Source organism: Brevibacillus sp. RS1.1 (genome assembly GCF_013284365.1).
Taxonomy (GTDB): Bacteria; Bacillota; Bacilli; order Brevibacillales; family Brevibacillaceae; genus Brevibacillus; species Brevibacillus brevis_D.
In genome coordinates this window covers 1-57,671 of sequence record NZ_JABSVA010000014.1, presented here as the reverse complement: position 1 = coordinate 57,671, position 57,671 = coordinate 1, and the positions used below count along the sequence as shown (strand labels likewise).

Annotated in this window: 57 protein-coding genes and 1 pseudogene (1 of these 58 running past the window's edge); 22 read left to right on the top strand and 36 right to left on the bottom strand. The window is 46.4% G+C overall.

Annotated features, from left to right (window positions below):
* From HP570_RS26790 to HP570_RS26770, 5 genes are all read right to left on the bottom strand, one after another.
* Positions 1 to 610: the 5' portion of an amidohydrolase gene (locus HP570_RS26790; protein ID WP_173627728.1), read on the bottom strand. 566 nt of this gene lie to the left of the window's left edge; only the first 610 of its 1,176 coding nucleotides appear in the window; the start codon lies at positions 608 to 610; its stop codon lies beyond the left edge, outside the window.
* A gap of 276 nt (positions 611 to 886) precedes the next feature.
* Positions 887 to 1,345 (bottom strand): hypothetical protein, encoded by a 459-nt coding sequence (locus HP570_RS26785; protein WP_173627727.1) that lies wholly within the window; start codon positions 1,343 to 1,345, stop codon positions 887 to 889.
* A gap of 157 nt (positions 1,346 to 1,502) precedes the next feature.
* Positions 1,503 to 3,035 (bottom strand): amino acid permease, encoded by a 1,533-nt coding sequence (locus tag HP570_RS26780; protein WP_173627726.1) that lies wholly within the window; start codon positions 3,033 to 3,035, stop codon positions 1,503 to 1,505.
* Between the two features lie 4 nt (positions 3,036 to 3,039).
* On the bottom strand, positions 3,040 to 3,183 hold the full coding sequence (locus HP570_RS26775; RefSeq protein ID WP_173627725.1) for a hypothetical protein: 144 nt from the start codon (positions 3,181 to 3,183) through the stop codon (positions 3,040 to 3,042).
* Between the two features lie 145 nt (positions 3,184 to 3,328).
* On the bottom strand, positions 3,329 to 5,746 hold the full coding sequence (locus HP570_RS26770) for an EAL domain-containing protein (RefSeq protein WP_173627724.1): 2,418 nt from the start codon (positions 5,744 to 5,746) through the stop codon (positions 3,329 to 3,331).
* 190 nt (positions 5,747 to 5,936) lie between these two features.
* On the opposite strand from HP570_RS26770, the gene uvsE reads away from it, so the two are divergent.
* Positions 5,937 to 6,863 (top strand): UV DNA damage repair endonuclease UvsE, encoded by a 927-nt coding sequence (gene uvsE / locus HP570_RS26765; protein ID WP_173627723.1) that lies wholly within the window; start codon positions 5,937 to 5,939, stop codon positions 6,861 to 6,863.
* Here uvsE and HP570_RS26760 read toward each other — a convergent pair.
* Positions 6,822 to 7,142: a hypothetical protein gene (locus tag HP570_RS26760; protein WP_064199756.1), complete on the bottom strand. Its 321-nt coding sequence runs from the start codon at positions 7,140 to 7,142 to the stop codon at positions 6,822 to 6,824. The genes uvsE and HP570_RS26760 overlap by 42 nt on opposite strands.
* 56 nt (positions 7,143 to 7,198) lie before the next feature.
* Here HP570_RS26760 and HP570_RS26755 point away from each other — a divergent pair, with 56 nt between their 5' ends.
* The 4 genes from HP570_RS26755 (at position 7,199) to HP570_RS26740 (ending at position 10,321) form a co-directional block, all read left to right on the top strand.
* The gene (locus HP570_RS26755; RefSeq protein ID WP_254495492.1) at positions 7,199 to 7,759 is read left to right on the top strand and encodes a hypothetical protein; all 561 of its coding nucleotides are present in this window, start codon (positions 7,199 to 7,201) and stop codon (positions 7,757 to 7,759) included.
* Between the two features lie 6 nt (positions 7,760 to 7,765).
* Positions 7,766 to 7,957, top strand: coding sequence for a hypothetical protein (locus HP570_RS26750; protein WP_173620847.1), 192 nt, complete (start codon positions 7,766 to 7,768; stop codon positions 7,955 to 7,957).
* 329 nt (positions 7,958 to 8,286) lie between these two features.
* Positions 8,287 to 9,801, top strand: a complete 1,515-nt coding sequence (gene hutH, locus HP570_RS26745) for a histidine ammonia-lyase (RefSeq protein WP_173627722.1) — start codon at positions 8,287 to 8,289, stop codon at positions 9,799 to 9,801.
* Between the two features lie 79 nt (positions 9,802 to 9,880).
* Positions 9,881 to 10,321, top strand: coding sequence for a thiol-disulfide oxidoreductase DCC family protein (locus tag HP570_RS26740; protein WP_173627721.1), 441 nt, complete (start codon positions 9,881 to 9,883; stop codon positions 10,319 to 10,321).
* 61 nt (positions 10,322 to 10,382) lie between these two features.
* Here HP570_RS26740 and HP570_RS26735 read toward each other — a convergent pair whose 3' ends face one another.
* The 7 genes from HP570_RS26735 to HP570_RS26705 all read right to left on the bottom strand — a co-directional run bounded on the left by HP570_RS26735 (position 10,383) and on the right by HP570_RS26705 (position 14,547).
* Positions 10,383 to 10,679 carry an RNA polymerase alpha subunit C-terminal domain-containing protein gene (locus HP570_RS26735; protein WP_173627720.1) on the bottom strand — a complete coding sequence of 99 codons (297 nt, stop codon included), beginning with the start codon at positions 10,677 to 10,679 and terminating at the stop codon, positions 10,383 to 10,385.
* A 14-nt stretch (positions 10,680 to 10,693) separates the two neighbouring features.
* Positions 10,694 to 11,614, bottom strand: a complete 921-nt coding sequence (locus HP570_RS26730) for an aldo/keto reductase (protein WP_173604376.1) — start codon at positions 11,612 to 11,614, stop codon at positions 10,694 to 10,696.
* A gap of 75 nt (positions 11,615 to 11,689) precedes the next feature.
* A complete protein-coding gene (locus tag HP570_RS26725; RefSeq protein WP_012685841.1) occupies positions 11,690 to 12,199 on the bottom strand; it encodes an acyl-CoA thioesterase in 510 nt (169 codons plus the stop codon).
* 56 nt (positions 12,200 to 12,255) lie between these two features.
* A complete protein-coding gene (locus HP570_RS26720) occupies positions 12,256 to 13,020 on the bottom strand; it encodes a DUF3109 family protein (protein ID WP_173627719.1) in 765 nt (254 codons plus the stop codon).
* Complete coding sequence (locus tag HP570_RS26715; protein ID WP_173627718.1) at positions 13,017 to 13,337, bottom strand: hypothetical protein; 321 nt, start codon at positions 13,335 to 13,337, stop codon at positions 13,017 to 13,019. The genes HP570_RS26720 and HP570_RS26715 overlap by 4 nt, the downstream gene beginning before the upstream one ends.
* Positions 13,338 to 13,448: 111 nt before the next feature.
* Positions 13,449 to 13,733: a 4a-hydroxytetrahydrobiopterin dehydratase gene (locus HP570_RS26710; protein WP_173627717.1), complete on the bottom strand. Its 285-nt coding sequence runs from the start codon at positions 13,731 to 13,733 to the stop codon at positions 13,449 to 13,451.
* Between the two features lie 76 nt (positions 13,734 to 13,809).
* A complete protein-coding gene (locus HP570_RS26705) occupies positions 13,810 to 14,547 on the bottom strand; it encodes a class I SAM-dependent methyltransferase (RefSeq protein WP_064199748.1) in 738 nt (245 codons plus the stop codon).
* Between the two features lie 176 nt (positions 14,548 to 14,723).
* Here HP570_RS26705 and HP570_RS26700 point away from each other — a divergent pair, with 176 nt between their 5' ends.
* Together HP570_RS26700 and HP570_RS26695 are read left to right on the top strand one after the other, a co-directional pair.
* Positions 14,724 to 15,149: a VOC family protein gene (locus HP570_RS26700; protein ID WP_173627716.1), complete on the top strand. Its 426-nt coding sequence runs from the start codon at positions 14,724 to 14,726 to the stop codon at positions 15,147 to 15,149.
* Positions 15,150 to 15,182: 33 nt separating this feature from the next.
* Complete coding sequence (locus HP570_RS26695; RefSeq protein WP_173627715.1) at positions 15,183 to 15,773, top strand: TetR/AcrR family transcriptional regulator; 591 nt, start codon at positions 15,183 to 15,185, stop codon at positions 15,771 to 15,773.
* A 69-nt stretch (positions 15,774 to 15,842) separates the two neighbouring features.
* Here the strand turns inward: HP570_RS26695 and HP570_RS26690 are convergent, their stop codons facing one another.
* From HP570_RS26690 to HP570_RS26675, 4 genes are all read right to left on the bottom strand, one after another.
* Positions 15,843 to 16,535 carry a deoxynucleoside kinase gene (locus HP570_RS26690; protein WP_012685835.1) on the bottom strand — a complete coding sequence of 231 codons (693 nt, stop codon included), beginning with the start codon at positions 16,533 to 16,535 and terminating at the stop codon, positions 15,843 to 15,845.
* Between the two features lie 42 nt (positions 16,536 to 16,577).
* Positions 16,578 to 17,219 carry a deoxynucleoside kinase gene (locus HP570_RS26685; RefSeq protein WP_173627714.1) on the bottom strand — a complete coding sequence of 214 codons (642 nt, stop codon included), beginning with the start codon at positions 17,217 to 17,219 and terminating at the stop codon, positions 16,578 to 16,580.
* A gap of 154 nt (positions 17,220 to 17,373) precedes the next feature.
* The gene (gene splB / locus HP570_RS26680; protein WP_012685833.1) at positions 17,374 to 18,447 is read right to left on the bottom strand and encodes a spore photoproduct lyase; all 1,074 of its coding nucleotides are present in this window, start codon (positions 18,445 to 18,447) and stop codon (positions 17,374 to 17,376) included.
* Between the two features lie 73 nt (positions 18,448 to 18,520).
* Positions 18,521 to 18,748 carry a hypothetical protein gene (locus tag HP570_RS26675; RefSeq protein ID WP_012685832.1) on the bottom strand — a complete coding sequence of 76 codons (228 nt, stop codon included), beginning with the start codon at positions 18,746 to 18,748 and terminating at the stop codon, positions 18,521 to 18,523.
* Between the two features lie 107 nt (positions 18,749 to 18,855).
* Between HP570_RS26675 and HP570_RS26670 the strand changes: the two genes are divergently transcribed.
* Both HP570_RS26670 and HP570_RS26665 read left to right on the top strand, forming a co-directional pair.
* On the top strand, positions 18,856 to 19,401 hold the full coding sequence (locus HP570_RS26670; protein ID WP_173627742.1) for a sigma-70 family RNA polymerase sigma factor: 546 nt from the start codon (positions 18,856 to 18,858) through the stop codon (positions 19,399 to 19,401).
* A gap of 5 nt (positions 19,402 to 19,406) precedes the next feature.
* On the top strand, positions 19,407 to 20,738 hold the full coding sequence (locus HP570_RS26665; protein ID WP_173627713.1) for a DUF4179 domain-containing protein: 1,332 nt from the start codon (positions 19,407 to 19,409) through the stop codon (positions 20,736 to 20,738).
* A gap of 66 nt (positions 20,739 to 20,804) precedes the next feature.
* Here HP570_RS26665 and thiD read toward each other — a convergent pair whose 3' ends face one another.
* A complete protein-coding gene (gene thiD, locus HP570_RS26660) occupies positions 20,805 to 21,599 on the bottom strand; it encodes a bifunctional hydroxymethylpyrimidine kinase/phosphomethylpyrimidine kinase (RefSeq protein WP_064199742.1) in 795 nt (264 codons plus the stop codon).
* Positions 21,600 to 21,707: 108 nt separating this feature from the next.
* On the opposite strand from thiD, the gene HP570_RS26655 reads away from it, so the two are divergent.
* From HP570_RS26655 to HP570_RS26645, 3 genes are all read left to right on the top strand, one after another.
* Complete coding sequence (locus HP570_RS26655; protein ID WP_173627712.1) at positions 21,708 to 22,514, top strand: sensor histidine kinase; 807 nt, start codon at positions 21,708 to 21,710, stop codon at positions 22,512 to 22,514.
* Complete coding sequence (locus HP570_RS26650; protein WP_012685827.1) at positions 22,511 to 23,158, top strand: response regulator; 648 nt, start codon at positions 22,511 to 22,513, stop codon at positions 23,156 to 23,158. The genes HP570_RS26655 and HP570_RS26650 overlap by 4 nt, the downstream gene beginning before the upstream one ends.
* An 81-nt stretch (positions 23,159 to 23,239) precedes the next feature.
* Positions 23,240 to 23,644, top strand: coding sequence for an SET domain-containing protein (locus HP570_RS26645; RefSeq protein ID WP_012685826.1), 405 nt, complete (start codon positions 23,240 to 23,242; stop codon positions 23,642 to 23,644).
* An 86-nt stretch (positions 23,645 to 23,730) separates the two neighbouring features.
* Here the strand turns inward: HP570_RS26645 and HP570_RS26640 are convergent, their stop codons facing one another.
* The 4 genes from HP570_RS26640 to HP570_RS26625 are packed head-to-tail and all read right to left on the bottom strand — an operon-like array spanning position 23,731 to position 27,608.
* A complete protein-coding gene (locus HP570_RS26640; protein WP_254495490.1) occupies positions 23,731 to 25,185 on the bottom strand; it encodes a M1 family metallopeptidase in 1,455 nt (484 codons plus the stop codon).
* A gap of 24 nt (positions 25,186 to 25,209) precedes the next feature.
* Positions 25,210 to 25,662 carry a GNAT family N-acetyltransferase gene (locus tag HP570_RS26635; RefSeq protein ID WP_173627711.1) on the bottom strand — a complete coding sequence of 151 codons (453 nt, stop codon included), beginning with the start codon at positions 25,660 to 25,662 and terminating at the stop codon, positions 25,210 to 25,212.
* Between the two features lie 16 nt (positions 25,663 to 25,678).
* Positions 25,679 to 26,671, bottom strand: a complete 993-nt coding sequence (locus tag HP570_RS26630) for a TIGR03943 family putative permease subunit (protein ID WP_173627710.1) — start codon at positions 26,669 to 26,671, stop codon at positions 25,679 to 25,681.
* Between the two features lie 10 nt (positions 26,672 to 26,681).
* Positions 26,682 to 27,608: a permease gene (locus HP570_RS26625; RefSeq protein WP_483862097.1), complete on the bottom strand. Its 927-nt coding sequence runs from the start codon at positions 27,606 to 27,608 to the stop codon at positions 26,682 to 26,684.
* Positions 27,609 to 27,861: 253 nt separating this feature from the next.
* Between HP570_RS26625 and HP570_RS26620 the strand changes: the two genes are divergently transcribed.
* The 3 genes from HP570_RS26620 to HP570_RS26610 all read left to right on the top strand — a co-directional run bounded on the left by HP570_RS26620 (position 27,862) and on the right by HP570_RS26610 (position 30,494).
* Positions 27,862 to 28,251 carry an ArsR/SmtB family transcription factor gene (locus HP570_RS26620; RefSeq protein WP_012685821.1) on the top strand — a complete coding sequence of 130 codons (390 nt, stop codon included), beginning with the start codon at positions 27,862 to 27,864 and terminating at the stop codon, positions 28,249 to 28,251.
* Positions 28,252 to 28,394: 143 nt separating this feature from the next.
* A complete protein-coding gene (locus HP570_RS26615) occupies positions 28,395 to 29,435 on the top strand; it encodes a flavin-containing monooxygenase (RefSeq protein ID WP_087349379.1) in 1,041 nt (346 codons plus the stop codon).
* Positions 29,436 to 29,462: 27 nt separating this feature from the next.
* Complete coding sequence (locus HP570_RS26610) at positions 29,463 to 30,494, top strand: cation diffusion facilitator family transporter (RefSeq protein WP_173627708.1); 1,032 nt, start codon at positions 29,463 to 29,465, stop codon at positions 30,492 to 30,494.
* Positions 30,495 to 30,543: 49 nt separating this feature from the next.
* On the opposite strand, the gene acsA is transcribed toward HP570_RS26610, so the two are convergent.
* Entirely contained in the window at positions 30,544 to 32,259 is a 1,716-nt protein-coding gene (gene acsA / locus HP570_RS26605; RefSeq protein ID WP_173627707.1) for an acetate--CoA ligase, read from the bottom strand.
* Between the two features lie 162 nt (positions 32,260 to 32,421).
* Here acsA and HP570_RS26600 point away from each other — a divergent pair, with 162 nt between their 5' ends.
* From HP570_RS26600 to HP570_RS26580, 5 genes are all read left to right on the top strand, one after another.
* The gene (locus HP570_RS26600) at positions 32,422 to 33,321 is read left to right on the top strand and encodes a metallophosphoesterase (protein ID WP_173627740.1); all 900 of its coding nucleotides are present in this window, start codon (positions 32,422 to 32,424) and stop codon (positions 33,319 to 33,321) included.
* A gap of 42 nt (positions 33,322 to 33,363) precedes the next feature.
* Positions 33,364 to 34,371: a PucR family transcriptional regulator gene (locus tag HP570_RS26595; protein WP_173627706.1), complete on the top strand. Its 1,008-nt coding sequence runs from the start codon at positions 33,364 to 33,366 to the stop codon at positions 34,369 to 34,371.
* 112 nt (positions 34,372 to 34,483) lie between these two features.
* A complete protein-coding gene (locus HP570_RS26590; protein ID WP_064203302.1) occupies positions 34,484 to 35,599 on the top strand; it encodes an ABC transporter ATP-binding protein in 1,116 nt (371 codons plus the stop codon).
* 114 nt (positions 35,600 to 35,713) lie between these two features.
* Positions 35,714 to 36,484: a Cof-type HAD-IIB family hydrolase gene (locus tag HP570_RS26585; RefSeq protein ID WP_173627705.1), complete on the top strand. Its 771-nt coding sequence runs from the start codon at positions 35,714 to 35,716 to the stop codon at positions 36,482 to 36,484.
* 86 nt (positions 36,485 to 36,570) lie between these two features.
* Positions 36,571 to 37,971, top strand: coding sequence for a S8 family peptidase (locus tag HP570_RS26580; RefSeq protein ID WP_173627704.1), 1,401 nt, complete (start codon positions 36,571 to 36,573; stop codon positions 37,969 to 37,971).
* 124 nt (positions 37,972 to 38,095) lie between these two features.
* Here HP570_RS26580 and HP570_RS26575 read toward each other — a convergent pair whose 3' ends face one another.
* The 8 genes and pseudogenes from HP570_RS26575 to HP570_RS26540 all read right to left on the bottom strand — a co-directional run bounded on the left by HP570_RS26575 (position 38,096) and on the right by HP570_RS26540 (position 49,007).
* Positions 38,096 to 41,137 (bottom strand): hypothetical protein, encoded by a 3,042-nt coding sequence (locus HP570_RS26575; RefSeq protein WP_173627703.1) that lies wholly within the window; start codon positions 41,135 to 41,137, stop codon positions 38,096 to 38,098.
* A gap of 39 nt (positions 41,138 to 41,176) precedes the next feature.
* Positions 41,177 to 42,553, bottom strand: a complete 1,377-nt coding sequence (glmU, locus tag HP570_RS26570; RefSeq protein WP_173627702.1) for a bifunctional UDP-N-acetylglucosamine diphosphorylase/glucosamine-1-phosphate N-acetyltransferase GlmU — start codon at positions 42,551 to 42,553, stop codon at positions 41,177 to 41,179.
* A 22-nt stretch (positions 42,554 to 42,575) separates the two neighbouring features.
* A complete protein-coding gene (locus HP570_RS26565) occupies positions 42,576 to 42,734 on the bottom strand; it encodes a YwzD family small protein (protein WP_157966782.1) in 159 nt (52 codons plus the stop codon).
* 112 nt (positions 42,735 to 42,846) lie between these two features.
* Entirely contained in the window at positions 42,847 to 44,679 is a 1,833-nt protein-coding gene (gene glmS, locus HP570_RS26560) for a glutamine--fructose-6-phosphate transaminase (isomerizing) (RefSeq protein ID WP_173627701.1), read from the bottom strand.
* A 41-nt stretch (positions 44,680 to 44,720) separates the two neighbouring features.
* Positions 44,721 to 46,079: pseudogene (locus HP570_RS26555) on the bottom strand (nucleotide sugar dehydrogenase).
* Between the two features lie 26 nt (positions 46,080 to 46,105).
* Positions 46,106 to 46,909 (bottom strand): response regulator transcription factor, encoded by an 804-nt coding sequence (locus tag HP570_RS26550; protein ID WP_173627700.1) that lies wholly within the window; start codon positions 46,907 to 46,909, stop codon positions 46,106 to 46,108.
* A gap of 27 nt (positions 46,910 to 46,936) precedes the next feature.
* Complete coding sequence (locus tag HP570_RS26545) at positions 46,937 to 48,340, bottom strand: glycosyltransferase family 2 protein (RefSeq protein WP_173627699.1); 1,404 nt, start codon at positions 48,338 to 48,340, stop codon at positions 46,937 to 46,939.
* Positions 48,341 to 48,362: 22 nt separating this feature from the next.
* Positions 48,363 to 49,007, bottom strand: coding sequence for a hypothetical protein (locus HP570_RS26540; RefSeq protein WP_173627698.1), 645 nt, complete (start codon positions 49,005 to 49,007; stop codon positions 48,363 to 48,365).
* 783 nt (positions 49,008 to 49,790) lie between these two features.
* On the opposite strand from HP570_RS26540, the gene HP570_RS26535 reads away from it, so the two are divergent.
* Entirely contained in the window at positions 49,791 to 50,120 is a 330-nt protein-coding gene (locus HP570_RS26535; RefSeq protein WP_173627697.1) for a helix-turn-helix domain-containing protein, read from the top strand.
* Positions 50,121 to 50,315: 195 nt separating this feature from the next.
* Complete coding sequence (locus tag HP570_RS26530; RefSeq protein WP_173627696.1) at positions 50,316 to 50,477, top strand: anti-repressor SinI family protein; 162 nt, start codon at positions 50,316 to 50,318, stop codon at positions 50,475 to 50,477.
* A gap of 105 nt (positions 50,478 to 50,582) precedes the next feature.
* On the opposite strand, the gene HP570_RS26525 is transcribed toward HP570_RS26530, so the two are convergent.
* From HP570_RS26525 to HP570_RS26505, 5 genes are all read right to left on the bottom strand, one after another.
* The gene (locus HP570_RS26525; RefSeq protein ID WP_173627695.1) at positions 50,583 to 51,101 is read right to left on the bottom strand and encodes a YpuI family protein; all 519 of its coding nucleotides are present in this window, start codon (positions 51,099 to 51,101) and stop codon (positions 50,583 to 50,585) included.
* 162 nt (positions 51,102 to 51,263) lie between these two features.
* Positions 51,264 to 52,442, bottom strand: a complete 1,179-nt coding sequence (locus tag HP570_RS26520) for an ABC transporter permease (RefSeq protein WP_173627694.1) — start codon at positions 52,440 to 52,442, stop codon at positions 51,264 to 51,266.
* Positions 52,432 to 53,622: an HlyD family secretion protein gene (locus HP570_RS26515; RefSeq protein ID WP_173627693.1), complete on the bottom strand. Its 1,191-nt coding sequence runs from the start codon at positions 53,620 to 53,622 to the stop codon at positions 52,432 to 52,434. The genes HP570_RS26520 and HP570_RS26515 overlap by 11 nt, the downstream gene beginning before the upstream one ends.
* The gene (locus tag HP570_RS26510) at positions 53,619 to 54,230 is read right to left on the bottom strand and encodes a TetR/AcrR family transcriptional regulator (RefSeq protein WP_012685809.1); all 612 of its coding nucleotides are present in this window, start codon (positions 54,228 to 54,230) and stop codon (positions 53,619 to 53,621) included. The genes HP570_RS26515 and HP570_RS26510 overlap by 4 nt, the downstream gene beginning before the upstream one ends.
* 127 nt (positions 54,231 to 54,357) lie before the next feature.
* Positions 54,358 to 57,564, bottom strand: a complete 3,207-nt coding sequence (locus HP570_RS26505) for an AfsR/SARP family transcriptional regulator (RefSeq protein ID WP_173627692.1) — start codon at positions 57,562 to 57,564, stop codon at positions 54,358 to 54,360.
* Positions 57,565 to 57,671 lie beyond the last annotated feature (107 nt).

Below are 57,671 nucleotides of genomic sequence, written 5' to 3'. Positions count from 1 at the left end.
CCTCCGGTTGCGAGGAGTGTCCACCTTTTCCTTGAATCTTGATATCGAAGCGATCTGTCGATGAAGTAAGTGCCCCATAAAGTACACCAAATTTCCCTACAGGCATGTACGATGCCAAATGAATACCGATGATCGAATCCAGTCCGTCCGCTGCACCAGCTCTTACGATTTCAGCAGCCCCACCCGGCGGCAGCTCCTCGGCATGCTGGAAGAAGAACCGAACCTCACCTTTGATTTTATCCTTGTACTGGGACAAAATTTTTGCGGCTCCCAACAGCATCGCTGTATGACCGTCATGTCCGCACGCGTGCATCACGCCAGCTTTTCCTGATGCATATGGCACATCATTTTCTTCATGGATCGGGAGAGCATCAATGTCAGCGCGAATGCCAAGAACTTTTCCTGGCTGTGATCCGATCAGTCGAGCGACCACGCTCGTTTTGGTTGGCCGCGAAAGCTCCAAATTCCCGAAAGATTCCAACGTTTCGTAAATAAATTGAGACGTCTTTTCCTCTTCAAACGACAATTCTGGATGCTGATGGAGATATCGTCGCCATGAGATTACCTGCTCAGCTACTTCATCCGCCCATTTCTTCGTTTCCAAACTCACACAATCACTCCTCTTTTTGCCTTATCCCTTAACATTTCCCGAGTCAGTTAAGTTTAGCTAAAAAAAATATCGTTTTGTGAATTCTATCACGGAACGATGAAAATAACAAATGTCCATTCCACAAGGACGAGGCTGTCGAATCCACATTTGTAGCTGTCTATTTATTTGTTATTTTAGAATTTTCCACCGATAATGTCCATGTAAAATATACTATTTGTAACAATAAAAAGATTTATGCTACTAGAGTGGGAGCTTTTCTAGAGAAAAGCTCTTGTCCTATTCCACATTTATTGCAAAAACGACAAAGCGATTCGAAAATTGCCCCAGCCAGATTTCTCCATTCCCTACCATCACGCCTTGATCATTGACAAACGTATCGGTTACCTTTTGCTGTAAAAACGCTTCCTTTACCTTCTCAGTCATGATTCGATTGTACTCTTCCAAAAATTGCTGTTCATCTCGGATAAACTGACTTTTTCCGTCTTTGTTCACTCGCAGAGGATACCTGACATGCTTGGCTACTTCTGTCTTGTCACTATTTTTGACCGCTTCTTGAAGTTTTTCAAAAAAGGCTTCGAATGCGCCTGCATTTGTAATACCCGCGACTTCATACCGATTCGAGGAGTTTCCTTCACGCACATATTTGTCATACCCACTCACCAGTGGAACCAAGCTCGTTGCTTGAGCCATCAGCACGATTCCCATTGTTAGTAGCAGCCATCTCATCCTTTTCATCGCCTACCTCCCATCTGTATTGCTATTTCCTTCCTACTGATAGCTTTTCGTCCTCTGCCATTCGTTATGCAAAACCGTCCTTCACGAAAAAAACCCCTATGCCAATACTGACATAAGGGTGGCCCTTCACATTCCGTGAGCCAGAGCTTCTTTTCCATTAGGAGTCGCGAAATTTTGCTTCCTGACGTTTTATGTCTTCCTCTGAATTGCCCAGCGCAGCTTGCGGGCCCCTGAAATGCTTCCGGTAATAAGCCAAATCCATGATCAGAAGCACCAAAAACATGGCGATCAAGGCATACCCAGCTGTTTGATTCGGCGGAATCACCATCATTATCGAGATGAAGACGATCCAAATGAGGCTCAACACATTAATGGGTTTACTCCAGTTCCCCAGATGCCAAGGACCGTAATGCTTCCACTGAAAAAGTCCCCGCGATTCAGCCCGGAGCTTGAGGTACAACGGAATCCCGTAAGCGACATATAACCCAACGACACTTACCGCCGTCAGAAATGCCAAAGTCGTATACGACGTGTTCGGATTGATGCTTTTCACGATGTAATCGAACAAGGCAAGCGCAAAGGAAAGAATGATAACCAGCCAAATTGCTTTTGCCGGCGTTCGGTATTTGGTCGAAATTTCTGCCCACTGATGGCTCCACGGCATTCCTTTGTCACGCGAAAACGCATACAACATTCGCGAAAAGGAAGTAATCGATGCCAAGCCACAGAACCACATCGCAAAGGTGACGAGCCACAGCACAACGGAACCAAATGTGCCGCCTAATGCTTCGCTAATCACATAAATAAATGCATTTTCCGCTTCACTGGCAGCCGCTGCGTTTTTGATGGATAAAGTGACAAAAGCAAGCATGATAAATCCAAAAATAAAGGAAAAGGCCACAGACGTATAAATCCCCCAAGCAGCACGAACCCGTGGATTAATCGTTTCTTCGATTGTATGCGCCGATGCATCATACCCAGTAAATGTCCACTGCGCCTGTAACAACCCAATCAAAAAAGCAATCGCGTACGGTTTGTCTGAAAAGGTTTGACCGACTTGGAAGAGGTAATCAAGCGGTTGCAGATCATGACGGGAGAAAAAAACGAGACTTCCGACGAGTATGACGACGACGCCAATATGGTACCAAGCAGAGAAATCATTTAACCGGGCAACAAGTCGAATTCCAATGTGGTTAAATGTACCGTGCAAAAGGAGTGTAATCCCGAACAGGATTAACGTAGTCGTTTCCGTTGAGGTATAGCCAAACGCACTCGCGAGCAGCGGGTCCGCAAACAAAGAGAACGAATAGTCAATACCTGCGACAATCCCGATTTGGCCGATGAGATTGATCCACGCTGTGTACCAGCCCCACCGTTTGCTGCCTAAAATAGCTGCCCAATGATACAATGCTCCGGCTGTAGGGATCGCAGATGCGAGCTCAGACATCGATGCTGCTATCAGGATGACGAATAGCGCGACCAAGGTCCATCCGAAGCCCATCATGCCAGAACCGCCATACAGTAATCCGTGCCCATACAAGGATACTGCGCCTGTCAAAATAGAGATAATCGAAAATGAGATCGCAAAGTTCGAAAAGCCACCCATATCCCTCAGTAATTCCTGCGCATAACCAAACTTGTTCAGGTGTCTCCTGTCCTCGAGCAATTGCTGTTCTTTTTCCTGCTGCATTTCGTTATCCCTCCCTCTCTGCTTGGGAACCGATAAAACTTTCATGCGCGCTTTCATCAAAGTGCCTGACGCTTTCGTTTGCCCGATACCCAATGGCAATCGCAACTCCAATGGTCAACAGCAATAAGATGACACCTAGAGCTAGCATTCTCTCCCTCATTTCGTCCTAGATGCAATTCCTAGACAAGTTAGCAGGAATAGTACATTTTACGTGCCAATTTGACAGCTATACCACCTCATTCGGCTGGCAGAAGCAAAACAAAAGAGCAACTCATGAGAGCTGCTCCTCTTGTTTAACTAACGCCTTTTTGGGCTTGCAAATAAAATGCTACGTCTTCACTCGGTAACGGTCTGCTAAATAAATAGCCTTGCACTTCTTCACACAGATGCTCCTGCAAAAACGCAAGCTCCTCCTTTGTCTCGACCCCTTCTGCGATCACATGCAGTTGCAAATGATGCGCCATGGAAATAATCGTGGACACAATGGCCTGATTGGAAGGCTGTTCGATCATGTCGCGCACAAACGAGCGATCTATTTTCAAACGATTCAACGGGAATTCTTTCAGATAGTAGAGAGAACTGTAGCCCGTTCCAAAATCGTCAATCGCAACGTGCACGCCTAATTGCTTCAGTTCCTTAAGTGCCTGTGTGGCACGGTGGACGTCAATCATGCTGCTTTCTGTGATTTCAAGCTCCAAGTATTCCGGTGCTAACCTAGTCTGGTGCAGAATCTCAGCGATCATCTGGGTAAAATCTTGTTTGAGGAATTGTCGTGCAGATAGATTGACGGCTACCCGAAGCGGCATGAGTCCCTGATCTTGCCATTGCTTGTTCTGCTTGCAGGCCGTCCGCAGCACCCATTCTCCAATCGGTACGATCAACCCGGTTTCTTCTGCTACCGAGATGAACTGGTCTGGCAAAAGTAAGCCTCGTTCAGGATGATCCCACCGAATCAGTGCTTCTACGCCAACGATTGCGCCTGATTTGGCACTTACCTGTGGCTGGTAATGCAATAAAAATTCTTGCCTGGCCAAAGCACGATTCAATTCATTTTGAATATTCATTTTGTCATTCACTGCTTGCTCCAGATTCGGTACGTACAGGTGGAAGCTGTTCTTCCCTTTGTCTTTGGCTACATACATCGCCGCATCTGCGTTCCGCATCAAGACACTTCTGTCTTGCCCATCCTCTGGATAGCGAGAAATCCCGATACTCGTCGTTATGTACAACTCGTACCCATGGATAAAAAATGCCTGTTCAATCGTCTCGTTGATTTCATTCGCCATGGAAGATACTTCTCTTTCCGTGACATCTGTCAGAATCACCATGAATTCGTCTCCGCCGAGCCTGTACACCGTTCCTTTTTTTCCTACACATTCCCGCAAACGTAAGGACGCTTCCTGAAGTAACAGGTCACCAAAATCATGCCCCAAGGAATCGTTTACCAGTTTGAAATGGTCGAGATCCAGAAACAGCACGTAAACTTGCTGATCTGTTTTTTGTGCCTCCATGATCACCTGATCCAGTTGCTGTTCGACAAAACGGCGATTCGGCAAACCCGTCAACGAATCGTGAAAAGCGAGATAATTGATTTTTGCCTCGTATTCCTTCTTATTGGTGATGTCTCTCACAATCATAAAGACCCCCGTAATCTGCTGATCGACAAATACGGGGGTATGAGTCATGTTCAGATGAATCTGACAGCCCTCGCGCGTCGTCAAGGTAATATCGCAGTTGCGCGCGTCACCTTGCACGGCATTTGCAAAATGGGTCGATATGAGCTCGGCAACTGTAGTAGTACACATCGTCATTAATTTTTTGAGTGGCAAGCTCTGCTCCTTTGTCAATCGCATCGCCGCAGGATTCATGACACTTTGCGTCCCATCGATCGAGTAAAAGATTACTCCGTCGTAATTGTGCTCAAATAGCGATTTATAGCGCTGGTCACTTTCTAGAACGCGCAAGGTCTTCCCTGCGAATTGCTTGTCCACGTATACAGAAGCCAAGGTCACGACTAGAATCAACACGCTGACAATGCCAATCATGGTAGCGATCAGCCCCGAATCATCATACGGGATCACTGCGATTGTCATGTGCTCGTGAGCGACGAATGTGGTGGCGTACATTCCAGTGTAATGCATGCCGGTAATGCTTGCCCCCATCAACAGCCCTGCAAAAATTTTACGCCAGAGACCTTCTACTGGGTCCACCGAACGCAATTGAAACGTAAGAATCAACGCAACCATCGAAAACAAGATCGCCACGAAAATGGATACAGTAAACCATAGCCAATCGTACAGAATAACGGCGTTCATCATCATCGCTGCCATCCCTGTATAATGCATTCCTGCAATACCAGTTCCAATGACAACTGATCCTGTTACCACCCTCGTCTTGGACATGGACTGTTCGCTCACGATCCATAATGTAAGCGCTGATGATAACACGGCCAAAACAATCGAGAAAAATACAATCAAGTGATCATACTCGACAGCAATCGGCAGATGCAAAGCAAGCATGGCAACAAAATGCATAGCCCAAATACCAAGCCCCATGGAGACGGCTCCAGCACATAACCAAAACACACGTCCCCTGCCTTTTGCATAATGGAGACGTGCGCCTAGATCTAATGCTGTGTATGACGCCATTGCTGAAATAAAATAGGAGAGAAAAACCAGAGTCATACTATAGGATTGGTCAAGACTATTCATTGCATTCTCCTTCAAAACCCTTTACCGAAGTCTACTCACGAGGAACGTCTGCATTTTTACGGAAAGGTTGTAGGCGTGCCTGTGACATTCTCCCATCTTATCCGTTTTATAATTCCCTGGCAAGAAGTCGACGACGTTCCCGTTTTGGAGATACTACAACAGAATGCTGCTGCAAAGGAGGGAGATTTCCTTGATCCGTATGGGCTATGCCTGCATCAGTGTAAAGACGAAAAACAATCCAAACAAAAAAACGACGGTTGCCCAAGTAAATAAATTAGATCCCCCAGCTCGATTAAAAAAGCTGCGGCAAGTTATGCAGGCAAACTTTTTCAATTTAATGGATTTACTTGCTTATAATGTAGAAAATCAGATCTTTTTGTATCGGCTTCCTTCTGAATTTGTTCCACTGGCTACTCATCCGGTAGCAGCTGAATGGGATTGGGCAAAGGAATTCGCATGGGACTTCCAAAAGGCTGGGAATTATATCCGCAATCATGGCATTCGTTTGACAGCTCATCCCGGACATTACAGCATATTGAATAGTGACAAGCCTTCTGTGCTGGAAGCGACCATTGCCGATTTTTCCTACCATGCAAAAGTGTTTGATTTACTGGGACTTGACGATAATTCCGTCTTGGTGACACATGTGGGAGGGGTATACGAAGATAAAGCCTCTTCTCTTGCTCGTTTTGCATCCAACTTCGAGCAGCTTCCTGAAAACGTGAAACGTCGTTTAGTCGTGGAAAACGATGACACTTCTTTTACCATGCGCGAGGTTCTGGAGCTGTGCGAACAGATCGGTGTGCCGATGGTGCTCGATATTCACCACCACAACTGCCATTCTGATGGCGAGGTTTGGACGGAATACCTTCCACGAATTATTCAAACCTGGGGAGAACGCACACCGAAGATGCACATGTCCTCACCTAAGTCAGCAAATGACTTTCGCGCTCATGCTGACGATATTGATCCAGAGGCGTTCCTTACATTTGTCAGTGCGCTAGCGGATTACAATGTGGACATCATCTTGGAATGTAAAAACAAAGATGATGCCCTCCTTACTTTAAGACGCGAGTTAAAGAAAAAAGGAGTCGCTGTTGAAGCATTTACGAATTGAGTATGGAAAAGGACGCCGCTTAATTAGCTGGCGTCCTTCCTCATACGCTTCAAAATGAACATCCGCAGTCACACCCACGTCCTCGTCTATGATCCCGTCTATGTCGATAATGGTATCCGGAGGAGGAGCTACTGCCACCCGAGGATGAAGATGATGAACCTCGCCCAAATGAACTGCTACCGTCATTCCATAATTGGCAACGGTCATGATAATGATGCATTCTTCGTTCATGATGCTTGTAATGTTTGCGGTAGTCCATGTATTTGCGGCGATTTTCACGATGCTCCTCGCATTTGTGGCGGAAATAATCCATCCGATCCATATGGAACTGGAATTTGAACAGGTACAACTCCAGCTCCCTTCCTATGTTTTCATTCGGTCGAGCATTTGGCCTTACATTCGGTCTGATATTCGGTCTTAGATTTGGCATCATATTTGGACTTTCATTCGGCCGCACATTCGGTCTGACATTTGGTCGTACATTCGGTCTTACATTCGGTCCGACATTTGGTCTCATGTTTGGACTTTCGTTTGGCCTTACGTTCGGTCTGACATTTGGTCTCATGTTTGGACTCTCATTCGGTCGCACATTTGGCCGCATGTTTGGACTCTCATTTGGTCGCACATTGGGTCTGACATTTGGCCTCATGTTTGGGCTCTCATTTGGCCTTACATTTGGTGAAGCGTTAGGCATCGGATTTGCCGGAATCCGGTTCGGTGGCATGGGCATTGGATTCGGTTTGAGATTTGGTGGCATTGGATTGGACGGTTTATTAGGTGGCATCGGATTCGCTGGTATCCGATTTGGCGGCATCACGTTTGGTACGTTTGGGTTAGCCAGATTGGGAGCAGGCATGATCGGTTTTTGCGGCATTGGGCGCGCAGGAATAGAATGATTCGGATTGATTGGACTTTCCGACTTGGGCTTTTCAGGAGAAGGCTTCATAGGTGACGGCATCGATGGAGACGGTAATGGCATCGCTGAAGAAGGCGGTTTCGGCATTTCTTTAGGACGCCTTGGGAGTGCGGTAGGCATAGGCGGCATCTTACGTCGCTTTTCCACGGAATTCTACACGTCCTTTCGGATGAACTAACACAGTACATGGTATGACATTTATCCAACTCAAGAGACGACTCTCGCCCAGTTTAAAAAATTGGACTAAGCCCGTTTTTTACTCTCTAGGGAAGCCGCCGTGACAAGATCATCTTGACTGCACGTAGGCATTTGATACAATGATAGCAATAGCTAAAATAATCAGACAGTTGCACATGAACGAAAGTGAGGAAGAACGTATGCCGCGACGAATGCAGGCTTACACGTTTTTATCCAATCACATACATGCTCTCGAGCGAGGGGTTAGGAGATAGTATCCTAACCCCTCGCTCTTTTCGTTCTCTGCTCTGCTAAAGGAGGAAATTACAGATGAATCAGCAAGTAAACGTTGTAAAAGTAGATGGGGATCAATTGCGTATCGAAGATGTTGTTTCCATTGCAAGAAGCGCCACCCACATCCAATTAACTGAAGAAGCATTGCATCGTGTTCGTGCTTCACGTGCCATGGTGGAGAGAATGGTATCACAGCAGGAAGTCGTATACGGAATCACTACTGGCTTCGGAAAATTTTCCGATGTCATGATCCACGATGAGGACGTAAGCAAGCTGCAAGAAAATTTAATTATGAGTCATGCCTGCGGGATGGGCGACCCTTATGCCGTTGAAGTTGTCCGTGCGATGATGGCATTGCGCATCAATGCGTTGGCAAAGGGGTATTCGGGAATTCGGGAAGAAACATTGCTTCAGCTAGTAGAACTATGCAATCGCGGGGTTCATCCGATTATTCCTCAACAAGGTTCCCTTGGTGCAAGCGGCGACCTGGCACCTCTTGCTCATATGGTACTGGTCATGCTCGGCAAAGGTGAAGCGCTCGTCAATGGCAAGCGGCTATCCGGTAAAGATGCACTGAGCGAAGTGGGCCTCTCCCCTATTCGACTCGAGGCAAAAGAAGGTCTGGCTCTGATTAACGGTACACAGGCAATGACCGCACAGCTTTGCCTCGCCTTGTATGATTCGCGAGTTCTACTTGAAAGCGCGGAATTGATTGCGGCGATGACGATTGAAGCGCTGCGTGGAATTCCAAAAGCCTTCGATCCCCAGCTCCATCTCGTCCGCCCGCATCCAGGACAGCAGGAATCAGCAAAGCGTTTGCTCCAGCACTTATCCGGCAGCAAACGAACTACTGGACAGGGTGAGCTACGCGTCCAAGATCCATACAGCCTTCGTTGCCTCCCGCAAGTGCACGGTGCAACTCGTGATACGCTTGAGTATGTATGGACTACGGTTACACGCGAATGCAATAGCGTTACCGATAACCCTATTCTTTTCACAGAAACAGGCGATGTCATCTCCGGCGGGAATTTCCACGGTCAGCCAATGGCATTCGCAGCTGATTTTCTTGCCATTGCGATGGCTGAGCTGGCAAATATTTCCGAAAGACGCACAGAACGTCTCGTCAATCCACAGCTAAGTGGCCTTCCCGGATTCTTAACCGAAAATGGCGGACTCCATTCTGGATTTATGATTACGCAATATGTTGCCGCTTCCATTGTTTCTGAAAACAAAGTGCTCTGCCATCCGGCATCAGTCGATTCGATCCCGTCATCTGCCAATCAGGAGGACCATGTCAGCATGGGTACGACTTCTGCTCGCAAGCTTCGCACGATCGTATCAAACGTCACCAAGGTGCTTGCTATCGAATATTTGGCAGCAGCTCAAGCTATCGATTTTGGTTCGGGAGATCTCGGAACAGGTACAGCAAGAGCCTATGAGCAGTTGCGCCGGGTGATTCCCCGCCTGCATGAAGACCGCGAAATGCACCCTGACCTCGTCAAGGCAGAAGAGTTGATCCACCAAGGGACACTCGCGTTTGTGAAGGAATAATCGTTCATGTATAGGAACCATTGTTTTTCTCTGTTATGATGGAGCTAAGGATAAGCATTTCGACCAAACCACTTGAAGTATGGAGGGCTGTCTCATGAAAGCAGGCAGAGAAGTGGACCATCCTGCGTACCTGTTACTGTTTGATGGGGTTTGTCATCTGTGCCACGGTGCTGTGCAGTTTATTTTGAAGCGTGATCCGCATGGACACATTCATTTTGCTTCCTTGCAGTCACAGAGAGCGCAGGAAATTTTGTCTCATTACAACTATCAGGAAAAAGACATGTCATCCGTGGTCTTTATCGCCAACGGACAGCTATATACAAAATCGGATGCGATCTTGCACGTTGGTCGCAAGCTTCAAGGTGGATGGCCTCTGCTATCAAATGTAGCTCGGCTCATCCCAAGGCCTGTCCGCAATCCGATTTATGATTGGGTCGCGAGAAATCGCTATCGGTGGATGGGTAAAGCAGAGCAATGCATGCTTCCTACCCCGCAGATCAGATCCCGCTTTTTGGATTAAAAGAAAAAGGAGAAGTCGCTGTCTCTCGCGGCTCCTCCTTTTTTTATTCGATGTGCCTTACTCATTCGTTCTTGAATGACAATCCCTTTTCCTTCAATGCAGTCCGAAGTTTCGGCATAGATGCTGGCCCCATCCCATGAAATTTCAGGATCTCCTTTTCACTGTAGCTTGCGAGCTGTTCTAAAGACGTGAGCCCATTGTGTTCCAATGCTCTTCTCGCTGGTGCCGAGAGCAAAGAAAGAAAGCCAGTGTCCGGTTGGCGTTCCTTCTCACAGATTGGACAAGTCGGACAATCCGTGCTTTTCCTGTATGAATGACCATTCGCGCAAGTTCTAACCGTTTTTTTGGAAGTTGTCATGGCACGTATCCTTTTTATTTCGACATCGCTTGTGGATGCTCATCGCTCACATAGTCAGCCGCTTTGGCATTTGCCTCTACCTGCGCTGGGCTTTTGCTACCTGGGATCACGGTCGTGACAGCCGGATGCTTGAGGCACCACGCCAGTGCCCACTGCGCCATATCCATTCCTTCTGGAACTTCATTTTTCTTGATTTCTTCTACTTGGAGCAACAGCTTGTTGACATGCTCCTGATCGTGTCGATGTCGCACATCGTTTCCAGCGAATACAGAACCCGGCTTATACTTTCCGCTCAAATAACCACTCGCCAACGGAACGCGAGCCAATACACCCAGGTCTTGCTGCTGGCAAGAAGCAAATACACCTTCTTCCGGCTTTTGATCCAGACGATTGTAAACTACCTGGATGGCTTTTGCATTTACCGAAGTAGCAGCAGATGTTTGATGCATGTTATCATTTTTCGCAATCGAGAGGCCGAGATGGCGGATCGTTCCTGCCTGCACCTGCTTGTCGAGGTAGGTCCACAAGTCATCATTGTCAAATGCTTCGTCAGGTCCCGAGTGGAATTGGTACAAGTCAATATAGTCGGTCTGTAAAGCTTGTAGCGATTTTTCCAATTGCTGCTGAACTTCAGCCGCTCCATAATGATTGGTTCGAGAAAATTTGTCGTGAAAATGATGCCCGAATTTCGTCGCCACAATCCAGTCTTCCCGGCGGTTTTTTTTCAAATATCCCCCGATAAGCTGTTCGGACAGATGATCTCCGTAGCATTCCGCTGTATCAATCAAGTTGATGCCGAGATCTTTTGCTTTGTCGAGAATCTGGTCAACAGCTTCTTGGGAGAAATCCAGTCCCCACTCCCCGCCAAATTGCCAGGTACCTACACCGATTACGGATACGTTCAGATCCGTTTTTCCTAATCTGCGGTACTTCATTGCCCGATTCCTCCTCCTCATAAATAAACGAGAATTCCCTGAACGAATGTTCGCTCAGGGTGAAGACTAAAAAAATTATATGCTTTTCTCGATGTTCAATTGGCTCACAAAATCTTGCAGATTCCCTTTTCGTTCTTTGCGCATTTTCTTCCGCTCGTCCGCAGTGGCCATCAATCGCTCTTCTTCCTCTGTTTCAGGGACAATAGCTGGCACCTCAGTCGGATTCCCTTCCTCATCTAAGGCAACAAAGGTGAGAAAAGATGTCGCGGTCAAAATACGCTTGCCGGTCTGGAGATTTTCCGAGACGACTTTGACGAAAATCTCCATGGACGTTTTGCCCGTTGACGAAACAAATGCTTCGAGGCAAATGGAATGTCCCATTTTGACGGGAGCAAGAAAATCAATCGAGTCAATCGATGCTGTCACAACAGGGCGACGCGAATGTCGCATCGCAGCGATCGCAGCTACCTCATCTATATAAGCCATCATCGTACCACCAAAAATAGTACCATGGTAATTCGTATCAGATGGCTGAACCAGTGATGCCTGAATTGTACGAGATTCTTGAGTTGTCTTGACGTTCATCGCTGTTGCTCCTTTATCAATCTACTTGATGCATACATCATCATATCACAAGGCATTCAACGTTCCAATTGATAGCTGCTCCCAAGTATGCCTTCGATTCTCTCTGCCTCATCTTGCAAAATATAACGTAACAAAGGCAGATTCCACTCATAGGCTGGCCGATAGCCGTCTAGTGCAAACAGCTTGTCGTCTATATGCGTAGCAAGCTTTCGGCGGGCCGGACTGGCACAGTAAAACTGCTCCAAATAATCTGTACCCCATCTGGAAAAGGATGACGTTTCGTTAGTAACCGCAGTTAGCAGGATCCCTTCCCCTGTATCAATCAAGTCGATTGGATACAGTTGACAGCTATATGGCTTGAGCGGCTCAACTTCACGACCAGCCTGTTCCGCATAAGCATGGATCGCACAGCCGTAACGCCCATTGTTTTCTTGATAAAAAAGACAATTGCCATGTCGCATGCGAATGGTTCCTCGAGGCTCATTGCGATCCCAAACCCCATGAAGAAGCCACTGATTCCGTTCAGCCTCATCCTTTAGTCCAGCAGAGATAGAGGGGATTTCCCCCTCCATGATGGGAATCTGCCATTCTTCTACAGCGTAAGGTTGTCCACCCTCACAGCAGGTTTCACGATGAACGGTCCTGCAATTCCAACAGTCCAAGTGAAACAAAGCATGGAGGGCTGATACATCAACCAAATATTGTCCTGCTCTCACCAAGGAATGCTTGTGTTTCTTTATATATTTTTCGCAGTGGTACGCCTCTTTATCAGACATGGGATCAGGCGTGCCTACATAACGAAAAGCTCGTTTCGTTTTCATTTTTGCAAAACAATCTCCGCTTCTGTTCCAAAAATTCGCAAATGGCCTTCCTCATAGCTTGCCAAATCTACTTCATCACCCGGAATCTCCATCAGGATTTCCATTTCTTCGCCCTCTTCTGTCGTAAACAAGAGCAGGAGATCTTTTTCTTCAAATTCATTGTCAGTCAGCTTGGTTTCCAGAAGCTGAGCTTGAAATTGGGTTACCTCTTCCTCTTCTTCCCTATCGGTATCCCATTGGGTAAAAGTCACGGAAGCCTTTTGATTCTTATACTCCGCCAACACTTGAATCAATTGCTCATGTTGTTGAATGTCCATCTTGTAATCCCTCCGAAATGGTTCATACTGCCCATCATAACAAAGTAACACTTAAAAAGCCAAAAAGAAACACCGCTTCGCTGTGGGAAGCGGCTATTTCTCTTTTGCCTGTCAGCTTACTTTGCTAATCGTCTGGGCTAATGCAAAATCTTTGCCGGTTAAACCTTTTGCCTCGCGGGTGGCTAACGTAAACGTGACTGTGCCACCTACCAGATGAATTTCCACGTGCTGATTGTCATGCTCAAGCATCTCTGCCACACGGTTGACGAAACTGATTGCAGTGGAAAAGTCACGACAGTGGTACGTGCGTGATAACGCCATTCGGTCTTCTACCAGCTTCCAGCCAGGTACCTTGCTCAGATACAATTTGACCTGTTCCAAAGACAGCTTGCTCATTGTAGCAATGCCCCCTTTTACCCGATAAATGGTTGTTACACCATCATATTCACGAGACGTACAGGTTATCCGCACCCTATTGCTTCACGGCATAAAAAATCATACGAGGTGATTCATGCGCTACATATTCTTCAAACAGATAGTTTCCAAATACTTGGATTTTTTCGAATCCCGCTTCTGTTAGCATCGCAATCATTTGCTCGGCAGAAAACAAGCGAACCTGCTCCATATACTCACGCGGTTCATTCGATGACTCGTCGGAAATCAGTATCCGCTTTTTCACAAATCCATCTTGGACCCAGCGTTCTTCTTTAATCAACATCCCACTGACTTCCTTGGTAGAGTGCGGCACGAGGTTATCGATGACGTACGCTGCATTTAAGAAGTCGATGACCACTTCACCTTTTGTTTTGAGTGCTTGTGCCATGTTGCGAATAACGTTAGCATTTTCTTCATCTGTGGAGAAATACCCAAAGCTGGTAAACAAATTCACCACGATATCAAATTCTTCGTGAAACGGAATGTCGCGCATATCACAGCGGGCAAAACTTAGCTGTGGATAGGTGTTTTGTTCCTCAGCCAACTGTAAAAGAACAGGCGACAAATCCACACCAACTACTTCATACCCCCGGCGAGCCAGCGCACGCGAATGACGCCCGCTCCCGCAGCAAAGATCAAGTACGCGTCCTGTGTCCTTTACCGGCAATCTTTCCAACAGATTAGCGATCTCTCCATCTGCGGCCGAATCGTCCCTATGACGATACACAAGCACATAATCTTCGCGAAAGCTGCGTTCAAACCATTCTTCAGCCATGTCTGAGCCCCTTTAATTCCAAGATGTTCTTATTATACCACAGCGGGGTTTATCCGTAGCCGATTTGCGTGTGGCAAAGTGTAGGAAACTCTTTGTTGAAAAAAGCGAAATCACTTTACATACATACTGTATGTATGTTAAATTAACCTCATCCAATCGTGAGGGAGAGACCCAGAATGAAAGTGAACAGCTTTTATCCTGTCATCTTGACAGAACAAGTTGAGACTAGCTCGAAGTTTTATCGAGAGCACTTTGGATTTGATATTGTTTTCGAAGCAGACTGGTATGTGAGCATGCAGAATCAGAGTAGCACTCCAGCTTTTGAGCTCGCCATCTTAAATCCTTCTCATGACACAATTCCACAAGGATTCCGAAAGCCTGTAGACGGTGGTCTTATCCTTAATTTCGAAGTCGATGATGTTGACGCTGAATACGAGAGGCTTATTGTGAAAGCAGGTCTTCCTCTCCATCTCGACATTCGAGATGAGGATTTTGGTCAGCGGCATTTTATTACATTCGATCCGAATGGCATTTTACTTGATATCATAAAGGTAATCCCGCCTTCCGAAGCATTTGCTGACAGTTATGTTGACCCTGTCTAATCTGGCATGAAATAAGTAAGGAGATCGTATCCCATGAAGATGTCCAAAGCCGAGCAAAAACAGCAGACGATGCAAAAGCTGATCGAAGTGGCAAGAGAGATGTTCTCCAAAAAAGGCTACGCGGATGCGGCCATGGAAGACATCGTGAAGCAAGCCGGGGTGACCCGTGGCGCACTGTACCATAACTTTGGGAGCAAAGAAGGATTATTTGAGGCAGTACTGGCTTCTGTCCAACAAGAAATCGGAGAGCGCGTAGAAGCGGAAGCTGCGAAAAGTGAGGAGCCTTGGCAACAATTGATCTTGGGTTGCTTGGCCTTTGTCTCCTCGGCCGTCGAACAACGGAACAAGCGGATTTTGCTTATCGATGGCCCTTCTGTCATCGGGTGGGAAAAGTGGCGCCGAATGGACGAGGAAAACTCCATGCGGCATCTCAGAGAGCAGCTTCAAACGATGCAGGAGCAAGGGTACCTACGTCCCGTTTCGATCGATGCTCTGACGCATTTGCTGTCTGGTGCGATGAACGAAGCTGTGCTCTGGATTTCGGAGACGCCTGATCATGAGAAGTCCCTTGAGGAAATTTCAGCAGCGATGACCCTTCTCTTAGAAGGATATCGCTACAAATAAAAGCAAAGCACCCCTGCTTCCGCCTTTTACTGGCAAAATGCAGGGGTGCTCTGTTATGGCATAGGATCTTTATGATGAAAAGCGGGTAGCTCGTCCAAGCCGAATTTTTTCAGCAGCCCGCGCAATAATGCTCTCTACCGAAGATGGGTCATCCACAACGTCGTATTCGTTAATATTGACCCGCAAAATCGGACAGGAAGTAAAGGAAGCAATCCAGCTATCATAGCGGCTAAACAAATCTTGCCAGTAATCCACCGGCGTTTGTTGCTCCATCGGACGCCCGCGCTCTTTTACGCGACCAATAATATCATCGAAGCTTCCCTCTAAGTAGATCAAAATATCTGGATGCGGGAAGTAAGGCGTCATGACCATCGCTTCAAAAAGCTCTGTATAAGTGCGGTAATCTTCTTCTGTCATGTTGCCTTGCTCGTACAGCATACGGGCAAAAATCCCGGTATCCTCATAGATGGAGCGATCTTGGACAAAACCGCCGCCATAATCAAACATCCGTTTTTGTTCCTTGAAGCGTTCCGCCAAAAAGAATATTTGCAAATGGAAACCCCAACGCGATAAATCATTATAGTAACGGCCCAAATACGGGTTATTGTCAACCTTCTCTACAGATACACGAAATCCGAGCTGATCTGCCAAGGCATGTGTAAAGGTGGATTTTCCTACCCCTACTGTCCCGCCGATCGTAATCACTGCGTTGTTTGGTATCCCGTATTTTTCACGAAGCGTGCTGTTTTGAAACCTCGACATGTACGCAACTCCTTATCCCCATGCTTACTTTTCCCTTGTTTCCTATCCTTCTTGTCCCATCAGCGCTTGAATCCGTGATGCAATTCGATCCAGTACATACTTCAAATCTTCTGGTCTATGTACGAAATCCAAATCGTCACAATCGAATTTGATGACAGGAGTATCCGGATGATGCTTTTCAAACGCGTCCATAAACTCGTTGTAATCCGCAATCAGGTTCTCCATATAGGTGACATCCATGCTGCGCTCCATTTCGCGATCGCGCATCGCAATCCGCTTCATCACGGTTTCAATCGAAGCTGTCATGTAGATCACTAAATGGGCCTGAGGCAAATCCTCTGTTAGGATATCATAAATTTTAAGGTACTTTGGTAGGTTATTTCCTTGTAACGTCCGTTTGGCAAAAATCGTATTTTTGAAAATATTGTAATCAGAAACAACGGAGATACCTTGATTCAGGAACTGTGAATGTATATCCTGCAACTGCTTGTAACGATTGCAGAGGAAAAACATTTCGAGTTGAAAGCTCCATTCGGCAATATTTTCATAAAATTTACCCAGGAATGGGTTTTCGTACACGATCTCTTCCAGTAGCTGCAAGTTGCAGGCACGGCTTAGTTCCCGCGATAAAGAGGTTTTCCCAATACCAATAGGTCCCTCAACGGTAATCAATATGGACTTCATGTATGCTTCGATCCTTTTCAAGAAAATGAGAGCACTCCATATTCTAGCACGTATGTAAGCGTTTGTCGAAAACATTCGCATTGTGTCGTTTGGTATCATTTGGTACTCCTCTTTCTAAAAGAAAAACTGCTCTTCATCAAGAGCAGTCTGGTTCTTACGTAAAATATTCAACGCGAGCCTGTGGAAACAGTCGGGCAATTTCACTTTCCAAATGGGCCTGCAAAGCCTTTGCTTGGATGTCGGGATAGACGTACTTCCCTTTCCCGTATTTCCCCCATTTGTACTTGCGCTCTTCTTCCTTCATCTCAAGCTTCGTTTTCGGATAGCGCTGGAGGATCAAGCTTTTAGCAATCTTGGTAAAGCGGTGCTGGATCAGCTCGAACGTCAAATCCTCCATCGCTTCGGGAACCAACTGCGAACGCAGTCTTTCCAGTAAATCGGTATACCCTGCTTCCCATCCCTCAAACCAATATAAAGGCGCTAAAATAAAGCCGAGCGGATAACCGGCCTTGGCTACCTTCCCTGCAGCCTCTAGTCGCTGATGAAAGCTGGAGGTACCTGGCTCAAAATTTTTGATGACATAGTCGGCATTCATGCTGAAGCGAAACCGGGTATGCTTGTTGTGCTTGGCATCCAGCAAGGAATCCACGTGGTGAAACTTGGTCACGAAGCGCAACCGCCCAAACTCCTGCTGGCCCATAAACTCAATCGCTCGTTTCAAATTGCCCGTTAGATGCTCAATGCTAACCGGATCGGATGTACAGGCTGCCTCAAAACGAGTGATCTCACCCGGGCGTTCCTGGATATACTTCTCAGCCTGCGCCAGAATTTCATCTGTATTGACGTACACTCGAACATACGGCTTTGTCCCGATATTGGTGTTCAAATAGCAATAATGACAGTGGGCAGCACATCCCGTAGCCAGTGGAATGGCATATTCGGCGGAAGGCTTGGAAGTCTCGAACTTCAATGTTTTGCGTACACCAATGACCAACGTCCGCTTCGCATTGCGATATTTCTCCACTTCTGTATCCCCAGGGATGCCACGAACCTGATTATGACTGGTCGTCATCTGCATCGGAATCCCTTCTGCTTGAAAACGTTGATACAGTTCTTTCCCAAGTGGATAATTCAATGCATGTGGCTCCACGAAAATATAATCCGGAACAAACAGCTTGCTGCCTTTTTGCTCCGTCTTTTCAGGTCTTTCCAAAAGGGTCGTTCCCATGCCTTCATCCCTCCCTCACCTAGTATGCCCGTGCCATTCGACTGGACGTAAGGAGAAGTATGGCTGTGCCCCGTTATTTCAGGGTGTTTTTAAAATCGCGTAGCAGCACCTTTGCTTGCTCCTGTTGAGCTAGCGGCACTTGCAATGTATAGACATGTCCTGCTTTTTTGGTCTGTTTGGACAAAAGCCTGACTCGAATTCCTTTCATTTCTAAATAACGCCGACATTCCTGAGCAATCCGTGGGAGGCCATACGATTCATGAATCGTAACCCATTTGATCCACATACACCTGCACCCCATCCTTACACACTTCTTTCTTTTACAGTAAGCAGTGGACGGGGGATTGGTTCAAACAAAAGAAAGTTGCTGACATTTTAGGAAAACCGTTTTTGCCCCTGCACCGTCTAATGGTAGAGGAGGGGGAAAAAGTGAATCTGGAACAGCTCGTTTCGCGCGCAAAAAATGGGGATGATGATGCCTTTTTTCAACTCGTCAGCCTTCATAAGGATCAACTGTATAAAATCGCCTACGCCTTTCTTCGTAACGAGACAGATGCATTAGAGGCCATTCAGGAAGCGACGTGCCGTTCCTATCTCAAGCTTGCACGATTGAAACAGACTGCGTATTTTCGTACATGGCTGACCCGCATCCTTATTCATATTTGTCTGGATGAGCAAAAGCATCGAAAACGGATTATCTTGAGTCCGATGGAAGATGACGTCGAAAGTCGTGCAAGTCTCCCCATGGACGACCAAAATGTCGAGCGTATTCAAATCGAAGAGGCTCTCGCTCGTCTCCGTCCAAATTATCGCCACATCATTATGTTGAAATATTTTGAAGATCGGACGATACGCGATATTGCAGAGGTACTCGGTCATCCGGAAGGCACCATCAAAACATGGCTGCACAAGGCTCTAGGTGCTCTTCGCAAAGATCTCGGGAAAGGCTGGTGAGCTTTATGAGTGAAAATGATAAAACCAATGCGAGTCCATTCATGGTTCCCGCTGAGATTGATCAATACATTCGCAGAGGAATGGAACAAGCAAAAGAGTTGCGTCAAAATCGGAGCCGCAATCGGTGGATACGCGTGGGGTCTAGTCTGGTTGCTTGTTTGTTCCTTTTCGTGTTTATTTTTTCCGTTCGACTTTCACCTGCTGTTGCCGCCTATGTCAGCTCGATTCCTGGGATGGAGAAAATCGTTGAGTTTCTTCGGGATGACAAAGGCTTACAAAAGGCAGCAGAACATAATCTTGTCCAAAATATTGGCGCCAGTGGTTCAGTAGAAGATGTGACGTTTACCATCGATCAAGTTTTGGCCGACGATAAACGGATGGTTCTCTTCTATACTATAAAGCACCCATTTACTGATAAAGAAGTAGCCCTGCACAAGATCGAGTTATTAGACCAAACGGGAAAGGAATGGGAGCATGGTGTATCTTGGTCAAGCATGGGGAGAGAAGAGCCTGTGATTCAGGATCGTATTGATATTGTCATCAATGAAGCCACTGAAATACCCGATGCAATGACTGCAAAAGTCTCACTTGCAATCAATAATCTCGAACAACAGACTCCTCTCTTGATCGACTTTGCTGTAGATAAAAACAAATTTAAGACCTTTGACAAAAAAGTGTACCCCGTGATGAAGGAAGTCATGATCGACGATCAACGCTTCACGATTGAACAAATCGCAGTCTTTCCTACTCAGACTGAAGTGAGCATTCGCTTTGATCCAGCTAACCACAAGCACATATTTGCTTTTGATAAGCTGAGGCTCGAAGATGAAAAAGGAGAAACATTTGCTTTTTGGGGAAATGGCGTTCCTGTTCGGGACAACGGTGAGAATGGGAGAGTATACCATCTGGAAAGTATTTATTTCGTTGAGCCCGAAAAGCTTATTCTCAAAGCCGATGGTATTCGTGCCATAGACAAAGATAAATTGCAAATCGTAATCGACGCGAAGGCAGGCACATTAACAAAAGTGCCGAATGATCGACTAACATTAATGGCACTGCGTCAAGTTGATGATGTCGTTGGCATGGACTTTTCCTTGAAGGTTCCGCCACAAGATAAACACTCTTATATCTCCTTAGGGTATGAGCTAACTGACGACCTAGGAAATGAATATGGTTCTGTGCAAGAAATCTCCTCCTCCACAGATGATGAATCCATTCAAGAATATTCCATGCTATTCAAGCGAAAAACAAACAAAGGTACGCCTACTTCTTATTCCTTTCCTCTGTCCAGCTATCCTGAACGACTTCAAGGTACTTTTTCTGTAAGAGTTAAATAAAAAATGCCCCATCAGCGATTGTTTGTACGGCATCGCTGTGGGGCATTCATTTTTTGATACGTCAAATCAATCTACAACCGCCCAGTGATTGGTCGGCCCATGCCCGCCACCCAATTGCGGAGCAGTCTTAATAGCTTCGAAGATAAAGCGATTTGCTTTTTCAACCGCAGTGATGAGCGGTGTATTTTTGGCTAACTCTGCTGTAAGAGCCGCTGAGAACGTACAACCTGTGCCGTGCGTATGGCGTGTATGAATACGCTCATGGGATATTTCATGGAAGGCGGTACCATCGAATAAAATATCAACGACAACGTCCCCTTGCATATGTCCACCCTTCATCAGGACATTGCGGGCGCCTAACGCATGTATCGCTTTTGCCGCTTCGCGCATCTCGTCTGTCGTCTCGATTCTCATGCCAGTCAAGCATTCTGCTTCCGGCAAGTTTGGTGTGACGACTTCCGCCAGCGGCAACAACTCTGTTTTCAATGCAACGATCGCCTCATCCAGCAGGAGCTTTGACCCTCCCTTGGCGATCATCACCGGGTCTACCACCAGCTTTTTCAGGCCAAATGCTTTGAGCTCTTCCGCAACAGCACGAATGATATCAGCGTTGAACAGCATGCCCGTTTTCGCCGCGTCAGCGCCAAGATCACGCAGCACCTCATGCATTTGCTGGGCAACTGCCTCTGTCGGCAATGGATACACACCTGCTACGCCCAATGTATTTTGTGCAGTGATTGCTGTGATCGCACTCATTCCGTACACACCGTGTTGATGAAAGGTTTTCAGATCTGCCTGAATCCCAGCTCCCCCACCGCTATCTGAACCCGCTATCGTCAATGCTTTCGCAATCGTGCTCATGATATTCCCTCCTGCTCTCCACCTTTTCTCACCTGAGTATACCATCCGCTCGTCCCATTCGGTATACTAAAGGAATGTTTGCCAACAGTCATGCTAGGAGGCATCTGCATGTCCTATCGGATTTTTTATTGGTTGACCTTTTTGATTCCAACCATCATCATCGGGGGTTTTGAATTCATCCGTCACGACTTTCTGCTGCCCTATATGTCTATGGAAGCCGGAAATGTGTACATTACCCTCTTGACGCTCCTTCTCTCTTTTTTATTCGCTACCTGGATGTTTCACACCCTTAAACAAATGAATGCACGAATTATCGAGGAACAAGCTCGTCGCGCTGTTTATGAAGAGCGGGAACGCCTTGCCCGCGAATTACACGACGGGATTGCCCAATCTCTGTTCTTCCTCAACGTAAAGCTGAAGCAGGGACACTTGGACGATGCACGGATCGCTGTATCTGCCATCGACAATCATGTGCGGCAAGCCATCTTTAACTTGCGCTCATTGCCAGAAGAAGGCAGTCTGGATCAGCGCCTTGAGAAATGGCTGGCGCAATGGAGCGCTTTATCTGGAATCGACGTTGCAAGCGAATTACATGTCAAAGACGGCTTTTTTACTCCCACCGCAGAGGTGCAACTGTTCGGGATCATCCAGGAAGCTTTTGCAAACATTCGCAAGCATTCTCAGGCTAAGCATTCGTGGATTCACCTCACGACAGCTGAACCAACTGGCTGGGTTCTCTCGGTTGAGGACGATGGCATTGGGATTTCTAACCCTTCTCCCGATACGAAAAAATACGGTCTGTCCATGATGCGCGAGCGAGCACGCCAGTTGAACGCATCCATCGACATTCAGTTACGACCGGCAGGCGGTACGATCATCCGCTTATCTTCTCATTCAGGAGGAAAAACACTATGAACGCTTACCGTGTATTGATCGCCGACGACCACCCGATGGCTCGTATGGCCATTCGCAGCCTGCTTGATCCCGATCCCTCTTTTGAAGTCATCGGAGAAGCACAAAATGGCGAGGAAGCCTTTCTCTTATGCGGACAAATACAACCGGACCTTGTGCTCATGGACATCAACATGCCGAAATGGAGCGGACTCGAAGCGACCCGCGAAGTCAAGAAAGCATACCCGCACATCAAGGTCGTCATTCTCAGCGTCTCCGATGACGTTGCTGACCTGATCACGGCCATTCAATTCGGTGCCCAAGGTTACTTGCTGAAAAATTTAGAGCCTGACGACTGGATTAACTACTTGCATGCCTTGCTCGGCGAGGACAGTGAGTTGACCCGCGAAATGGCAACCCGGCTCATGTACCGCTTCCGTCAAGAAGAGGCGACGGATGAAATGGTACCAGCTGTTCTGACCCCGCGAGAGCGAGAGATCGTCATGTATGTGGGAGCCGGAAAAACGAATCGGGAAATAAGCGAAGCGCTGATCATCGCAGAAAACACTGTGAAAAACCACCTGAAAAACATTCTCGAGAAGCTGCAATTGGCTAATCGCGTCCAGCTCGCTGCTTATGCGGTTCGCCATCATTTGGTTATCAAATAAAAAACATTGCTTTCTGCTCGATCAACTGTCATCCTTAGAAAGATACGTTTTCCACAGACATAAGAAATGCAGGTGATCCGCATGATCGAAGTCAAGACCTCCAAACTTAGCAATGGAGAATTAAATAGAGGTGTATTTGCAACGCAAGATATCAGAAAAGGCGACCTGATTCATGAAGCGCCCGTGCTGCCCTATTTGAACGAAGAGCATGAGCATATCGAGAAAACCTTGCTCGCGGATTATGCATTTGAGTACGGTGCTAATCACACAGCCTTCTTGTTAGGGTATGGCATGCTATTTAATCATTCCTACACGCCAAATGCCACGTACGAGATTAACTTCGACAACCACACGTTTGACTTTTATGCGTATACGGACATTCAAGCGGGTGAAGAAATTTTAATCAATTACAATGGCGATGAGGATTGCGATGATCCTCTTTGGTTTTATGAAGACCAACAGAAAGAAACAGATGATACCAAATAAGCGTACGCCTTAAAAAGAAGGAAAACCCGGAAACTGACACTTGAAAAAAGTGCCGTTATCCGGGTTGTTTTGTGTAAAGGGGCGTACTATAAACGCAGCCATTTCACGAAGTACTGTTCATTCATTGGAAAATACGCTGTGGCAAAACGAACAAACTCAGGCGTATCCACCTGTTTGTAGGCGTACGTCTGATAATACGTTTGCAAAAACTCCCAGCCATCCGTCGCATCGCCATATGTTGTAATCAGCTTCCATAGCTCTTTTACAGGCTGACCGTACACCGGACCCACGATTGGTCCCTTGCCAAACTCATCCAGCGGCAGATTGGAAACCGATTGGGTCGCGTCAGCTTGTTCAGCAAAATAAAAGCTGGCATCCCCTTTTTTCTCAACATCGTAAAAATAGAGCGTCGTGGCAAGCTCTGTTATTCCTTCGTCCAACCAGGCGTGATGGAACGGATCATTCGAGACCACTCCATAGAACCATTGATGGGCAATCTCGTGCACCACGGTGTGACTTAAATCCGGGTCCACACTCCCCATGTGTCCGACCGTCACCACGCCAGGATATTCCATACTTGCGGTTTCATCCAACAGGATATCGAGTTGTTTATGGGGATACGGCCCCAATTTATCCGTGAATTGTTCAAACGATTTTTCCGCAGCTTGCAGGGCGACTGTCATCGCTTCCTTGTCTGCTTCCTTTCCCCATACCCGAAGCTCGACACCCTTGACCGTTTTGCTTATACTACGCATTCCTTTTACAACTGCGATGAATACTTCCTTCGTATTTTTCACATTTATATTACCGCTCTGACTGCTCGATGCCTTATCCTGATCAGACGAGCTGATGACCGTATACCCTTTCGGCAAGCGGTACGAAATAGAAAAATCCGCATGGCTCGTATGATACGATTCGCCTCGAAGCGAGTACGGCTTCTTATTCCATCCGTCTTTCCCCTGGTAGGTAGCTAGCATCGGATATGCTTGCGCCAAATGAAAGCCATTTTCCGTACGGTCAAAACGCAGTCCTTTTCGCGGAACGGTAAACGCATATTTTACGGTTACCTCTCGATTCTCATTTGACGCAAGCTTTTCGGCAAGTGGGATGGCAAGCGTATCACCCGTCAGCTGATACTTCACTTTCACACCATCCAGTTTGACGTCACGAATTTTCACTTCGGCTGCGTCCTCGAAGAATGGAGGTTTGTTCTCTTTTGTAAATGCATTAGGCAGGAAATAAAAGATCAGCTGATCCCATTCGTCCTTGGAACGATTTTCAACGATGATCTTGGCCTCAGCGGTAAACTTTCCTTCCGGCGACATCTCAAACTTCAGGTCGTACGAGCCTTTACTGCCATCTGCTATAGGCTTGGCTGTGAAGTCGTCTATCTTCCCCACCGCAGGAGACTGCGCCCCTACCCGTTCTGGCATCCACCAGCCACTCCCAGATCCACCGAGGACCAAAGCCAACAAGGAAGCCATTGTCGTGGCCTTGAGCAAACGCTGCTGCCACTTGATTTCCTTCCTAATCGATATCAACGTAAACCCTCCCAACCTCTCTCCTTATCGTCGAATCGTTTTCTCGAAAAAAGATAGCCAAAGACCGAGCTTCACTTCTTTTTTATCCGTCAAGGTAAATCCATGTCTTTCATACAATCGAACAGCCGGTTCATTCAAGGAACCAGTTGCTACGACGATCCTGCTGCAACCATGCTCGTGGACAGAGGCTAGCAATTGACTCGCGATTCCCTTACGAAAATGAATAGGATCGACAATGATTCGGTGAATATCCAACGTTTCCCCCTCGATCATAAAAGAAACAGCCCCTGCCAGCTCGTCTCCCTCTATGTAGCCATAAAACGTTTCCCCACATGCCCTCAGTTGTTCTACTGATTCTCGCAGAGGGGGAATATCTTCTGTTCCAATTAACTCCGCCTCTACACGATACGCTCTTTTCTGCATGTTCCAAAGTTTTTGTACCGTTTGTTCATCCTGTAAATCTAGTCGCACGATCATTTTGTTTCCCCCGCTTTTAACTTTCTGGAGTTGATTCAAAGCTGTAATACACATAAGGATCTTTGGGAGCGGAGACGGCTTCAACCTGAGAGGCTTTGAGAACAAGCATGTCATATCCTTCTACCTGACGCAGCTCTAGCTTTCCGCGTACTTTTACCCAGCTATCTTTTTTCCATTTGTCCGCGTCCTCCTTTTCCACCAGAACCCCATAGACACTGGAATCTGCTGTACAGCAGGTGACGGAGAACCTCGCTACGACAAACTGCTGCTTTGTAAAATCAGGCTGTCGATATACAAATCCCATCGTCTCAAGCTCTTTTCCAGCAAATTCTTTTGCATATAGCTCCATCGTGGTGAGTCCGTCCAAGAACATTTTGTCATTCAGTTCAATCACTGGTTGTTTATGTAAAAAGACGGCTATATCCGTGTAAAAGTCACCAAATCCCACGTTCGAGAATCGCTGCCGCAATTGCTCGTCGTCTGTTGCTTGCAACGGGGGTATTGCTACTTGATTGGTAGCCTCTGGCTGTGGTTTTATACTTGGCTCGGCATCTTCTTTGACTCCTGCTGTCTGCTTCACATTCTCTGTTGCATTCACATTCGCATTCGCCGTTACATCCGCCAGCTTTCGTACATCATTGCTGAGTAGCGTGATCCCCCGCTTTTCCGCTACATCACTGCCAAGAATTTTATCCGGCATGAAAAATCCCATTACGATGGGTAGCACAAACAATCCATAAACCAAAAAGGAGCCCATAGGTGTACGTGGTACTTTGTGCTGCTCCTCACAATCGCAATCGTAAACGCTACTGCCAACAAAAATTTGCCGTATGCTGACCATTGTCAACAGAGCCAGAATGGCGAGCGTGACATAGCTGAACATGTGCAATCGGGGTGCGAGATAGTGACTGAGTGCTTCCGACAGGATCAAATAGGCCAACAACGCTGTAATGCCCGCCAAAATCAAACTACGCATGATGTGATGACGCTTCAATTTATTCGGATCCATATTCTCCTCCTTACATCGGCATAAGCATAGTGACGCCAATCACCAAAAGCGTAATAGCTACGACCAGCTTGACAACAAAACCAAAGCGAAACGTTCCAAATAGCATCAACGTCGTTTTTAAATCGAGCATGGGACCGAAAACCAGAAACGCAAGCAACGAGCTGCTTGAAAACGTATTGGAAAAGGAGGCAGCAATAAACGCATCCGCCTCTGAGCAAAGCGAAAACAAATACGCCATCCCCATCATGACAAAATGGGAGGTGAGGGGCGTTTGACCGATGTCCATGAGCGTATCCCGGCTGATGTACACCTGTAAAAGTGCACTGATAAACGCACCAAACAACAAATATTTTCCCATGTCAAAAAATTCGTCCACTGCGTGCGCAAATGTCGAGGACAGCTTTCCACTCGTCGCTTTTACATGATCGGCTTCATGACTGATTTGCGATTCCATGCCGAGCCGTATCGGATTTTTTTTGACAAACAAGAAGACAAGCATGCCCACTATGAGCGCAACAACGAATCCCGCAACGCCCCGGTAGAGAGCCATTTCCGGCTGACGGGCGAAAGCGACATAGGTCGATGACAAAACAACGGGATTCACAATCGGTCCCGCCAATAAGAAAACAATCCCGACTGACAGCGGCATCCCTTTTTGGATCAAGCGACGAACCACAGGGATAATGGCACATTCACAGACAGGGAACAAAAATCCAAGCAACCCGGCAAATGGCAGGGCCACGAGTGGATGCTTCGGTGTCCAACGCCTCACCTGCTCTTCTGTCACAAACGTCTGGATAAATGCCGAAAAGAATACACCCAAGAGGACAAACGGAATTGCTTCCAGCCAAATACTAAGGAAAAAGGTTTTCACATCAAGCCATAAAGGGGACCACTTTATGCTCCAACCGGAAAACAAGCCGCTGTCACTTCCCATCGTTAACCAAACGACACCTAGACCAAGCAGAAGCGCCCCGATTATTTCAACTAAAAATTGGCGAATCTTCAGAATCAAGCGGGAGTTCTCTCCTCTCATTTTGTAAATAGGTATCATTCCTATTTATATGCAGACACCTATTTTTCCTTCTTGTCCTTTATTTTTTTTACAAAATCAACAGGTTGTCCAGCCTTCCCTTCCCCCTGTATCCGTCTTATAATGGTGAAAAATCGTACGGTTCGGGGTGAATGAAGTGAGCGAAGACATTCAGCGCATTCCCACTGATCTAGAGGTTTGTGAAGTCCAGACGATCGATGAAGAAAAAGTAAACAGGCTTCGGCCTAGAATGACGGAAACGGATGGTGTCGCCCCTCTCTTCAAGGCTCTCGCAGACGATACGCGAGCAAAAATTATTTACGCGCTGGCACTTGAAGGAGAACTATGTGTTTGTGATGTCGCAGCAACCATCAATAGTTCGATCCCCAATACCTCTCACCATCTGCGCTTGTTAAAAAACATGGGTCTCGCCCGATACCGCAAAAGTGGCAAGCTCGTCTATTACTCACTCGATGACGATCATGTCCGCCATTTAATCATGTGTGGTATTGAGCATGCTGCCGAATTGAGGCAATCAAAACCGTAAATCCACTGGCTTTTAAACAGGTCCGTCACTAATAGTGGCGGCCTTTTTTGCTGATTTTCAAAAAACACTCAAACAATTACTTGAATATAATAATGAGTATGGTATGATTTAGGTAATCAATTACCAGAAAGAAGGCCCGAATCATGAACGACTATGACGTCATCGTAATTGGCGGAGGGCAGGCAGGACTTGCTCTCGGATATGCACTCAAGCGTAAAAATCGCCGTTTTGTCATCGTGGAGCAAAACCAACGGATCGGGGACAGTTGGCGGCAACGCTACGATTCGCTGGTGCTTTTTACACCACGTAAACATAATCAACTACCTGGTCTTACGTTTCCCGGAGAGCAGAATACGCTCCCAAACAAGGATGAAGCGGCAGACTACCTAGAATTGTACGCCAAACATTTCGAATTGCCTGTCATGCTTGGTGCGACTGTTATGGAGCTCAGCAAAATTGGTTTCCGCTTCCAAGTACGGACACAAGACCGTCTGCTCCACGCGAAGCAAGTCGTCATTGCAACAGGGCCATTTCATACGCCGTTTATCCCAGATATTGCGAACAGCTTGGACCACACCGTTCATCAACTGCACACTTCGCAGTACAAGAATGAGAGCCAGCTTATCGACGGCCCGGTCCTTGTCGTTGGCAGCGGCAACTCTGGGGCACAGATTGCGGTAGAGCTCGCCGCTCATCGACCCGTTATTTTTTCACAGGGAGAATCACGCTCTTATTTGCCAAACTTCATTTTTGGCAAACCTATATTTGATTACATGAAGACATTTGGATTACTCGATGCTCCCCACTCCACTTGGATCGGCAAGAAAATGCGCAGTTCTCCCGATCCGATATTCGGCTACAAAAACCAGGTACGCGAGCTCTCTCGCTCAGGAGCATTGCGGTTGGTTTCTCGAACCGTACAGGTTAATGGGCGTACCGTTTATTTTGCAGATGGAACAGAGGCAACAGTCAATAACGTATTGTGGGCCACTGGCTTTCGACCAAACTACGATTGGCTTAGTATTCCAGATGTGCTTGATTCGAAAGGCAGACCCATTCATCTTCGGGGTATCACAAAAGTGCCTGGCCTATCCTTTCTTGGACTTCCATGGCAGCATACGAGGGCGTCAGCGCTTATGGGCGGCGTAGGAAAAGACGCCCTTTATCTAGTGGAACATTTATAAATTATTTTCTAGAAGGAGGATTCTATCATGGGCTTTCACCATCACGATCATGGAGATGGACACGATCACCATCACCATGGAAAAGGAGCCAGTAAACGAGCTCTTCTCATTTCTTTCCTCATCATTGCTATATTTCTGGTTGTAGAAACCATCGGGGGCTTCCTCACCAATAGTTTGGCGCTGCTCTCTGATGCTGGGCATATGTTGAGCGATGCATTAGCACTTCTATTGAGCTTGATCGCTGTTCATTTCGCTGCACGACCACCTTCTGCAAAGAGAACATTCGGGTTGAAACGTTTTGAAATCTTGGCTGCACTGACCAATGGTGTGACACTTGTACTGATTTCCTTGTTCATTTTCTGGGAAGGGTTCCAACGCATGTGGAATCCGCCTGAGGTTGCCAGTGGCTCCATGATCATCATCGCCATAGTCGGACTCTTGGCGAATATTGCTGCAGCCATGGTACTCATGCGTGGCGATACCAAAAACAACGTCAATGTACGCAGTGCCTATCTCCACGTTCTCGGCGATCTTCTCGGTTCTGTCGGGGCAATCGTTGGTGGTATCCTGATGTGGGCTTTTGGCTGGTACATTGCCGACCCGATCATCAGTATCGTCGTGGCAGTCCTGATCATGCTGAGCGCATGGCGTGTAACGAAAGAATCCGTCAATATTTTGCTGGAAGGCGCCCCTTCACGCCTGGATACAACAAAAGTGGAAGAGTCACTCAGTCAACTGCCTGGAGTTATCAAAGTGCATGACCTGCACATTTGGACGGTTACTTCCGGATTTGATTCCCTGACATGCCATCTGGTTGTCGAGGACGATTTGCCCAGCTACCCTGTGTTAAATGACACACTGGTCCTTTTGGAAAAAGATTTCGGCATTACACACGCTACCATCCAGATTGAGAACTCCTCTACTCGACATGGTGACTTACATTGCCAGGCAACATCCGATTCGCACGATCACGATCATAACCATGAGCATAACCATGAGCACAATCACGACCATGACCATGACCATCCGCATGATCATAAACAACATAGCCATTCCTAAAAAAAGAAAACCATCTCCCGGCATTTTCGAGAGATGGCTTTTCTTGTGATTAATCTTCCATCGTAGACAGGTCACCAGTTGGTAGACCTAATTCCCACGCTTTCAAGACGCGGCGCATGATTTTTCCGGAACGCGTTTTTGGCAACTTGTCGCGGAATTCGATTTCACGAGGAGCAGCATGTGCAGCCAGTCCCTCTTTCACAAACTTGCGAATTTCTTCCATCAACGCTTCACTTGGCTCATACCCAGCCCGCAGCGCGATGAATGCTTTGATAATTTCACCACGAACCGGATCTGGTTTACCAATGACGCCCGCTTCGGCTACTGCTGGATGCTCCACGAGCTTGCTCTCGACTTCAAACGGACCGACTCGCTCACCGGAAGTATTGATCACATCATCAATACGGCCTTGGAACCAGAAGTAGCCTTCTTCATCCTTGTATGCAGAATCCCCGGATACATACCAGCCTGGGATGCTGAAGTATTCTTCGTACTTCGCTGGGTTGTTCCAGATTTGTCTCATCATAGCTGGCCAACCTGTACGGATTGCCAGATTCCCCATTCGATTCGGTGGCAGCTCATTTCCACGGTCGTCAATAATCGCTGCGTATATACCTGGGAACGGTTTACCCATCGATCCAGGCTTGATCGCCATACAGCGATAGTTAGAAATCAACTGAGCACCTGTTTCCGTCATCCACCAGTTGTCATGAATGCGTTGATTAAACACCCGCATGCCCCAGTGAACGACTTCCGGATTGAGCGGTTCTCCAACGCTCAGGACGTGACGCAGACTGGATAAGTCAAATTGCTTGACGAGTTCATCCCCTGCCCCCATGAACATACGGAACGTAGTCGGAGCACTGAACCAGATCGATACTTTGTTCTTCTCAATGACTTTATACCAGTCTTCCGGAGTGAAACGTCCGCCACGTACGACAATCGTTGCTCCATTCAACCAAGGTGAAAAAATGCCATAAGAAGTACCCGTTACCCAGCCAGGATCGGCTGTGCACCAATAAATATCATCCTCTTGCAAGTCGAGAATCCATTTCCCAGTTTGGTAGTGCTGGATCATGGCATTGTGAACATGCAGAACACCCTTTGGCTTGCCCGTTGAGCCTGAGGTGTAATGAAGGATCATTCCATCCTCACGATCAACCCATTCGATTTCCAGCTCGGTGGAGGCTTCTTCCATCGCTTTTTCAAAGCGGATGTGACCTTCTTTTAGCTCCTCTTCTGCACCTACAACAATTACGTGTTTTAAGGCAGGCAGGTCGTTAACGGGTATGCGTGGCAATAGTGCAGGTGTCGTAACGATCGCAACGGCTTCGCTATTTTCCAAGCGATCACGCACAGCCGCTTCCATGAACGCTTCGAACAGCGGTCCTACAATTGCGCCAACCTTGATTGTGCCTAAAACGCTTACATAAAGCTCCGGCGAACGCGGCATAAAGACGAAAACGCGGTCTCCTTTTACAATGCCCAAATTCCGCAAAACATTCCCAAATTTATTGGATAATTCGCTTAATTGCACGAAAGTATAGGTCTCGTCTCTCGTCGCATTGCTGTACATCAAAGCAATTTTGTCTTTCCGATCAGTAGCGAGATGTCGATCAATGGCTTCATACACCATGTTCACTTTCCCGGTTTCATACCAAGAGAATTGCTTCTCCACATCTGCCCAATCAAAATTCGCATATGTTTCGTCATAATTTTTCAGATTATAAGGGCCTTCCGTTGCTGGAATTTTCTCAACGTTCATGTCTTCACTCTCCCACTCTACATCGTTTTTCTCACTACGCAACATTCATAATATTTCTACATTTTTTGCGTAATTCCTCCTGCCAGAACCTACTTATTCGATTGCGAACTTTTTCTTGTATAATGGACAGTATTCTTACCACAAAGGAGATGGCTGACCTTGATGATCTGGTTTCTTTTACTTGGCGCTATCGCTTTGTTGCTTTTTCGGGCCTATCGCAATACATTCGATGTTCAAATAAAGGAAGTAGCAATACCCTTGCAAAAATCCCGGCACCTTCAACAACCGCTTGATTTTGAGCCGATTTCGATCTTGCATTTGTCTGATTTGCACATGGAAAACTTATCTGTACTGCCCCAGCGCATTGTCGATGACTTTTCGCAGCGTCAGGTAGACCTGATTGCGATTACCGGAGACTTGCTCGACCGCGACAAAAACATTCCGAAGGCAGTTGCTTTTGTGCAATGTCTTCAGCAATTACAGCCGACACTCGGAACTTATGTAGTTTTTGGCAATCACGACTACGTGCTTACCCCTTTCAAGCTTGCACAGTTAAAATCAGAGTTGGAACGAATTGGCTGTCGTGTTCTTGTCAACGAAAATGAAACGATCTATCACAACGGGCAGCCCCTGCACCTTATCGGTGTAGATGATTTCAGCACGCGCCATAGCAACCTCGCCAAGTCTTTCTTCGGTGTTCCCGAGACAGGAGCAAGGCTCGTCTTGACTCATGATCCTAATATAGTTTTGCACATGAAGGAGTATGCTTACGATTATTTGGTGTCAGGGCATTTTCACGGAGGACAGATCCATTGGCCTCGTCCCTTTCATCTCGTAAAGATGGGGAAACTGCCGAAGCTAAATATCGTGAAAGGTCTTCACGAGATGGATGGTCGCCCCTTTTACATCAGTGAGGGCTTGGGGCAAACAGGGGTAAACATCCGTCTGCGTTCCCGTCCCGAGATCACCTTGCATGTACTGGGCAGTGATACTCCATTTGACGAGATAGCCGCGCCAGCTTCGGCTCTTCAAGAAACCGCTGCCGTGCTCGCCCTCGACTAAGGTATAATAGTCTTACTTTCGTGTCGAGATGGGGGTCACCTTGTGGAAAATTGGAAGAGAGATGTCGAGCACATCCGACAAGCGACGAATTTACCTATCAAATATGTACAAGTCTCACAAACAGAAGCAGCGCGAGCCCAGCAGGATTGGGGACAAAAAGGCTGGGAGCAAGTTGCCGTCCATTCGAGCAATGATTTGATGACATTGATCCTTATCGAAACGGCATCTTGGCATGCTTCAGCCCGAGCGTTGTTGGATCTGATTTTTCCTCATGTGGATGAACCAGCGACGCTTTCCCTCCCAAAACAGATAGCCAATTGGCTTTCAAGCATGGTCTCCGGCTCCCCTGTTGCCATCCCTGCTCAGCTGGAAGCAAAATGGCCGTGGAAAGAAGCGCGCGTCTCCTTTTTATTAGAGCGATGCAGACCGGATCGAAAGGGCGAATGGGATTTTTTGCAGCCCTTGCTGCATGATTTTTTTGAAGGCGTACCCGATTTCATTCCGTTAACACAAACACATGCCCTTCTCGTCGTCCCTGTCTCCATACTCGATCATCAAAAAACGGCCCCAGAGCTTTTGGAGTGGGCATCCGGCCTACATGATCTGATTTCGATGGAATGGATGGAACCTGTTCGGCTTGTTGTCGGATCGCCAATCACGAGTCCACTTGCATTGGGCGACACTCTTTTACGGCAATTATCACTAGCTCGTGCCCTTCAAGCCTATCGGCCACAAATGATGGTCGCTGGAGATTGGTCTTATCCGCTAGAACGATGGGCAGCTTCTCTCCCCAAAGAAATAGCAGCCGCTCTCGCAAACGAGCTGTCTGCTGTCATAACTGTTCCGCACATGACAGATGAACAACTGGAAACATTAGATACGTTGTTCGCCAGACAATTGAATGTAAGCGATACCGCACGACAGCTTTTCCTTCACCGGAATACACTGTTGTATCGATTGGACAAGCTGACGGAACAAACCGGATTAGACCCGCGATTGTTTCCTGATGCCGTCTTGCTGCAGCTCTACCTTCTCTTTCGTCAAAATTAACAAAACATTTTGTATATACTGTCCATATCCAACCTGCAAGTGAATTGGTACCCTACCCTTATAGTCATCCAAGAATTTTCTCTCTTCACAATCCCGAGGAGGTGCCTTTTTCATGGCTAAGGTAAGTCTTTCCCACATTTATAAACGATATGGAAACAACGTTACAGCAGTTGACGATTTTCACTTGGAAATTCAAGATCGCGAATTCCTCGTTCTCGTCGGACCATCTGGTTGTGGAAAATCTACCACGCTGCGCATGATTGCAGGTCTGGAAGAGATTTCGGAAGGTGATTTATACATAGGCGATCGCCGCGTCAACGATGTAGCTCCCAAAGATCGCGACATCGCCATGGTGTTTCAAAGCTATGCACTCTATCCGCATATGAATGTATACGAAAATATGGCTTTCGGCCTGAAATTGCGCAAATTCTCCAAATCCGATATTGATAAGCGCATTCAAGATGCAGCGCGAATCCTCGATATTTCGCATTTGCTAGACCGGAAGCCAAAAGCGCTATCCGGGGGGCAAAGACAGCGTGTCGCACTGGGTCGTGCGATCGTGCGTGAGCCGCAAGTATTTTTGATGGATGAACCGTTGTCCAACCTCGATGCAAAGCTACGTGTACAAATGCGCACGGAAATTTTGAAACTGCATCAACGCTTGAATACCACGATCATTTATGTGACGCACGATCAAACGGAAGCCATGACCATGGGAGACCGAATCGTCGTCATGAAGGACGGTCTTATCCAACAGGTGGCAACCCCGACTGAAATCTACAATCATCCAGTCAATCTGTTTGTCGCGAGCTTCATCGGCTCCCCTGCGATGAACTTCGTGAAAGGGAATCTTTCCGAGAAAGACGGAGCACTCTATTTTGATGCGCAAAATATTCATGTACGCTTCCCAGAAGATAAAGCCAAGACTTTACGGGAAAAAGGTTATGTAAATAAGCAGGTTATTTTTGGAATCCGTCCGGAGGATATTTACAGCGACGCTTCTTTTATGGAAGCAAATCCATTTGAGAGCACACTGGAAGCAGAAGTTGAAGTCGTAGAAAACATGGGCTCCGAATTGTACGTCTATTTCCACAATATCGGGAATACCCAGATGGTGGCGCGCGTGGATTCTCGTGAAGCGCTAAAACCAAAGATGAAGGTAAAACTAGCGATGGATCTTGCCAAATGTCATGTATTTGACAGCGAGACAGAAGTAGCAGTATTCTAATAGCGAAATGAAAAGGAGTGTCCCAGTCGGCATTCCTTTTCCTATTTTTTTGTGCAAAACCTTTTATAGAGAGAAAACAACGAGAGAGAGAACGTGGAGAGGAGCGGATAAGAAGTGGCTTATCAAATCGTCTTTTTTGACATTGACGGAACCTTACTGAACACCGATCACATTATTCCACAAACAACCGTGGACGCCGTACAAACATTAAAACAAAACGGTGTCCATGTCGCAATCGCAACCGGCCGAGCTCCTTATCATTTGATGCCAATCGCTAAGCAACTGGGCATTGAGACATTCGTGGGCTTTAACGGGTCGTATGTGCAGAGTGAAGGGAAGATTATCCATCACACGCCAATTGCTACAGATACATTGGCAAAGCTCGAACAAATCGCTGAGGGTCATTCCCATCCGATGGTATTTTTGAGTGCAGATCACTTCTATGCCAATGCGATGGACCACCCACATATCATTGAGTCTTTTGATTGGTTGGGACTGGAATACCCAGCGTATCGCCATCGCTACTGGGAGGAAACGCCGATTTATCAAGCATTTCTCTACTGTGGCGCAGATGAATCGAGATACACGGGTGAATTCCATGACGTCTCTTATATTCGTTGGCATGAACACTGCATGGATATTTTGCCCCCGAACGGCTCCAAAGCAAAAGGAATTGAAGCCGTCTTAAAACATTTTGGACTGACTCCAGCGGATGCTGTTGCCTTTGGAGACGGATTGAATGATAAAGAGATGCTCTCCTATGTTGGCATGGGAGTAGCGATGGGGAATGCTCATGAAGAATTGAAGCCGTTCGCCAATATGATTACGCGCCACGTAAACGACAATGGCATCCAACATGGTTTAGCAAAGCTTGGTTTAATCTAGTCACGTTAAACTGTAAGCTATTTCCTTCATAAACACTCCCTTCATGTGCACGATATAGATAACAGCACTGGAGGGAGTGAGTTTTTTTGCGCGTCTGGCCTTTTGTTGCCGCTATTGCCTTGGTCGGTCTCGTAGTTGTCCCGTATCGGATGAATCAGCATGCAGAACAGGAAATGCGCGAACCTCATCCCCGCGTGACATCCGTTCAGGCGAGAATTCCACGGATTAACTACATTGAACAGGTAAAAGACGTTCGTCGTGACCTGGAGAAAAAAAGTCATATCCAAACGCTTCATCATAACCAACGTGACCGCAGTCATTATGTAGAGAATGAAGTCGTCGTGCGCTTTTCCCCTCGTCCCAAGCAAGAAAAAATTGATCAGCTTGTTTCCTCTTTGGATGCCAAGATCAAGCGCGACTTTGACAAATTTCTCATCATCAAATCAAAGAGCATGACTACCAAGCAGCTCATGAAAAAACTGGCTGAACATCCTGACTCCGTATTTGCAGAGCCAAATTACCTCTTACTCCCGAACGTGAAGCCAAACGATCCGTATTACAAGGAATACCAATGGAATCTTCCTCTAATCGGCATGGAGAAAAGCTGGGATGTCAGCGAAGGTAGCAGTGATGTTATCGTAGCAGTCGTCGATACAGGTGTGGATATGAAGCATCCAGAATTTGCTGGAAAGCTGGTCAAAGGCTATAACGTTTTGGATGGCAGTAACAAACCTCAGGATGATAATGGTCATGGAACCCACGTATCTGGTGTCATAGCAGCTAAAACGAATAACAGAGATGGCATTGCCGGGATGTCCTGGAATAGTAAGATCATGCCGGTTAAAGCCATTGGCGCAGACGGCTCGGGATCAGCTGTAGACATTGCTCACGGGATTTATTGGGCAACCGATAACGGAGCAGATGTCATCAACTTGAGCGTAGGCAACTACACCTCCTCTGCTGCTCTACGGGAAGCTTGTCGCTATGCCTTTGATAATAATGTCGTGTTAGTCGCTGCTTCCGGAAACGATGCGAGCGATCAGCCTAGTTATCCTGCGGCCTATGATGAGGTCCTCGCCGTTGCCGCTGTCGACCACCGTAAAGAACGCGCGGATTTTTCCAACTTTGGTGATTATGTAGATGTATCTGCTCCTGGGGTCGATATTCCGAGCACGTACATTTATAGCGACTATGCCTCGCTATCAGGTACTTCGATGGCTTGTCCTCACGTCGCTGCACTTGCTTCGCTTATCCGGTCCGTTCATCCCGATATGAACACCAAAGACGTGATGAATCTCATTAGACATTCTGCAACTGACCTTGGAGCCCCGGGCCACGATCAGTTATACGGGTACGGTATGATCAATGTGAATCAGGCCCTTCGTCAAGCCGAGCCGGTCGAGGAAGTCAAAACGGAACAACCTCCAAAAACAATCGGCGGCTTGCTCAATAAATTTTTTCAACGTCTGCGTTTTGGTGCGCAATAAGTTTCGTAATAAACTTCAGTGAACAAAAAGGCGTACGTACCGATTCAAGGTTTGTACGCCTTTTTTATATACATTTCGGTGCGGTTCGAATAGAAAAAAGGTGGCTGTTGACCACCTTCTTTTGTTACTCAGGCTTTGGCGTACCATATGATTCATAAGCCTTGCGCAAAATCTCAAAGCTCAGCTTTTTCCGTTCATGGTACGTTGGCAGATCCCATTTGTCCCATTGGTACAAGAGTGGTTTGGAATCTTCCCGCGAGAATGGTTTTTGATTGGAATGTGCAATTACTTCCACTCCGACACCTTTACTTTCAGTTGGAACGATTCCATTCGCCTCATACGGGTATTTCCAAACCTGTTTGCTGCTCGGGTCAGTGTACCCCAAAAGTATCCAAGGAATGCGTATTTCCAAGACATTCCCCTTTGCATACCAATCTGCCAGTGAGTTGTACGCCGGATCTTTCGGGTCGGAAATCCCTGGCTTCATGATGCCCACTTCCAGCTCTTCGAAAGGTACTGTTTTCTTGGTTTCCGGTAAATACAGTGCTTTGTTTAGTGCCAGCTTCCATGGCAAGAATATGCCGCTATCTGCTTGATCATAACGCTCGTCCCAAGGCAGCATTCCCTTGAGGTACCCGTATAGCCAACTATGCTGATCATAGGCGCTATTGACAAAAATGTGAGAATTGCCTTCCCCTTGCATTCGCAATAAAAATTCAATCCCTTGGGAAAATGTAGTACCTGGTGCTTTATCAGCAGTTCGACTCCCACCACTCAGCGTATCAAAGCCAATATCCAGCGTGTCCTTTGAGAAATCCCACTCTCCTTCGCTTTTCTTTAGCATGAGAAACAAGTATGCTTCATCGTGCGTAACAGATAGATCAAATCCCGGATAAGCACGTTTGACTCGCTGAAGTCTTTTTTCCCAATCTGCTGTTTTTCCATCGAGAATGATCTGGTCAGACGCATAATTACCGGGTTCAACCGCGATGACGCCGAATTTTTCCTCGTTCGTTAACGGATTGCTCCACATTGCTCTCCGTTCCCCAGGCAGTTCCAGATCAATCGTATTCCAGGTAAATTTGAACCATTCATCCTGCCATGCGAATAAAAGTGCGCCATCATAACCTTCATCATAAATATTACGCAGCATATCGGCGTTCATCTTGCCTTGCTCTTGTTCCATATGCATTCCTTGATTCCGTCCAGCAGGCCCATAATGCGCCATGCCGCGTGAGCTAGGTACGCCATATTCGGCAACCAACAACGGGATTCCTTTATGGTGGGCACGCAGATCACGTAAGTATCCAGCATATGGGTCTACCTTGCCGCTGGAATCCCGGTACTTTTGGTACTTCTCTTCATATCGTAAAAAGTCTGGGTAATACGGATAGACATGATAAGCGGCAAAGTAACCGGCTGTCCATTCCACCGATGCTTTCAGATTCATCGGGTCGATCGAAACCATATCCTCTTGCGGTAGCGGCTCGTTAGGATGCGACAGCGGATCAGTTGTCAGCCAGTTTGTGAACGATACTGGATGCTGCCATCCATATTTCATTTCTTCCTCAGCCAAATAATCAAGCATAAAGGCCAGCCAACTTTCAAAAGGAGACGCTTTTTCCGTTCCCTTGATATATTTCCCCTGATAAGGAGGCATGTCCGGATGAGATGCATTCGTCACCTGTACCGAATACGGATACCACTCGGTACCGAGTATCCACCCTACCAAGTATTGCGATACATCTGTCCGATATTCACCGCTGGCACGACCGTACCGCTCCGGGAGTGTCACGTCTCCATGGATTGCTTGTACAACGTCTTTAATCTCTTGGCGAAAATCTTTGGTTATCTCGGGAGTAAATGCATCGCGTCCTTTCCGATCTTCACCCGCTAGCGCTTCATCCGGCGACCAGATTCCTTGCAGCAGGAGCAACGGCTCTTCCTGTTTTTGGTTGAACTCGTGTAAAGCCTCATAAAAAATCGGAGGAAGAATCGTATAAATGCGAATGACTTTGTTATTCATTTCCTTCATTTGTGAAAACCAGCGCAAGTAATCCTCGCGGGTCGGGGAGAGCTCTCCAGGATAATGTCCTGGTGTCGTTGCACCCAGATTGATTCCCGCCCAAAACACGGGTTCCCAGCCCTGCCCGTTATAGAGGGCAATATCCCCATCGTCTACCTTGGTAACCAGTTTCTTGCCTTCACCTTCGAATACAGGCATCGGTTTAGACGCTTTGCTTGCTTCCATTTGTGCTTCGCTTTTTTTGAGCAGTTCCCTCCACTTCTCGTAATCATGGATGGCGTATCCGGCGTAGCCAGCAAATTTTTCGAGGTTATCTTCAAGAGCGACTAATTGCTCCTCCAATCCGCCATGCCCTTCTTCATAAAAGGTGGTGTTTTCTCCCTCTGCGCTTTGCAGCAGGTTAAGGCCTACGACCACTTTGTTTTTTTGATCATTCGCTTCGTTCATGATCGGGTTTACAATTTCCAATACTCCGTTCGGTCCCTCTACCCTGTCGCGATAGGCCATTAACGTTACATGATCTAGCGTACTGACTAGCCATTTGCTGACACTTTCCGATTTGTCTGCCAGCGATAGCTCGTACATCCAAAAAGGGATATCGACACTTAACTCCAAAGCCGGGTTCTTTTTCATTTCCGCAGACAAGTACTCGATATTGGCTACCCATTCGTTTTTGATTACTTCCTTGTTCTCATTCCATTCGGGTAATACGTGAGGTTCAATATCGAGATGGAGGCCGCTAAATCTTTCACCTTCACCAGCTGATTTATTATAGGTCTGAACCCAGTTTAAGAAGGTGGTAATACTTTTTCGATTGGAAACGAGAGACCAGACCGGATCTCCTGCAAGAGCATCCACGCGAATGCCGGATGCATTTGCTGCCTTAATAAAGGAACGATAATCTTGATGGGCAACATTTTCTTGATCAATATGCAAATAAATGAGATTGACGTGATGTTGCTTGGCAAATGCGATGATTTCCTCTCTTTCTGTGACGATGAGCTGCGTATTCCAAATCCAGGTCGCGATCATCGGTGGTGTTCTATACAAATAAGCGATGATTGCGATGAGTGGTATGATGATGATCAAAAAAACAAGCAGTAGCTTTTTTTTGCTTGATCGATTCTGTTCTGGTTCCATGCTGTCTGTAAAAATAAGACATCCTCCTACTGACTACGATTATGTGCGGGTTGCCATCAACCGTTTGGCATACTGTTCTTTGATGCTTTGGCGTTCTCTGGCAATGGCCAAAGCGTCGTTCGGAACATCATCTGTGATCGTAGAGCCTGCCGCTACATAAGCGCCCTCCCCGATGGTAACTGGAGCTATCAAATTGGCATTGCAGCCAATAAAGGCGTGATCGCCAACGATCGTTTTATGCTTGTGGACGCCATCGTAGTTGACAGTGATTGTACCGCACCCTACGTTTACATGTTCACCAATATCAGAATCACCAATATACGAGAGGTGAGCAACCTTCGCGCCTTTCCCGAGACGTGAATTTTTCAATTCGACAAAATCTCCGACTTTCGCCTCCTCACCTACATCTGAACCTGGGCGAATATAAGCATAAGGACCAACCACTGCTCCGTCTCGAATCATGCTGTTAGATGCATTTGCGTAACGAATTTCTACGTTACCCCCTACAATGCAATCCCTTACGTCTGCATTCGGTCCGATGACACAATTGGATCCTATTGTTGTTTTCCCACGGAGGTACGTTCCCGGATGAATAACCGTATCAGGTCCGATACACACATCGGCCTCAATATAGGTGGAGGTTGGATCAATGAGAGTGACCCCGTTTTGCATATGCTGCTCATTGACTCGCATACGGAGTAATCTCTCGGCGCAAGCCAGCTGGATTCGGTCATTCACGCCGGCCCCTTCTTCCGCATCATCGGTCATGAAAGCCCCAATTCGCTCGTTTTGCTCGTTTAAAATTGTCAAAACGTCAGGTAAATAATACTCTTTCTGGGCATTATCATTTTTCACGCGGGATATGGCTTGAAACAGCTTTTGATTGTTGAAACAATACATACCCGTATTGATCTCGCATACGAGCCGTTCTTCGGCTGTTGCATCCTTGTGCTCCACGATCCGTTCAACAAGGCCGTTTGCGTCGCGGATCAATCGCCCGTACCCTGCGGGATCGTCTACTCGTGCCGTTAATACAGTTGCAGCTGCAAGTTGAGTTTCATGCTGCGCAAGCAGATGCTCTAGCGTTTTCTCCCTCACCAATGGTGTATCCCCGCTCAACACGATCGTTGTCCCCTGTTTGTCTTGCAGGAGGTCTGCCGCCATCTTCACTGCATGGGCCGTTCCTAATTGCTCGGACTGGTAAGCATAGCGGACAGAAGCACCGAACTGCTTTTTCACTTGCTCGGCCCCATGCCCTACAATCAAAATAATCTCGTGGATGCCAAGACCATGTAATCGGTCGACAATATGCTGGATCATTGGTTTGCCACAAACCTCATGGAGCACTTTGCAACGTGTAGACTTCATGCGCGTCCCTTTTCCTGCTGCCAATACAATTGCATAACGACTAGTCATGTGATCCTCCCATCAGATCGACTTATTTGGCTTCTTTGAAGTACGGCCTTACTCTGTTGACAATATCCTCAACAATATCTCTCGTTCCCATTGTCGTTGTCTGTTGACCCTTCTCGTAAACCTGAAGCATGATTTCGATCAACGTTTTTTGATCAAGAGTTTGGTCAGTGGAATCCATCATGGACAATTCAGCCCCTTACGGAATTAATGTAAATCCGACAAGTCAAAATGGGGAAAGAATCCCGTTCTCTCCAATAAGCTGGCTGTTCCGGGATTCTTTCAAATCATATTTTTTATTCAACGGTTACACTTTTGGCAAGATTCCGAGGCTTGTCAACATCATTGCCTAATGCCAGGGAAGTGTAATACGAGATCAACTGCAGCGGAATAACAGACAGGATGGGGGTAAATACAGGCAAAGTCGCAGGTACAAAGCACACTTCGTCAACATTTCGGTGCAATTCGACATTGCCTTCCAATGTGATCGCTAACACATTCCCACCTCGTGCCTTCACTTCGGTAATATTGCTAACCATTTTTTCTTCCAGCTCTTTTTGTGTCACCAAGGCAATGACAGGTGTACCCTCTTCAATCAAAGCCAGCGTTCCATGCTTCAATTCCCCTGCCGCATATGCCTCTGAGTGAAGGTACGAAATTTCCTTCAGCTTCAAGGACCCTTCCAACGCCACAGCATAATCAATGCCTCGACCGATAAAGAACAGGCTGGCATGATTTTTGATCGACTCAGCATAGACACAAATATCATCCGCATGTTGGAGTGCCTTTTCAGCCTGCTCAGGCAGCTGGCGCAGATTAGCAATCATGAATTCCCGCTCTGTTTCCGCAAGCGTCTCCTTCACCTGAGCCAGATACAATCCGAGCAGATAAAAAACAATTACCTGAGAGGTGTACGCCTTTGTTGAAGCGACAGCAATTTCCGGTCCGGCAAAGGTAGCAAGCACATAATCGGCTTCACGGGCAATCGAGCTGCCTTGTACATTCGTGATGGCCAAGACCTTGGCTCCTAAGCGTCGACTCTCCCGCAACGCTGCCAGCGTATCAGCTGTTTCACCCGACTGGCTCACGACAATGACCAGCGTTTTTTCAGATATTATAGGACGTCGATATCTGAATTCTGAAGCCACATCAATCTCTACCGGTATTCTTGCCAGTTCTTCAATCACATTTTTACCGATCAGCCCTGCATGATAGGCGGTACCGCACGCGACTATGAAAATCTTCTCAATACCTTTGATTTGTTCTGAGTATAAAGGCAAATCCTTCAAAACAATTTGCTTCCCGTCCTCGTCAATCCGATTGAGCAGCGTGTTACGAAATGCATTTGGCTGCTCGTAAATTTCTTTTAACATGAAGTGCTCAAAACCGTCCTTCTCCGTCTGTTCCACATTCCAATCTACGTGGAACAACTCACGTTGAAGTGGTTCGCTTGTTTCCACTTTCATGAGTGAAACGCTGTCTTTCTTGAGAACTGCCATTTCCCCATCTTCTAAGATGACAATGTCTCGGGTGTGCTCAAGTACAGCAGAAATGTCGGAGCCTATGAAGTTTTCTCCTTTACCTACCCCGATAATTAATGGACTTGCCAATCGGACTGCCACCATTTTATCTGGCTCGTACTCGCAAACAACACCGAGAGCATATGCCCCACGCATACGCAGTACTGCACTTCGAATCGCGGCGACAAGATCACCTTCATATAGGACAGCAATGAGATGAGCAATGACTTCTGTATCGGTCTCGGATGTAAACGTGACTCCATGGTCCAAAAGCTCCTGTTTGATTTCCAGATAGTTTTCGATAATACCGTTGTGGACAACTGAAAACTTTCCCGATTCATCCGAATGCGGATGTGAGTTCTCATTGGACGGACGACCGTGGGTGGCCCAACGCGTATGTCCGATTCCCAAACAACCTTGAATAGGAGATTGGACGAGCCGTTCTTCCAAAACAGCCAGCCTTCCTTTCGATTTGCAAATCTCCATTTTTTCACCGTTAAAAATTGCGACACCAGCCGAGTCATAGCCGCGATACTCCAACTTCTGCAAACCATTTATCAGGATTTGTTGCGCTTGCCCCTCACCAATATATCCCACGATTCCGCACATACGGTTGCCTCCCTATTCGGTAATCATCAGTCAGTTTCTCGTTAAGCCAGGAGTACGACTCGTTCTTCGACGTGCATCCTTGCCGGATTCCCCAGCTTGTAAATGTGTTGACCCGTTATGCTGTCAAAAGCATTTCGTGTATCAATAATAGCTACACCCAGGTCAGCAAACTTCTGGTAGTCAAAGCTTTTATGATTTGTAACGAGTACCATGCAATCGTAATTTTTCATTTGTTCCAAGTCATGCGGAATGGAACGAACTGTGTTCCCGCGTTTGTCTACAAAGCTTTGTGCATAAGGATCGTAGTAATCGACACGTGCCCCGTTTTCCTGGAACAGCTCGTATATATGCAAGCCTGGGGATTCACGCAGATCATCAATGTCAGGCTTGTAGGCCATCCCCAAAATGAGAATCCGCGAGTTTTTGATTGATTTCGCATAAAGATTCAGTACCTGTGCGGTTTTATTGATCACATAGTCTGGCATATTGTCGTTAATTCATTGTGCCAGCTCAATGAATTTGCTATGAAAACGGAAGCCCTTTGCCTTCCAGGAGAGGTACATCGGATCAAGTGGAATGCAATGCCCTCCAATTCCAGGACCTGGATAAAACGGCATATAGCCAAACGGTTTCGTTGACGCAGCTTTGATAACCTCCCACACATCGATCCCCATTTTGTCGCACATCATAGCCATTTCATTGATAAAGGCAATGTTTACACTCCGGAATGTATTCTCCAATAATTTCGACATTTCAGCCACCTTCGGAGAAGAAACCGTTACGACATTGGTAACCAGATTGCCATACAGCAGGGCCCCCAACTCCAAGCACTTAGGCGTGGTTCCCCCGATTACTTTTGGCGTATTGTGTGTGTTGAAGGAATGATTGCCTGGATCTACACGCTCAGGAGAGAAGCAAAGGAAGAAATCCACTCCGACAGTCAACCCCAGCTTTTCGAACTCCCATTGGATCAATTCTTCTGTCGTCCCCGGGTATGTTGTGCTTTCAAGCGTAATCAGAAGGTTTTTCTTTTTGTATTTGATAATTTCACGGACCACTCCCTTAATAAAGGATGTATCCGGGTCTTGATTTTCACTGAGTGGCGTTGGAACACATATGCTGACCGCATCCAGTTCCTTGAGCACCCGATAATCGGTGGTCGGGAAGAATCGTTGAGCAGAAAGGCTTGATTGAATCACATCGCAAGGAACGTCCTGGATGTATGAATTGCCTGCGAGCAAGGTTTCTACCTTCCGTTGGTCCAAATCGATGCCATAAACAGAGAAACCGCCTTTTGCCATTTCCATAGCGAGGGGCAGACCAACATACCCAAGTCCAATTACCCCAACTTTTACGGTTTTTGATTCCATTTTTTGCTTCAATTTTGTGAAGTAGCTCATTTTTGCTTCCTCCCTTTTATCTATGTTTAAGACAATAGACTTCTCACTCGTGCTTCTAGGTCTACAGGTGAAAATGGCTTCGCTATATAATCTGAGACTCCCAGCTCGAATGATCTTTTCTTGTCGTCTTCCAACCGTTTGTGGGTTAATACCACGATTTTGGTGCCATGCTCAACTGCATTGATCTTGCTGATCAGCTGGTAACCGTCTTCAATGGCCAAATTGACATCGGTGATAACAACGTCCGGTAAAAATCGCTTGTATTTTTCCCACGCTTCTCTCCCGTTGTCCGCCAAATAAACGCTGTAACCTTTTCTTTGTAAATAGATGCGCAAAAACTCATTCACAGTTTCATCTTGCGAAACAAGCAAAAGACTTCTCTTTGCTGCTGATGATCTTTTACCGCTGTATATATGAATCTCTCCAGCGCTTCCCTTTCCAGCAGTAATCTCCTGTACCATACCACTGAGAACTTGTGCTGCTGATTCCCCCTGTTCAGGGAAGCTGGCGATGAATACTGGCCCTGCCAACATATGTTGAGTCTGTAGCAGTTCCTTGATGAAGAGAGAATGGAAATGAGTATTGCCAAGCATTTGGTCGCCAAGGAGAATACCGAGAATGCTGCTTTGTTTGTCGTAAAAACAATGGATATCCGTAAACCCCTCTGCTTTTGCCAAAGACATTTTCAAATCTTGGATCTTTTCTTCACTTCTTCCATTCGTGACAGCCAGAATAATCCCGCATGGCAACTGACTCGATTCATAGAAGGTAAGCACATGTTCAAAGGCTTGAAATAAAGGAAACGAATACGCTTTTGCAATCTGACTCATGGTATGTCCCTCCTGTGCCGTGTTTTTCTATGTTTTCCAGCTTGTTCTTGTCATGGTTCCCCATGTGTTATTGTTGCGCATAAACTCGATATGACCCAAAAATCTCCAAATGACTCCCAACTGCTGATAGCCAAGAAACATGAAGAAGAGGAATGCCAGCATCTTGAGGTTGTCGCGAACTCTTGTGTAACGCTTGAAGGCCAGCTCTTCCATAAACAGGGAGCCGATCCCGAGCAACACTCCAAACAAGAGATTCAGCAGCGCGTAGATAGCCAGTACTCTCCATTGAGTCATGTCCATCAATGTATATCCCAGCAGAGCCAAAAAACCGATAAACCTGAAATATGGATTCAGCGTTTCGAAAATGATGTTATAGGGAAATGTAATCAACCCCACAACTTTGTACTTGGGACGGCCTACTATATAAATGCCATACTCCAGCATGTTTTTGAGGTTGCCGCGTCCCCATCTTCTTCGCTGGCTGCCAAGTATTTTTAGCGTATCAGGCGCTTGGGTCCAGCAAACGGCATCGGGGCAAAAAGCCACTCGATACGGAAGTTTATTTTCAAGCATATATTTATGAAGCTTGATGATAATGTTCATGTCCTCACCGGGATATCCCCCTCGATAACCCCCGGCTTTGACAACGAAATCTTTTCGAAATACCCCAAAGGCACCGGACACAATAATCAGTCCGTTGATTGAACTCCACCCAATCCTTCCCCCTAGGAATGCCTTCAAGTATTCGACACACTGGAACATAGGCAAAATTTTGGTAGGAAGATTGACTTTCTTTATCATTCCGTCCTCGATTTCACAGCCGTTTGCAATTCGGACGATACCGCCGATCGCGACGGTTTCTTCCGGGTTTTCCATGTACACCTTGGCAATGCGGATCAACGCGTCCTTTTCCAATAACGAATCAGCATCGATAGAAGCAATCAATGGGTAATGGGAAATATTAATCCCGGCGTTTAACGAGTCGGCTTTTCCTCCGTTTTCCTTATCAATGAGATATAAATTGGGATATTGGGGATTGTGATAAACCCCTCGTACGTTGGAGGTTTCCAATACTTTGGAGCCCCCAGTATACTCTGTGCGGGTTAACTGGAACTCATCTAACAAAACTTGCAACGTTTCATCTTTCGAACCGTCATTAATAACAATTACTTCATACTTGGGGTAATCTAGCGCGAGAAGCGAACGAACGTTTTCAATGATGGTCAATTCCTCATTGTAAGCGGGAACGAGAATCGAAATTTGTGGTACGTACTCTGATCCAGAGAGTGACTGAAAGCGAGAATACATAGAGCTTTTGATAATAGAAGAAATATTTTTGATGGACAGGCTTAGAATCGTTAAATAGAGCGTCTCAATCACGATTACGTAATAAACAGCAAAGATCCCGTATGCTTGCAAGAAGTCCCTCATGTCATTCTCCTTTCAGGTATAGTTACACGGCATAAACATAACGATTTTCCTTGTCCACCTGCTCCTCCTCATTGATTTGCTTTCTGCAACTGGAATATATCTCAATCATTTCAGTATTCTGACAGATTTCTGTATCGTTCGTCTTCATGAAGGACTCGAATAATGCCACTGCAAAAAGAGCGTCATATTTGAACAATAGCTTTACTGATTGGATGCGGACTTCCTTGTCTTTCGAATCGATCTGCCGATAGACCAAATCGGCGATCTCTGCGGTTAAAGGAGCAGACCATCCAATCAAAGCGATTTTATTCAAATCCTTGTCCTTACTTCGCAAACATTCAAGCAATAATGGTGTACAATCCAACTCTGTCTCTTTCATGATGTCAACGGCAAGGTAATGATTGCTTTTTCGATGCTTTACAAGGAGCATTAGCATGTTCCTGATATCGTCCAGATTTCTCGCACACTTGGCGATAGATCTCGCGATGATAAAATGAGTGGGATCGAGTTTTTTTGTCTGTAGCAATTGCAGAAGCCTTGGTACGGCTTCCTCGGATCGCATTGCTCCAACATGGTAAGCCGCATCGATTCTTATCCAATGGAAGCGACTATACAGCCTACGGAGGTTTTGCTTGACGAGCCCTGTATCCTCACATAGTGTGATCATTTTCTTTCGGTGGCTTCCTGTAAGAGATTCTATCCATTCAATGAGTTTTTGTTGCAGAACTCTCACTTCTAAACGATTTAATTGCCAGTAAGGCGGTTTCAACCTCTCAGGCGTGTCCATATGAGACTGGATATACGTGAAGTAGTCTTGAAACTGTCCCAGGTAAAGGCGCGTTCTCCTTTCTATCAACAAATTCCTTGATTTAATCACCAAGATGCCTATGAAAAATAGTATAATTATTACAATTAACAGGTAGATTACCGCGACTGCTTCTGACAAATTGGCATGCAGAATGGATCTCTCCTCTCCAGTTTTTTTGTAAGTTTTTCTGTACATTCCTATCCATTTCAAGTCGAAAGCGGTAAGCGCCATTCAAGCTCGAACCTTTCCTTTATAGAGAACAATTCATCAGTTTTGTTCTTTATAAAGAACGATTTGAAAATAGTATCCTGTACTGGCAATGGAATGTAAACTATCAATTTTCTCTAAAAACAGACCAAAAACAGCGAAAATCGACTATTTTGCAGAATTTCGTCTGAATATCTCGTTTTTACTCAACCTTAATAACGAACACTGCGTTTTCTATAAAGAACAGACGCAATTATAGATACTTAGCCATAACGGCGCTTCATTTTATCTAGTAGAAAGGTAATTTTTTAGCCATGTCAGTAGGGTCAAATCGAATAAATGAGCCAAACGACACAGGACTAGTCCCGCAAAAAGTTGTGTTTCAGCTATATTGACGTTATAATAAACGAAGAGATTTAAAGGGGTGGCTATTACATGATCGGCTCGCGTATACAGCAGCTTAGAATAGACAAAGGCCTTTCTCTTTCTGATTTAGCTGAACGCGCTGGTGTCGCCAAGTCTTATCTGAGCTCAATCGAGCGCGGCATTCAGCGAAATCCTTCTATTCAATTTCTTGAGAAAATCGCACTAGTATTAAATGTGACAGTAGACACATTGCTTCAGGATAAAGTTATTCCTTCAATCGAGAATGTTGATGAAGAATGGTACAAGCTGATCGAAGAGGCTATGAAATCCGGGGTAAGTAAAGAACAGTTTCGGGAGTTTTTGGAGTACAATAAATGGCGGTTAAATCGACATAAATAACATTGTTGCCAGCACTGATATAGTGGTGGCTTATTATTTTTTGCATGAATTTAAAACAAAAGTCACAAATACTAGATTTACATATGAAACTGAATTAAGTATCATTTCTGATATAAGCTTTTTACCTATCTTTTTTTAACCATTTTTTGGGTATTTTATTTATTTTTACAAAAGGAGGGTAAAAGGGGAACTAACATGAAAACCACTTCGTCTCCTAAAGATCTCCTGGATAAGGAATGGATCGATTTAATCCTTACAGCACGAAAAATGGGATTATCCATTGAGGAAATTCGTTTTTTTCTCGTGAACTCTCCTCTCCCTTTTAACGAGGAGAAAACTGATTATTTCGAAGCATAATGTAAACAGCCATTATCCATTACGCTACACTTCCATAAATGATAGGACTTCCAACAGGGTTCATCCCTGCCCTGATCGGGAAACCAAAGAAAAAGCACAGGCTTATTAGGCCTGTGCTTTTTCTTTTTCTATTTGCATACTTTTTTTCGCGATATAGTCTGTCTCGTAATACTGCAAATCATTACGCAACTGTTCGAACACTCTAGACAGGGACAAGGTCAACTGCTGCAACTCAGGAACCACCTGTTTACGGAAAATGATACAGTCCTGACCCGTATAGGCCAACCGACCATCTTCTTCGTAGACCTCACCTTTAGGATAGTAGAAGTTATTTATACAGGAATGGTATACCTGATACAATACTTCCTCAGCAAACTCCTCATGAAATCGTGCGCGTCGGAGTGATACTCCCAGCCTTTCGTATGCATTTTCGCAGTAAACTAAAAGGTGGCGCAAGTCGGAAAGATAGTTACGGTAATACGTTTCAAATTGTTCAGGATCACCTGATGCGGATACAAGACCAGATAAGGTAACCTGATTCAAAAAACGCTCTACTTCCATGCTGACCTTTTTCAACTTGGTGTACGTCTCCTCGCACAATTGCTTTAGATGAGTCGCTGACATAAAGTCCCCCTAATGTTGAAGAATCTGCTTTTTTATAATAAGTATAAAGGAGAGATTATTTATTATACAAGGTTTATTTTTATACAACTTGACTTCCAAACAAGATCCTTGTAAACAAAAATAAGGCTACGCCATCACTCTGGCGCAGCCAAATCCTTCTATTTATACCGCCGTTTGTTCTCTAACTTTCCCCTTACTTTTCCTTATCTGCAACAAATAAATGACATAGGCTGCGAACAACCCGATGAGTGTCATGAAAGCGAGAACCATGAAGTCGTTCATGACAGCTGACAGCCCGTGTCCCTTCGACAAAATTTCCCTTACACCACCCAAGAAATAGGTCAGCGGCAAAGATTTTGCAATCGCAGCAATCCCTGTTGGCATCGACATGATTGGCCAAGTGTAACCCGATAGCATGAAAGAAGGGACTGCAATCATCATCCCGATCTGAGTAGCTTGGAGCTGGCTGCTGGACACAAAGGAGATGGCATACCCGATAGCCAACACCGCCAAGTTGAACATGCTAGCCAGTAGCATTAGATCAAACGTGCTTCCGTAATAAGGGATATCAAAACCTTTTAACAACAGTGTAAACGCGAGGAACATGTTGAGCGTTCCTGCCAGAAAGTACGGCAACAATTTGCTCGCCGTGATCGCGAAGAAGCTATGGCGAGAGAGTGTATCCTTCCAGGTCCCCTCTTCTTTTTGCTGGGCCACGGACAATACGATTCCAAGGAACAGCACCTGCTGAAGCACTGTACCTGCAAGACCGAATACCATGAAGGACAGATAGCTGAAGGTCGGATTGTACAACACTCTGTATCGATAGTCGATACCCGTAAACATGTTTTTCCCTTTTTCTCCCCAGCCGCCAATTGCTTCCATCTTCTTCAGCGTGGTTCCTGCTGAAACAGACTTAATTGCTGTATTCGCTGCTCGAACTGCCGTATTCGAAATCATCATGTTACTGCCGTCGATAACAGTCAGTACCTCTGCCTCTCTCCCAGCCTTTACATCCTTTTCTAATCCAGCAGGTATGATCAGGGCGATATTTGCTTCGCCCTTGTCAACCAACTTCATTGCATCTTCTTCTGTTCCTACGATTGACGTGATCCGAAATGTATGATCGACCTCAAAAGCGCGGTAGAGCTCACGACTCAATTCGGTTTGATCGGCATCCACCATCACAGTAGGGATCTCCATCACTTTTTTCTCACTGTACAAAAAGCCGAACATCGTCAAATAAATCAGTGGAACGAGGAACAGAATATTCCGAATGGTTTTGTTTGCAAAAAGATTTTTCCATTCGCTCCAGAACAGGTGAGAGAAACTATTCACCATTACCAGCTCCTTCAAGATGCCACTCAACCGTCAAGCCTGGACGCAATTCCGAATCGGACACCAGAAGCTTCACCTGGAAGGAACGAATGTCACGATCACCGAGTTCTTGTGTCGCTTTTTTTACGGCAAAGTCAGCAGCAGGAGCTACAGTAACCACTTTGGCGTCTACTTCTCTGTTCAGGGCTGGGACAAACAATTTCACTTGATCGCCTGTTTTCACATTCGAAAGCATGTATTCATTTACATAAAATTTGACATAGTTATCTGATTTTGTTTGGATCGTCAATACAGTGAAGCCTTGCGAAACCAGCTCTCCCTTTTGAACGGCAACTGCTTTTACAATACCGTCTACTGGAGCTGTCAGCTTGGTGTTGTTCACATAGGCTTCCATTTCAGCCAGTGCACCTTTTGCCTGCATGACGTTCGCTTCTGCGGATTTAACATCCAGCTCTTTCAAGCCTACTTGACCTCTCCCTGCTACTGCTTGGTTGTATGCAGCTTTTGCTTGATCCAGTTGTGCTTGTGCGGCATCGACCTGCTCTTTGCGCGATCCAGTTTGAGCCATTTTCAACTGCTCTTCTGCTGCTTTAAACTCTGCTTGGGCTTTATCTGCTTGCATCTGCGCCTCTTCCACTTTCACTTGTGGAACGGCACCTTCCGCCATTAATTTCTTCATTCGTTCCAAATTCGTCGCGGCAATTTGATTCGAAGTTTGTGCTGCTTGTAATTTCGCTTTGAGCTGCGTAATTTCTTCTGAACGCGCTCCGTTTTTGTTCGCGTCAAGCTGCGCTTGCGCCGAGTTGACTACTGCTTTTGCTTGGTCGACTTGGGCATTGCTGGAGCTATCTGTCACTGATACTCCTTTTTTCGCCTGATCAAGCTTGACGAGTGAGAGCTTGTAAGCAGCTTCAGCCTGTTCCTTCTTCGCAAGGATTTCCGCGCTGCTTAGCGTGGCAACTACTTGCCCTGCCTTTACTTCGTCTCCTTCTTTCAGGGAGAGCTGTTCGATGGAACCACCCATTTTAAAAGAGAGGTCGACCTCTGTTCCTTCGATTACACCTGCTAATTTCGTTGTATTCTGACCAGCCATGCTACTCACATTCGAACCAAACAATACGGTTCCAAGTACTGCAATACTCACTACAAAGCCACCTACACCGATCCATGCACGTTTGTTCATCTGTCTTCTCCTCTTGTTTTACATTTCTCTAGACTATTTTGGAACATTCCTGACAGCAAATAACGAAGTGTCTGTTTATCTGCGGCACTGTTCACTGGCTCTTTGCGAAACTGCTTGCGAAGTACGGTAAAACCAACCATGCCAAACAACGAGGAAGCAAGTGTGCGAATATCGATATCCGCCCGGATATACCCCTGCTGCTGCAGTTCTAGCATGTGTGACTCCATCGTGCTGAAATAGCCACCTAGCAGATTGCCAACCATCCTGTCGCGTTGTCCATCTCCTGAGAACGCACTCAGCAACAGGAAACATAAATCTTGATTCTCGGAAAAGAAGCGAAGATGCTCATCCAGCACATTCAGAATACGATCCTCCAAGGAAAGCTCTTCATTCTGCATTACATGATCTACATGGTAAATCAGCATCTTCACGCCTTTTTCTATCACGTACAAAAACAGCTCTTCCTTTGTGGAAAAGTGATAATAGAGGGTTCCTTTTGCCACCTGTGCCATTTCCGCGATTGCATCCATGGTCGTTTCGCTATAACCCAATTGGGCAAATGCGGTTAAAGCTCCGTTTGCAATTTGATCTTTTTTGGATGGTGCCATCACTCCTGTCCCCTTTCGATTTTTTGAACTGACTGGTCAGTACAAAGATTATATTACGAATACTTCCTAGTTTTGTCAAGCAGCCATTGCTCTATGTACAAAAAAAGATCGCTTTGTGAGCGATCTTTTACTTCTCTATAATTTGAAGGTAAGTCTCCATCGTTGCAGGCATCGGCGCGACGCCGAGGTTCTCCCTCAGTTTTGCTACACATTTTTCATACCAGCGGATTGCCTGTGTGCGATTATTTTGCTGATAATACGCAGTCATAAGTAAGCGGTACGACTCCTCCCAGCAATCATCCACCCGCAGAATCGCTTCACACCAGCGGATCGTTTTTTCCAACTGCCCGTCCGCTAGCATGATTTTGGCTAACCTTTCTGCTCCGCGTAAAAACAGCGTCTGCACTCTCTCACGCTCTTCTACACACCAATCCTCATAACGGCATTCCGGCATGTAATCACCCAAGTAATAGGCAAGCCCTTTTTCCAAAAGGATGGCCCCCTGACGCCGATCTGACTCTGCCAAGCCCAGTGTAACGAGCTTCTCGAACTCTTCGACGTCCATATGGTAGCCCGATGCCAGATTGAAACCGTAAGAGCTGCCATGGCGTTGAATGAAGAAAGTGTCTGTTCTGGCAGCACGATCTGGCTCGAGGGCTTTGTTCAATGCATTCAACGACACTTTAAAATCGCGAATTGCCGCTTCTTCGATACTGTCTGGCCAAAGTCGGTTCATGATTTCTTCCCGGGCTAACAAATGGTGTCTCTTCGTCAATAAAAGCTGAAACAACAGCTTGGCCGTCCCACGCTGCCATGCCTTTTCGCTCAATTCCCGCTCTCCCAGCCATACACGGAAGGCGCCCAGCGTCTGAATACGAAGGGTATACCCGGGGTGGAATGTCACGTTTTGCAAGCCCAAATCATTTAACAGCTGAGAGACGTAATCCGGCGATACCTTTCGGCGCTCTGCCTCAATCAGAATCGGCATCAACTGCTGTACATCATGCGGTGTAAGCAGCGTAGGTCTCTGCAAAAGGAATTGATATTCACCGGACTTCATCAAGGACAGAGCTTGTGTCACCGCAGGTACAAACAAATCCCATTGTTTTTTACGATAAGCCAAGAAGCTCAACCACAATTGACAAATGACGACATTATAGCTATCCCCGCAGTGACTGAGTCGGTCGGCACAATCGATAAAGATAGCCCACGCTTCCTCTTCTTTCCCGTATTTGGCATAGGCAATCCCAATGGCCATACGTACCAGACTGCCTAACCAGTCGTCGCGCATTGCCTCTGTCTCTTGTATTCCCCTGTTGCCATACAGAAGTGCTTGGTCGAGTGCCTTTTCTCTTGCATAAAACAAGGTTAGTCCCAGAAGCGTTTCTGACTTTCCGCGTGTGGACTGGAGCTCCTCCATGATTTGCAAACCTTTTTCATAAAGCTCACGAATCTCGTCCGTAGGCAATGTTTGACTGATGAGGGCCGCATGCGCTTTTCGAACATAGCCATTCGCCTCTACAAAAGGGGAATGTGCTGCACGTCCGAGTTGTATGGCAGTCTCTGCAGCTTCCCACCCTCGCTCCCATTCGCCATTCAATGCATACACAAAAGATAGCAGTAAAGAGGTTTCCCGATACGATCTGGTCAGTGGGGGATGCTTCCCTTGTTCTACCTGCCACTTACTTTCCAAGAGCTGGATGGAGGACTGCAGTCGGCCAGTACGAAACAACAGGCGTGATTCTAGCTCAACCTCCGTCTGCTGCTCTAATTCCTGACTCCGTTCATACCAAGCTGCCGCCTGTTTGGCATCTCCGCGATTCGTATAAATTTCTGCCAGCAAGCGATATAGCCTCGGTGCCATCTCATTCTCTTGTTCAAATGGGGGCAAAAGTTGAATTGCCCTCTTGAGCAGCTCTTCGGCCCTGACGCCTTGGACGCTGTCGAGATGGACACGTGCTTGCCCTTCCAACCCGCGGCACAATCCGATTTGATCTTGCTTTTGTTCACATTGTTTCAAAAATTGCTCATAAGAAGCAAAGGATTTCGCATATAGACAGCGATAGCGTTCTACCTCGCCCTGATAAAACAACAGCCAATGCTGTTCGCACTTGATGTGCTCTGGTAATAACGTTATCCACTCGTATAAAAAGTCCAGCTTCCCTGCTTGCAGCAACCTTTCCGATGCTTGGCATAGCCACTCACCCAGCATCTCCCACTGTTCGACGAGACGCAACCGCCCAAAAGCTTTTGCCTCGTCCCCTTTTCGTCTATACCATCCTGCGGCCTTTTGATTTACATGCACGTACGTCGCTTGATTCGCAGCCAGCTTGCTCGACAGGAGACGCTGAAATAGCGGATGAAAGGAATAATGAGAATCTGCTTGGACATGCAGAAAAAGATGACAACGCTGTGCTTCCAACAGGTGCTCGATACATCCCTCCCCGAGTATTTGCTTGCAATCCTCCAAATCGAATTGTTCGAGAACGGCTGCCTCCATCAAGAAGCGCTGCATACCTGCATCCAGCTGTGTCCAGACTTCTACTTCCAGCAAATGCAACAATCGGGATAGCTCACGCAGACTATCGGACACCGTCTGCCCCCTCGTTACCATTTCACCAAAAGTTCGCAGTGCCATCACCCAGCCTTGCGCCACCTCTTCGACTCGACGCCAATCTTCTTCGGACAACGTGATGTCGTATTGATCAGAATAAAAGGCCTCACTCTCCTCCAGCGTAAAAGAAAGGTCATTGGTTGTAAGCTCCAGACACTCTCCTCTTGCGGACAACAAGTCGAGATTGGACCACTTCGGTCGGGAACGCGTTAAGATAACCAGCTTGACCTTTTGTGGAAGCGCCTCGGCTAATCGTTGAACAAATTGATCGACTTCACTCCCATTCTCAATTCGTTGGAAATGGTCCAAAACAAGTATGTGGTCAGCCTGGAGCTGTACGCATTCCCCGACAAACCAGTCGACCAGAACTTTACTGTCTAGGGACGGCACCGGACTTTGCTCAGTGATGTCTTTGAGTTGTCCTTTTAATACCTGTCCAAAACCAGAATGAACCTGCCGAACACTTTCGACGAGACAAAAGACAAACGCAAGAAGGGCATCGTCTCCATCCTGAATGGTAAACCAGGACGCAGCCAGTGCTTCATCATGTAGAAATGTAGCCAAAGAAGTCGTTTTGCCATAGCCTGTCCCTGCATGAATAAGACAAATCTGCGTATATTTCAACAGGCGTAATTTTTTTGCCAATGCAGGCCGCCGTAAAACATATGGCTTCTGTCCTGGAGGAGTTATTTTGGATATTGGGATGTGAATTGGAATCATATAATGTGCACTCCTTGCCGTTCTCCTGCTCTTCTTTGATTATTTCCCCATTTCTAACTATTCTCCTGCCATTTGACCCTTAATCGACAAAAAGCCCACCCGGGAGT

What these genes read in the sequence shown, in the direction of transcription:
- HP570_RS26520 (WP_173627694.1), bottom strand. Translation starts at nt 52,442, where the DNA reads ATGGTGAATAGTTTCTCTCACCTGTTCTGGAGCGAATGGAAAAATCTT.
- HP570_RS26545 (WP_173627699.1), bottom strand. Translation starts at nt 48,340, where the DNA reads ATGAGGGACTTCTTGCAAGCATACGGGATCTTTGCTGTTTATTACGTA.
- HP570_RS26515 (WP_173627693.1), bottom strand. Translation starts at nt 53,622, where the DNA reads ATGAACAAACGTGCATGGATCGGTGTAGGTGGCTTTGTAGTGAGTATT.
- HP570_RS26695 (WP_173627715.1), top strand. Translation starts at nt 15,183, where the DNA reads ATGAAGATGTCCAAAGCCGAGCAAAAACAGCAGACGATGCAAAAGCTG.
- HP570_RS26770 (WP_173627724.1), bottom strand. Translation starts at nt 5,746, where the DNA reads ATGAATAGTCTTGACCAATCCTATAGTATGACTCTGGTTTTTCTCTCC.
- HP570_RS26625 (WP_483862097.1), bottom strand. Translation starts at nt 27,608, where the DNA reads ATGGGAAGTGACAGCGGCTTGTTTTCCGGTTGGAGCATAAAGTGGTCC.
- HP570_RS26775 (WP_173627725.1), bottom strand. Translation starts at nt 3,183, where the DNA reads ATGCTAGCTCTAGGTGTCATCTTATTGCTGTTGACCATTGGAGTTGCG.
- acsA (WP_173627707.1), bottom strand. Translation starts at nt 32,259, where the DNA reads ATGAACGTTGAGAAAATTCCAGCAACGGAAGGCCCTTATAATCTGAAA.
- HP570_RS26705 (WP_064199748.1), bottom strand. Translation starts at nt 14,547, where the DNA reads ATGGCTGAAGAATGGTTTGAACGCAGCTTTCGCGAAGATTATGTGCTT.
- HP570_RS26535 (WP_173627697.1), top strand. Translation starts at nt 49,791, where the DNA reads ATGATCGGCTCGCGTATACAGCAGCTTAGAATAGACAAAGGCCTTTCT.
- hutH (WP_173627722.1), top strand. Translation starts at nt 8,287, where the DNA reads ATGAATCAGCAAGTAAACGTTGTAAAAGTAGATGGGGATCAATTGCGT.
- HP570_RS26650 (WP_012685827.1), top strand. Translation starts at nt 22,511, where the DNA reads ATGAACGCTTACCGTGTATTGATCGCCGACGACCACCCGATGGCTCGT.
- HP570_RS26675 (WP_012685832.1), bottom strand. Translation starts at nt 18,748, where the DNA reads ATGGGGTGCAGGTGTATGTGGATCAAATGGGTTACGATTCATGAATCG.
- HP570_RS26610 (WP_173627708.1), top strand. Translation starts at nt 29,463, where the DNA reads ATGGGCTTTCACCATCACGATCATGGAGATGGACACGATCACCATCAC.
- glmU (WP_173627702.1), bottom strand. Translation starts at nt 42,553, where the DNA reads ATGACTAGTCGTTATGCAATTGTATTGGCAGCAGGAAAAGGGACGCGC.
- HP570_RS26530 (WP_173627696.1), top strand. Translation starts at nt 50,316, where the DNA reads ATGAAAACCACTTCGTCTCCTAAAGATCTCCTGGATAAGGAATGGATC.
- HP570_RS26715 (WP_173627718.1), bottom strand. Translation starts at nt 13,337, where the DNA reads ATGGACATTCAACAACATGAGCAATTGATTCAAGTGTTGGCGGAGTAT.
- HP570_RS26645 (WP_012685826.1), top strand. Translation starts at nt 23,240, where the DNA reads ATGATCGAAGTCAAGACCTCCAAACTTAGCAATGGAGAATTAAATAGA.
- HP570_RS26575 (WP_173627703.1), bottom strand. Translation starts at nt 41,137, where the DNA reads ATGGAACCAGAACAGAATCGATCAAGCAAAAAAAAGCTACTGCTTGTT.
- HP570_RS26710 (WP_173627717.1), bottom strand. Translation starts at nt 13,733, where the DNA reads ATGAGCAAGCTGTCTTTGGAACAGGTCAAATTGTATCTGAGCAAGGTA.
- HP570_RS26525 (WP_173627695.1), bottom strand. Translation starts at nt 51,101, where the DNA reads ATGTCAGCGACTCATCTAAAGCAATTGTGCGAGGAGACGTACACCAAG.
- HP570_RS26540 (WP_173627698.1), bottom strand. Translation starts at nt 49,007, where the DNA reads ATGATCACACTATGTGAGGATACAGGGCTCGTCAAGCAAAACCTCCGT.
- HP570_RS26735 (WP_173627720.1), bottom strand. Translation starts at nt 10,679, where the DNA reads ATGACAACTTCCAAAAAAACGGTTAGAACTTGCGCGAATGGTCATTCA.
- HP570_RS26635 (WP_173627711.1), bottom strand. Translation starts at nt 25,662, where the DNA reads ATGATCGTGCGACTAGATTTACAGGATGAACAAACGGTACAAAAACTT.
- glmS (WP_173627701.1), bottom strand. Translation starts at nt 44,679, where the DNA reads ATGTGCGGAATCGTGGGATATATTGGTGAGGGGCAAGCGCAACAAATC.
- HP570_RS26615 (WP_087349379.1), top strand. Translation starts at nt 28,395, where the DNA reads ATGAACGACTATGACGTCATCGTAATTGGCGGAGGGCAGGCAGGACTT.
- HP570_RS26700 (WP_173627716.1), top strand. Translation starts at nt 14,724, where the DNA reads ATGAAAGTGAACAGCTTTTATCCTGTCATCTTGACAGAACAAGTTGAG.
- HP570_RS26725 (WP_012685841.1), bottom strand. Translation starts at nt 12,199, where the DNA reads ATGAACGTCAAGACAACTCAAGAATCTCGTACAATTCAGGCATCACTG.
- HP570_RS26670 (WP_173627742.1), top strand. Translation starts at nt 18,856, where the DNA reads ATGGTAGAGGAGGGGGAAAAAGTGAATCTGGAACAGCTCGTTTCGCGC.
- HP570_RS26780 (WP_173627726.1), bottom strand. Translation starts at nt 3,035, where the DNA reads ATGCAGCAGGAAAAAGAACAGCAATTGCTCGAGGACAGGAGACACCTG.
- HP570_RS26630 (WP_173627710.1), bottom strand. Translation starts at nt 26,671, where the DNA reads ATGGATCCGAATAAATTGAAGCGTCATCACATCATGCGTAGTTTGATT.
- HP570_RS26740 (WP_173627721.1), top strand. Translation starts at nt 9,881, where the DNA reads ATGGAGGGCTGTCTCATGAAAGCAGGCAGAGAAGTGGACCATCCTGCG.
- HP570_RS26565 (WP_157966782.1), bottom strand. Translation starts at nt 42,734, where the DNA reads ATGATGGATTCCACTGACCAAACTCTTGATCAAAAAACGTTGATCGAA.
- HP570_RS26655 (WP_173627712.1), top strand. Translation starts at nt 21,708, where the DNA reads ATGTCCTATCGGATTTTTTATTGGTTGACCTTTTTGATTCCAACCATC.
- HP570_RS26550 (WP_173627700.1), bottom strand. Translation starts at nt 46,909, where the DNA reads ATGAGTCAGATTGCAAAAGCGTATTCGTTTCCTTTATTTCAAGCCTTT.
- HP570_RS26685 (WP_173627714.1), bottom strand. Translation starts at nt 17,219, where the DNA reads ATGAAGTCCATATTGATTACCGTTGAGGGACCTATTGGTATTGGGAAA.
- HP570_RS26510 (WP_012685809.1), bottom strand. Translation starts at nt 54,230, where the DNA reads ATGGCACCATCCAAAAAAGATCAAATTGCAAACGGAGCTTTAACCGCA.
- HP570_RS26600 (WP_173627740.1), top strand. Translation starts at nt 32,422, where the DNA reads ATGATCTGGTTTCTTTTACTTGGCGCTATCGCTTTGTTGCTTTTTCGG.
- HP570_RS26730 (WP_173604376.1), bottom strand. Translation starts at nt 11,614, where the DNA reads ATGAAGTACCGCAGATTAGGAAAAACGGATCTGAACGTATCCGTAATC.
- thiD (WP_064199742.1), bottom strand. Translation starts at nt 21,599, where the DNA reads ATGAGCACGATTGCGAAAGCATTGACGATAGCGGGTTCAGATAGCGGT.
- HP570_RS26590 (WP_064203302.1), top strand. Translation starts at nt 34,484, where the DNA reads ATGGCTAAGGTAAGTCTTTCCCACATTTATAAACGATATGGAAACAAC.
- HP570_RS26505 (WP_173627692.1), bottom strand. Translation starts at nt 57,564, where the DNA reads ATGATTCCAATTCACATCCCAATATCCAAAATAACTCCTCCAGGACAG.
- HP570_RS26720 (WP_173627719.1), bottom strand. Translation starts at nt 13,020, where the DNA reads ATGAAAACGAAACGAGCTTTTCGTTATGTAGGCACGCCTGATCCCATG.
- HP570_RS26690 (WP_012685835.1), bottom strand. Translation starts at nt 16,535, where the DNA reads ATGTCGAGGTTTCAAAACAGCACGCTTCGTGAAAAATACGGGATACCA.
- HP570_RS26665 (WP_173627713.1), top strand. Translation starts at nt 19,407, where the DNA reads ATGAGTGAAAATGATAAAACCAATGCGAGTCCATTCATGGTTCCCGCT.
- HP570_RS26785 (WP_173627727.1), bottom strand. Translation starts at nt 1,345, where the DNA reads ATGAAAAGGATGAGATGGCTGCTACTAACAATGGGAATCGTGCTGATG.
- splB (WP_012685833.1), bottom strand. Translation starts at nt 18,447, where the DNA reads ATGGGAACGACCCTTTTGGAAAGACCTGAAAAGACGGAGCAAAAAGGC.